Origin of the sequence: Cycloclasticus sp. (assembly GCA_040743155.1) — a bacterium.
In the GTDB taxonomy this organism is placed as follows: Bacteria; Pseudomonadota; Gammaproteobacteria; order Methylococcales; family Cycloclasticaceae; genus Cycloclasticus.
The window spans coordinates 575462-633132 of the sequence record JBFLJU010000001.1 but is presented as its reverse complement, the minus strand read 5'-3'; the positions used below and the strand labels follow the sequence as shown (position 1 = coordinate 633132).

General features: G+C 43.2%; 50 protein-coding genes and 4 tRNA genes (2 of these 54 running past the window's edge). 14 read left to right on the top strand and 40 right to left on the bottom strand.

What is annotated here, in order from left to right; all coding sequences use genetic code 11:
- Positions 1-1216, top strand: partial view of a bifunctional proline dehydrogenase/L-glutamate gamma-semialdehyde dehydrogenase PutA gene (gene putA / locus AB1Y31_03115; GenBank protein ID MEW4982156.1) — the end only. Its footprint begins 1928 nt before the window's first position; only the last 1216 of its 3144 coding nucleotides appear in the window; its start codon lies beyond the left edge, outside the window; the stop codon is at positions 1214-1216.
- 16 nt (positions 1217-1232) lie between these two features.
- Here putA and AB1Y31_03110 read toward each other — a convergent pair whose 3' ends face one another.
- The 4 genes from AB1Y31_03110 to AB1Y31_03095 form a co-directional block, all read right to left on the bottom strand.
- Positions 1233-2027: a slipin family protein gene (locus tag AB1Y31_03110; GenBank protein MEW4982155.1), complete on the bottom strand. Its 795-nt coding sequence runs from the start codon at positions 2025-2027 to the stop codon at positions 1233-1235.
- Between the two features lie 2 nt (positions 2028-2029).
- Positions 2030-3382 (bottom strand): nodulation protein NfeD, encoded by a 1353-nt coding sequence (locus tag AB1Y31_03105; GenBank protein MEW4982154.1) that lies wholly within the window; start codon positions 3380-3382, stop codon positions 2030-2032.
- Positions 3383-3602: 220 nt separating this feature from the next.
- A complete protein-coding gene (locus AB1Y31_03100) occupies positions 3603-4664 on the bottom strand; it encodes a hypothetical protein (GenBank protein MEW4982153.1) in 1062 nt (353 codons plus the stop codon).
- 185 nt (positions 4665-4849) lie between these two features.
- On the bottom strand, positions 4850-5719 hold the full coding sequence (locus AB1Y31_03095; GenBank protein ID MEW4982152.1) for an alpha/beta hydrolase: 870 nt from the start codon (positions 5717-5719) through the stop codon (positions 4850-4852).
- Between the two features lie 139 nt (positions 5720-5858).
- On the opposite strand from AB1Y31_03095, the gene AB1Y31_03090 reads away from it, so the two are divergent.
- From AB1Y31_03090 to AB1Y31_03080, 3 genes are all read left to right on the top strand, one after another.
- Positions 5859-7166, top strand: a complete 1308-nt coding sequence (locus tag AB1Y31_03090; protein ID MEW4982151.1) for an aromatic ring-hydroxylating dioxygenase subunit alpha — start codon at positions 5859-5861, stop codon at positions 7164-7166.
- Between the two features lie 12 nt (positions 7167-7178).
- Positions 7179-7709, top strand: a complete 531-nt coding sequence (locus tag AB1Y31_03085; protein ID MEW4982150.1) for a 3-phenylpropionate/cinnamic acid dioxygenase subunit beta — start codon at positions 7179-7181, stop codon at positions 7707-7709.
- 336 nt (positions 7710-8045) lie between these two features.
- Entirely contained in the window at positions 8046-8714 is a 669-nt protein-coding gene (locus AB1Y31_03080) for an OmpW family protein (protein MEW4982149.1), read from the top strand.
- Positions 8715-9098: 384 nt separating this feature from the next.
- Here the strand turns inward: AB1Y31_03080 and AB1Y31_03075 are convergent.
- From AB1Y31_03075 to AB1Y31_03050, 6 genes are all read right to left on the bottom strand, one after another.
- Positions 9099-9186 (bottom strand) — tRNA-Ser (locus tag AB1Y31_03075).
- 77 nt (positions 9187-9263) lie between these two features.
- A complete protein-coding gene (locus tag AB1Y31_03070; GenBank protein ID MEW4982148.1) occupies positions 9264-11138 on the bottom strand; it encodes an ATP-binding cassette domain-containing protein in 1875 nt (624 codons plus the stop codon).
- Positions 11139-11140: 2 nt separating this feature from the next.
- Positions 11141-12349 carry a molybdopterin-binding protein gene (locus AB1Y31_03065; protein ID MEW4982147.1) on the bottom strand — a complete coding sequence of 403 codons (1209 nt, stop codon included), beginning with the start codon at positions 12347-12349 and terminating at the stop codon, positions 11141-11143.
- The gene (locus tag AB1Y31_03060) at positions 12339-13160 is read right to left on the bottom strand and encodes a DUF2797 domain-containing protein (GenBank protein MEW4982146.1); all 822 of its coding nucleotides are present in this window, start codon (positions 13158-13160) and stop codon (positions 12339-12341) included. The genes AB1Y31_03065 and AB1Y31_03060 overlap by 11 nt, the downstream gene beginning before the upstream one ends.
- A 73-nt stretch (positions 13161-13233) precedes the next feature.
- The gene (locus tag AB1Y31_03055) at positions 13234-13800 is read right to left on the bottom strand and encodes a YqiA/YcfP family alpha/beta fold hydrolase (GenBank protein ID MEW4982145.1); all 567 of its coding nucleotides are present in this window, start codon (positions 13798-13800) and stop codon (positions 13234-13236) included.
- Between the two features lie 80 nt (positions 13801-13880).
- Positions 13881-18305, bottom strand: coding sequence for an EAL domain-containing protein (locus AB1Y31_03050; protein MEW4982144.1), 4425 nt, complete (start codon positions 18303-18305; stop codon positions 13881-13883).
- 209 nt (positions 18306-18514) lie between these two features.
- Between AB1Y31_03050 and pyrF the strand changes: the two genes are divergently transcribed.
- The 6 genes from pyrF (at position 18515) to AB1Y31_03020 (ending at position 23380) form a co-directional block, all read left to right on the top strand.
- Positions 18515-19237, top strand: coding sequence for an orotidine-5'-phosphate decarboxylase (gene pyrF / locus AB1Y31_03045; GenBank protein ID MEW4982143.1), 723 nt, complete (start codon positions 18515-18517; stop codon positions 19235-19237).
- A gap of 28 nt (positions 19238-19265) precedes the next feature.
- On the top strand, positions 19266-19613 hold the full coding sequence (locus AB1Y31_03040) for a phasin family protein (GenBank protein ID MEW4982142.1): 348 nt from the start codon (positions 19266-19268) through the stop codon (positions 19611-19613).
- Positions 19614-19741: 128 nt separating this feature from the next.
- Entirely contained in the window at positions 19742-20065 is a 324-nt protein-coding gene (locus AB1Y31_03035; protein ID MEW4982141.1) for a phasin family protein, read from the top strand.
- A 171-nt stretch (positions 20066-20236) separates the two neighbouring features.
- Entirely contained in the window at positions 20237-21301 is a 1065-nt protein-coding gene (gene fba / locus AB1Y31_03030) for a class II fructose-bisphosphate aldolase (GenBank protein ID MEW4982140.1), read from the top strand.
- A gap of 59 nt (positions 21302-21360) precedes the next feature.
- Positions 21361-22206 carry a poly(3-hydroxybutyrate) depolymerase gene (locus AB1Y31_03025; protein MEW4982139.1) on the top strand — a complete coding sequence of 282 codons (846 nt, stop codon included), beginning with the start codon at positions 21361-21363 and terminating at the stop codon, positions 22204-22206.
- A 10-nt stretch (positions 22207-22216) separates the two neighbouring features.
- Entirely contained in the window at positions 22217-23380 is a 1164-nt protein-coding gene (locus tag AB1Y31_03020) for a PQQ-dependent sugar dehydrogenase (protein ID MEW4982138.1), read from the top strand.
- Between the two features lie 7 nt (positions 23381-23387).
- On the opposite strand, the gene AB1Y31_03015 is transcribed toward AB1Y31_03020, so the two are convergent.
- From AB1Y31_03015 to glyA, 24 genes are all read right to left on the bottom strand, one after another.
- Positions 23388-25424, bottom strand: coding sequence for an EAL domain-containing protein (locus AB1Y31_03015; protein MEW4982137.1), 2037 nt, complete (start codon positions 25422-25424; stop codon positions 23388-23390).
- Positions 25425-25598: 174 nt separating this feature from the next.
- A complete protein-coding gene (locus tag AB1Y31_03010) occupies positions 25599-28484 on the bottom strand; it encodes an EAL domain-containing protein (protein MEW4982136.1) in 2886 nt (961 codons plus the stop codon).
- A 203-nt stretch (positions 28485-28687) separates the two neighbouring features.
- Positions 28688-28761 (bottom strand) — tRNA-Cys (locus AB1Y31_03005).
- A gap of 47 nt (positions 28762-28808) precedes the next feature.
- Positions 28809-28883: transfer RNA gene (locus AB1Y31_03000), tRNA-Gly, on the bottom strand.
- A gap of 54 nt (positions 28884-28937) precedes the next feature.
- Positions 28938-29492, bottom strand: a complete 555-nt coding sequence (pgsA, locus tag AB1Y31_02995) for a CDP-diacylglycerol--glycerol-3-phosphate 3-phosphatidyltransferase (GenBank protein ID MEW4982135.1) — start codon at positions 29490-29492, stop codon at positions 28938-28940.
- A gap of 42 nt (positions 29493-29534) precedes the next feature.
- The gene (uvrC, locus tag AB1Y31_02990; GenBank protein MEW4982134.1) at positions 29535-31376 is read right to left on the bottom strand and encodes an excinuclease ABC subunit UvrC; all 1842 of its coding nucleotides are present in this window, start codon (positions 31374-31376) and stop codon (positions 29535-29537) included.
- Between the two features lie 133 nt (positions 31377-31509).
- Positions 31510-31971, bottom strand: a complete 462-nt coding sequence (gene phaR, locus AB1Y31_02985) for a polyhydroxyalkanoate synthesis repressor PhaR (GenBank protein MEW4982133.1) — start codon at positions 31969-31971, stop codon at positions 31510-31512.
- Between the two features lie 48 nt (positions 31972-32019).
- Positions 32020-34086, bottom strand: coding sequence for a polyribonucleotide nucleotidyltransferase (gene pnp, locus AB1Y31_02980; protein ID MEW4982132.1), 2067 nt, complete (start codon positions 34084-34086; stop codon positions 32020-32022).
- Positions 34087-34108: 22 nt separating this feature from the next.
- On the bottom strand, positions 34109-34378 hold the full coding sequence (gene rpsO, locus AB1Y31_02975) for a 30S ribosomal protein S15 (GenBank protein MEW4982131.1): 270 nt from the start codon (positions 34376-34378) through the stop codon (positions 34109-34111).
- 104 nt (positions 34379-34482) lie between these two features.
- Positions 34483-35391 (bottom strand): tRNA pseudouridine(55) synthase TruB, encoded by a 909-nt coding sequence (truB, locus tag AB1Y31_02970; protein ID MEW4982130.1) that lies wholly within the window; start codon positions 35389-35391, stop codon positions 34483-34485.
- A gap of 3 nt (positions 35392-35394) precedes the next feature.
- Complete coding sequence (gene rbfA / locus AB1Y31_02965) at positions 35395-35760, bottom strand: 30S ribosome-binding factor RbfA (GenBank protein MEW4982129.1); 366 nt, start codon at positions 35758-35760, stop codon at positions 35395-35397.
- Between the two features lie 10 nt (positions 35761-35770).
- Positions 35771-38431 carry a translation initiation factor IF-2 gene (gene infB / locus AB1Y31_02960; GenBank protein MEW4982128.1) on the bottom strand — a complete coding sequence of 887 codons (2661 nt, stop codon included), beginning with the start codon at positions 38429-38431 and terminating at the stop codon, positions 35771-35773.
- A 26-nt stretch (positions 38432-38457) separates the two neighbouring features.
- Entirely contained in the window at positions 38458-39960 is a 1503-nt protein-coding gene (gene nusA, locus AB1Y31_02955; protein MEW4982127.1) for a transcription termination factor NusA, read from the bottom strand.
- Between the two features lie 83 nt (positions 39961-40043).
- Positions 40044-40502 (bottom strand): ribosome maturation factor RimP, encoded by a 459-nt coding sequence (rimP, locus tag AB1Y31_02950; protein MEW4982126.1) that lies wholly within the window; start codon positions 40500-40502, stop codon positions 40044-40046.
- Between the two features lie 132 nt (positions 40503-40634).
- Positions 40635-40711 (bottom strand) — tRNA-Met (locus AB1Y31_02945).
- 86 nt (positions 40712-40797) lie between these two features.
- Positions 40798-41280, bottom strand: coding sequence for a phosphatidylglycerophosphatase A (locus AB1Y31_02940; protein MEW4982125.1), 483 nt, complete (start codon positions 41278-41280; stop codon positions 40798-40800).
- Positions 41270-42226, bottom strand: a complete 957-nt coding sequence (gene thiL, locus AB1Y31_02935; protein MEW4982124.1) for a thiamine-phosphate kinase — start codon at positions 42224-42226, stop codon at positions 41270-41272. Before thiL ends, AB1Y31_02940 begins: the two co-directional genes overlap by 11 nt.
- Before the next feature lie 9 nt (positions 42227-42235).
- Positions 42236-42685 carry a transcription antitermination factor NusB gene (gene nusB, locus AB1Y31_02930; protein MEW4982123.1) on the bottom strand — a complete coding sequence of 150 codons (450 nt, stop codon included), beginning with the start codon at positions 42683-42685 and terminating at the stop codon, positions 42236-42238.
- Positions 42682-43161 (bottom strand): 6,7-dimethyl-8-ribityllumazine synthase, encoded by a 480-nt coding sequence (gene ribE / locus AB1Y31_02925; GenBank protein ID MEW4982122.1) that lies wholly within the window; start codon positions 43159-43161, stop codon positions 42682-42684. The genes nusB and ribE overlap by 4 nt, the downstream gene beginning before the upstream one ends.
- A gap of 154 nt (positions 43162-43315) precedes the next feature.
- Entirely contained in the window at positions 43316-44419 is a 1104-nt protein-coding gene (gene ribBA, locus AB1Y31_02920; GenBank protein MEW4982121.1) for a bifunctional 3,4-dihydroxy-2-butanone-4-phosphate synthase/GTP cyclohydrolase II, read from the bottom strand.
- A 122-nt stretch (positions 44420-44541) separates the two neighbouring features.
- Positions 44542-45195 carry a riboflavin synthase gene (locus AB1Y31_02915; GenBank protein MEW4982120.1) on the bottom strand — a complete coding sequence of 218 codons (654 nt, stop codon included), beginning with the start codon at positions 45193-45195 and terminating at the stop codon, positions 44542-44544.
- Entirely contained in the window at positions 45196-46308 is a 1113-nt protein-coding gene (gene ribD / locus AB1Y31_02910; GenBank protein MEW4982119.1) for a bifunctional diaminohydroxyphosphoribosylaminopyrimidine deaminase/5-amino-6-(5-phosphoribosylamino)uracil reductase RibD, read from the bottom strand.
- 9 nt (positions 46309-46317) lie between these two features.
- Positions 46318-46815, bottom strand: coding sequence for a transcriptional regulator NrdR (gene nrdR, locus AB1Y31_02905; GenBank protein ID MEW4982118.1), 498 nt, complete (start codon positions 46813-46815; stop codon positions 46318-46320).
- A 9-nt stretch (positions 46816-46824) separates the two neighbouring features.
- The gene (glyA, locus tag AB1Y31_02900) at positions 46825-48081 is read right to left on the bottom strand and encodes a serine hydroxymethyltransferase (GenBank protein ID MEW4982117.1); all 1257 of its coding nucleotides are present in this window, start codon (positions 48079-48081) and stop codon (positions 46825-46827) included.
- 332 nt (positions 48082-48413) lie between these two features.
- Between glyA and AB1Y31_02895 the strand changes: the two genes are divergently transcribed.
- Positions 48414-48983, top strand: coding sequence for a hypothetical protein (locus AB1Y31_02895; protein ID MEW4982116.1), 570 nt, complete (start codon positions 48414-48416; stop codon positions 48981-48983).
- A gap of 134 nt (positions 48984-49117) precedes the next feature.
- Here AB1Y31_02895 and AB1Y31_02890 read toward each other — a convergent pair whose 3' ends face one another.
- The 6 genes from AB1Y31_02890 to AB1Y31_02865 all read right to left on the bottom strand — a co-directional run bounded on the left by AB1Y31_02890 (position 49118) and on the right by AB1Y31_02865 (position 54680).
- The gene (locus AB1Y31_02890) at positions 49118-49483 is read right to left on the bottom strand and encodes a cytochrome C oxidase subunit IV family protein (GenBank protein ID MEW4982115.1); all 366 of its coding nucleotides are present in this window, start codon (positions 49481-49483) and stop codon (positions 49118-49120) included.
- A 9-nt stretch (positions 49484-49492) separates the two neighbouring features.
- The gene (locus AB1Y31_02885; protein MEW4982114.1) at positions 49493-50221 is read right to left on the bottom strand and encodes a heme-copper oxidase subunit III family protein; all 729 of its coding nucleotides are present in this window, start codon (positions 50219-50221) and stop codon (positions 49493-49495) included.
- A gap of 17 nt (positions 50222-50238) precedes the next feature.
- Positions 50239-50910 carry a cytochrome c oxidase subunit 3 gene (locus tag AB1Y31_02880; protein ID MEW4982113.1) on the bottom strand — a complete coding sequence of 224 codons (672 nt, stop codon included), beginning with the start codon at positions 50908-50910 and terminating at the stop codon, positions 50239-50241.
- Positions 50911-50949: 39 nt separating this feature from the next.
- Positions 50950-52737 (bottom strand): cbb3-type cytochrome c oxidase subunit I, encoded by a 1788-nt coding sequence (locus tag AB1Y31_02875; GenBank protein MEW4982112.1) that lies wholly within the window; start codon positions 52735-52737, stop codon positions 50950-50952.
- 38 nt (positions 52738-52775) lie between these two features.
- Positions 52776-53885 carry a cytochrome c oxidase subunit II gene (locus tag AB1Y31_02870; protein MEW4982111.1) on the bottom strand — a complete coding sequence of 370 codons (1110 nt, stop codon included), beginning with the start codon at positions 53883-53885 and terminating at the stop codon, positions 52776-52778.
- Positions 53886-54137: 252 nt separating this feature from the next.
- Entirely contained in the window at positions 54138-54680 is a 543-nt protein-coding gene (locus AB1Y31_02865) for a hypothetical protein (GenBank protein MEW4982110.1), read from the bottom strand.
- Between the two features lie 269 nt (positions 54681-54949).
- Here AB1Y31_02865 and AB1Y31_02860 point away from each other — a divergent pair, with 269 nt between their 5' ends.
- From AB1Y31_02860 to AB1Y31_02850, 3 genes are all read left to right on the top strand, one after another.
- A complete protein-coding gene (locus AB1Y31_02860) occupies positions 54950-55333 on the top strand; it encodes a hypothetical protein (GenBank protein MEW4982109.1) in 384 nt (127 codons plus the stop codon).
- A 48-nt stretch (positions 55334-55381) separates the two neighbouring features.
- Positions 55382-57049 (top strand): energy-dependent translational throttle protein EttA, encoded by a 1668-nt coding sequence (gene ettA / locus AB1Y31_02855; GenBank protein MEW4982108.1) that lies wholly within the window; start codon positions 55382-55384, stop codon positions 57047-57049.
- Positions 57050-57280: 231 nt separating this feature from the next.
- Positions 57281-57671: the beginning of a bile acid:sodium symporter family protein gene (locus AB1Y31_02850; protein MEW4982107.1), read on the top strand. Its footprint extends 491 nt past the window's final position; 391 of the gene's 882 nt are visible here — the first part of the coding sequence; the start codon lies at positions 57281-57283; the stop codon falls past the right edge of the window.

Below are 57671 nucleotides of genomic sequence, written 5' to 3'. Positions count from 1 at the left end.
TGATGCTCAGGCTGAAGTGCGCGAAGCGATTGATTTTTGCCGTTATTACGCCCAACAGGCACGCCAGTTATGCAATGCAAAACAAAACTTTCAGGGCGTCGTCGGTGAGCAAAACCAAGGACTGTGGCAAGGACGCGGGGTTTTCGTTTGCATCAGCCCATGGAATTTCCCACTTGCCATCTTTACTGGCCAGATAGCAGCAGCCTTGCTTGCTGGAAATAGCGTTATTGCAAAACCGGCCTCTGCTACACCGCTTTGTGGCATGCAGATTATAAAGTACCTGCACCAAGCCGGCGTTCCAAGAGATGTACTGCAGTTTTTAACCGGACCAAGCGAACAACTGGGTGCCTTACTAACATCCGACACACGCATTAGCGGGGTTGCCTTTACCGGCTCAACCACAGCGGCTCAGCAGATTAATCAACGCCTTGCAGCCCGCGATGCAGCGATAGCCAGCATGGTTGCAGAAACGGGCGGGCAAAATGTCATGATTGCAGACAGCAGTGCGTTACCTGAACAGCTGGTAAAAGACGTAATTCGCTCGGCGTTTAATAGCGCAGGACAACGCTGTTCCGCTTTACGAGTTCTTTGTTTAGCCGAAGAAATTGCCGAGGATACGCTTAAATTATTGAAGGGGGCGATGCAGCAACTCAGCATCGGCAACCCAGCCGATGAAGCGACCGATATAGGGCCCGTTATTAATGCTCAAGCCTGTGAAAAATTGCATCGCCATATTGACTATCTAAGGTCAATTCAAGCGCCAATATTTCAACTATCACTACCGACAACGACAGCCCACGGCAATTTTTTCCCACCCACGCTGTGCGAACTAGAAAACATGCAACAATTACGCGGTGAAGTTTTTGGCCCTATCCTGCACGTTATTCGCTACCGTCACGAAAACCTAGATCAATTAATCGAATCTATTAATCTAACTGGATACGGGTTAACCCTCGGCATCCATAGCCGAATACAAACAACTATTGATCACATTTGCCAGCACGTTAATGTTGGTAATATCTACATCAACCGCGATATGGTTGGTGCGGTTGTCGGCGCACAACCTTTTGGGGGGTGCGGTTTATCCGGCACCGGGCCAAAGGCTGGTGGCCCGCATTACCTGCATCGATTTGCCAATGAAATAACCGTATCAGAAAACACCGCCGCCATCGGCGGCAGCACCTCTTTATTGATGTTAGATGACACGCCTGATTGATAACCGCACGTTTATTTTACTGACTGTCATCCTTTGTATCGTCTTTGCTTGTTTTCGCTAATGTACTCAGAAAATCAAACGGCATAGGGAACACAATCGTGGAGGACTTTTCACCCGCGATTTCGGTCAATGTTTGCAAGTAACGTAATTGTATCGCTTGTGGCTGCTCGGCCAACACCTTAGCAGCGGCCAGTAATTTTTCTGACGCTTGCAATTCACCGGCTGCATGAATGACTTTGGCACGCCGTGCTCGCTCTGCTTCTGCTTGTTGCGCAATGGCTCGAATCATACTTTCATCAATATCAACGTGCTTAATTTCCACATTCGCCACCTTGATTCCCCAAGCATCCGTCTGTCCATCAAGTAAGGTCTGAATATCAATATTGAGTTTCTCTCGTTCCGCTAACATTTCGTCCAGCTCGTGTTGCCCCAAGACAGAACGCAAGGTTGTTTGAGCCAATTGACTGGTCGCATTGTAGAAATTTTCCACCTGAATAATGGCCTTTTTCGGGTCAATCACTCGGAAGTAAACCACCGCATTCACTTTTACCGACACATTGTCTCTTGAGATAACGTCCTGAGTCGGCACATCCATCACAACGGTGCGAAGATCAACCCGTACCATTTGTTGTAAGAACGGAATGATGATGATAAACCCGGGGCCTTTCACTTTATAAAAGCGCCCCAGTAAAAACACCGTGCCGCGTTCGTATTCACGTAAAATTCTTATCGCACTGAAGATCAAAATAAGTGTCGTTAGCCCAAGTATGGACAGAAAAGAAAATGTTATATCTAGTCCTTGAATCGTCATCACTAACTCTCCTTTGAACCCTCAGGCTCAATATCTAAAACCAAACCATTAATTGCAAACACTCTTGCTGTTTCACCTTTTTTCATCGGTATTTTGCTGCGCGCATTCCAAACTTCACTATGCACACGAACCCGCCCTTGGCGCTCAAATGCATCTACAACCACACATACAGCGCCTAGCATTTCTTCTTGCCCAGAAACGATGGGCTGACGCCGAGCTTTAAAAACCAAGCCAAACGCCACCACAAAAAAGATGACTGATGAAGCCGTAAAACCGGCAATCAAGCCTAAATTAATGCCATACCCTGGCAATATATCAGTATCAATTAAAATGACCGAGCCTATAACAAACGCGATGACACCGCCCAAACCCAAGACGCCGAAACTCGGCTGAAAAGCTTCCGCGGTCATTAACCCTATTCCAAGCAAAATCAACACTAAGCCGGCATAGTTCATCGGCAAAACTTGAAAGGCGAACAATGCAAGCAACAGGCAGATAGACCCAACCGTGCCGGGCACAATTGCACCGGGATTGGCAAACTCAAAAATCAGACCATAAATACCAATCAGCATCAAAATGTACGCAACATTAGGATTGCTAATGACTCCCAGTAATTTATTACGCCAATTAGGTGGTAACTTTCTCACCACCAAGGTTGTCGTATTGAGCGTTTTTTCCGCGCCTAATACAGTGACTTTTAAGCCATCTAATTGCCGAAACAAATCAGACTGATCTATTGCTAATATATCGATAACATTTTGTTCCAATGCATCCTTAGCGGGCAAACTAACCCCTTCTCTTACTGCTTTTTCAGCCCATTGTTCATTGCGGCCCCTCAATTTAGCGAGTCCTCGAATATACGCCACGGCATCATTCAGCACTTTTTTCCCCATGGCGTCTTGCGGTTCACGAGCTTGTTCTTTTTCAGATGAGGGCTTGCCTTTATCAGGGCTAGTTGACGGTATCAACTGTACTGGGGTAGCAGCCCCAAGGTTGGTGGCTGGAGCCATTGCCGCTATATGGCTGGCATAAAGTATATAAGTGCCCGCACTGGCTGCACGAGAGCCACTCGGGCTAACATAGGTAATGACTGGAACCGGTGAAGCGATGATTTTTTTGATGATTTCGCGCATCGACAAACCCAAACCACCGGGCGTATCTAGCGTTAATAGAACGAATTCTGAGTTAGCTTGATGGGCCTGCGCCAATGCGTGCTCGAAATAATCAACCGTTGCAGGTCCTATAACGCCATCTATCTCGAGTATAAGCACCTGTTTAGGCGAATGAACGCCACCCCAAGCAGGCGTCACTGCCATGACGAGTCCAATAATACACAGCATAAGGTAAAGCTTCATCGTTAAATACCTTCAGCTTGTTACACCCTGAACCTTGAATATACACCCACAGATACAATTAAACAAACCCTGCTCTTTGCGGAGTTCTTTGTTAACAGGCTAGAGTAAAGCCACCTGCTTTTTTATGCCTGAAATGTACGCAGTAATTATGTGCTCAGGTGCCTAGAATCGATAAGCTACCAGTATAAAGCTTGACTGTTATCTCGCTATTGAGCGCTTATTAAAATAAATTCTTCTCGAAACTATAATTAAAACCTACGAGGAAGGCACTTCCTCCATCAGCAAAATAAGTGTCACGAAAACCACCTTTTTTTGTTGAGATGGCCGCACCCTTTTCTTCACTAAAGTACTCGGTAAACAACTTCAAATTAGGGTTAATATAGTAATCATAACCTAGGTGAAAAACATCTTCACCGAAACCATCGATCTTTGCCACAAGGCCTTTAACTTTATGATCACCCCATGCATATTCCGCATAAAAGTTAACGGCTTTAGAGCCATCGTAACCAAATACAGTTTTGTCCGTAATGTCACTTTGTTGCTCTTCGTACTTAGCCCCCACGTAAAAACCACCCATTTGGCGAGAGACTGAGGCACCAAAAATTCGCCGATTATTTTCGCCACCAATATCCTCAATTGCTAAGCCTGCCGTCACTTCAGAATTGGCATAAGAAATTGTTATTTGATCACGATCATCAAAAGAGCCATTCTCTTCACGGTCACCATTTTTATGTGCTCGAGCTAAATTAAATTTAAACCCATTAAAGTTCGGGCTTGAGTAGATAAACAGTTCATCTTGGCGCAAAGTAGAATACGTTGAGTATCCAGAATAGTAAGAACTAAAGCGATCAACTGCTGCAGAAACTGCAAAGTAATAAGGCACCCAGCCTTTACCAACAGACACTGCTCCATACCTAGACGAACTGAGCTGCAGCTTCGCGATCCTTTCATTATTGTCGATAATATCCTCTTTTTGATCCCACGCATGCTGCACCTCTAGATTTACGGTATCAAATGGCATTTCTAGCAACGCCAGAAACTGTAGGTCCTCATTTAAATCATGAGTGAACTGTAATGCCACTCTTGTATAAATATCCCGCAGAGCCGTGTAGTTTTTTGTATTACTTTTACCTGGCGACACATGCTCAAGCTGCATGCTCACCGTGCCAAACACATCCAACTGCGCACCAAAAACAGCGGTCACATTACATAACATCAACAACGCCAAAGAAAGTACGCCTTTCCGCCTAAGAGGCATACTTATCAGATCACTAATTTTCATAATTCCCCTTTAATTGTTTTTCTATCCGCGTTAACCCGCGCTATAACATTTACTATAGCGACTTAAGCCAGTAAGTTAAATTAGTGACGCTATTTTTCTCCGTCATTCGAGTGACGCTAGCTCACAGAAGCTGAACAAGGAGAGCTTCCTTCAATTTTTAGGGTAAAAAATGTGAACACCATCTATTAAGCGAGTAGGAACTCCAGATGCTGTTTATTAAATTCTTCTGGCTCTTCCCATTGAGGCCAATGCGCACTGTCTTCTAGAATGACCATTCGCGCATCTGGAATCATTTTCATTCCCTCGGCAGCCAATTCAACTGGCTGACCTGGGTTATGGCGTGTCCATAAAACCAGTGTTGGGCATTGGATATTACGCATGGATTCTGGGTTAACCCACCGCTTACACCACTCATCGTTAATAACACCGCCTAGAATACTGTTCGCAATTTTACCCATGACCGGCAACATACCAGGTTGGTCATAAATAGCGTAGCGAACATCAATAATTTCATTCGTTAGCGTTTTTTCTGGTTCCGCCATCAGCCAGCTCATTCTTGCCCGAACAATCTCTTTCGTTAATTGCCCCGCTGCTTTCTTTGAACGCTCTAAAGCGTCCGCTAACTCCGCTTTTCCTTCGCCATTAGGTGCCATTAAAATACCCGTATTTTGAACCAACTTAATGACTTTCTCAGGGTGTTTTATGGCCGTCCATGAAGCCACCATAGCGCCTAATGATTCGCCTGACAGGTAAACTTTGTCGGCACCTATGGTCGCGATAAACTTTACCAAGTGATCAACAAAATCATCCATATCATAATTGCAGTCAGGGCGATCGGTATAGCCATGGCCAATCATGTCATAGGCATAAACGTGGAAATGTTTTGCGTGTTCTTCAATATTTCTAACATACGCTTCAGCATGACCGCCCGTGCCATGTAAGAAAATTAAAGCAGGCCCACTCCCCGCTTCAATAACACGCGTTTTAATGCCATCAACATTGTAAAATTTTTGACTATATTCCACGCCCATTAAATCCACCCAAATGTTACTCATCGCGTTCCTCTTTAATTGTTTAAGTCGTATCGCTTTAAAACCTATAATTTAAGGCGAGCATATATTAGAATACACTTCTATTAGAAAAACTAATGATAGTTTGGTTAAAAAATAAACGCAACTCAATGGAGCGCAATAGATGAGTAGGATGGAAGAATTAAAAGCGATGGTTAACTTAGCAGATGGTCGAATTGACCGGCGTATTTTCTGGGAAGACTGGATTTATGAGCTTGAGCTAGAGAAACTCTTTGCCAAATCGTGGCTGTTTGTCGCACACGAAAGTCAAGTCCCTAAAACCGGTGACTTTATCACAACCTATATGGGGCAAGACAACGTCATCGTTGCTCGCCATAAAGACGGCAATGTCCATGTCTTCACCAATTCCTGCACCCACCGTGGCAACCGTATTTGCTTTGCTGATCGTGGCCATGCTAGGCAGTTTACTTGTAACTACCATGGCTGGGCTTATGGCACCAATGGCGACCTAATGGGTATGCACGAGGAAAATCATTATGAAGGTTTCATCAATAAAGCAGAGCATGGCCTACAAAATGCGCGAGTGGAAACTTATAAAGGCCTCGTGTTCGCTTGTTTTGATGATGAAGCACCGAGGTTGGAAGATTTCTTAGGTGATTTCCGTTGGTACCTTGATGTTATTCTTGATCAAACTGAAGAAGGCACTGAGTTTATCGGTGGCAGTATGAGAAACATGTATAACGCCAACTGGAAATTTGGAGCAGAAAACTTTATTGGTGATTCATTGCACGTCGGCTGGACACATGCATCTGGTGCAAGAGCAGTCAGCAAGGGTGGTGAAGTACCCGAATATATGCCGGTTGACCCCGAATCATTTCATGCTAATGCGAATGGTCACGGTTGGGAAGGAGGAACAGATGGAGTTGGAACATTGGCCCTTATTTCCAGTGGTGATCCAACATTAGTCGAGTATTTTGAAAAAGAACGTGCAAATATGGCGAAGCGTTTAGGTGAACTACGCGCACGCAAATTATACGGCTCTGTTATATCCGCAACAGTATTCCCTAACTTCTCATTTTTGCCGGGCATCAATACCATGAGAACTTGGTTGCCAAAAGGACCGCGTCAATTTGAATTACGCGCCTGGACGATGGTAAACAAAAACATGCCAGACCATATTAGAGAAATCGTTCAAAACGCCTCTGTTATGACTTTTTCTCCTAGCGGTATTTTTGAGATGGACGATGGCGAAAACTGGGAAAACTCCACCATCGCAAACGAAGGGTTTGTGACACGAAAGCAGAATTTACATTATGGTTTAAGAGTAGGTACTAGCCGCCGTGATGACCCTGAATTACCAGGCAATATTAGCAAACCAATGTATAGCGATGTTAACCAACTTGCGTTTTACCAACGTTGGATGGATTTTTTAAGCGCAGAGTCTTGGGATGATATTCCCAAAATTCGTTAGGAGGTGATGAATATGACAACAAATAACACAATGACTGACACTGAAAACATGCTGCTTTGGTACCAAGTGAATCAGTTTTATAACAAGGAAGCGCGTGCTTTGGACGAGGAAGATTATGAAACATGGTTTTCCCTGTTAGCCGACGATCTCCAGTATTGGATGCCTGCAAGAGAATCTGTCTTCCGCAAAGATGAACAGCCAGACACCACTCGCAACATGAATCATTACAATGAATCTTTACCTAGCCTACAGCTACGTGTAGCACGGCTACACAGTGGGGCTGCTTGGGCAGAAGATCCACGGACTCGTTATAGGCACATTGTATCTAACGTAGAAGTGGAGTTAGGCGATGTCGAGGGAGAAATAAAAGTTCGCTCGAACACCTTAGTTTACAGAAATAGATTAGAACGCGAAGAATATTGGTTATTAGCCAAACGTGAAGACGTATTACGTAAAACCGATAACTCATTCAAAGTTGCCACACGTAAAATAACTCCCGACTTCAGCAGTCTATTGAGTAAAAATTTAAACGTTTTCCTATAAAAATAACTATGTAGACCCTCATATTTTACAGGTGGTTTGTTAATCCAGACCCTTCGATCGTTAATAACCACCTGTAAATAACTCGACTTTACGCTATACAGTAACTTGCCAGACTAACTCTCAAACGATTCTTAAGTTCCCAATACCAGCTCAATAAAGTACCTCTAAATCATAAAAACCTGCCCGAACGCAGTTCTTCTCCCAAATATTTTATTTACCGCAACTAATATTTAAATCACTGATTTAGATCATTGTAGAAAAATTTCCCTTTACTAAGATATGCGCCGTAGGCCGTCTTGGCCTTTACGATTTTGTCTTAAAAATGGAGAGGGAAGTATGAAAGTAATAAAAAGCACTGCGGCCATATTGGCAGCCCTAGGTTTAACCATTGTTGCAACACCTGCAATATCTTACGAAGCAGGCGATATTTTAGTTCGTGGTCGTATTATTAGTGTTAACCCTAATGATGATAGTGGGCGAATTAAAATTGATAACGCAGCCGTAGCAGGCACTGGCGTATCTGTTAATTCTGATGTTATGCCAGAAATTGATTTCACCTATATGGTTGACCGTAACTGGGGCTTAGAGCTGATTCTTGCATACACCGAGCACGATATTAATTCTTCGGGCTTAGGGTTAGGCAATATTGCTGAAGTAAAGGTATTACCACCTACATTAACGCTGCAGTACCACTTCGCACCAGATTCAGATATCCGCCCTTACTTGGGCGCTGGTTTAAATTACACCCACTTCTTTAGCGAAGACGTGAAAGGCCCCTTAAATCCTGGTGGCGCTGATATTGACCTGGATGACTCATGGGGCTTAGCTCTTCAAGCAGGTGTTGATATTGCCGTAAATGAAGATTGGTTTGTTAACTTAGATGTAAAGTACATCGATATCGACACCGATGCGCATATTACTGATAACGTCACAGGCTTTGATGTTGACGTGAATGTGGATATCGACCCTATTGTTTGGGGTATTGGTATTGGCCGCCGTTTCTAAGTCAGACTATTAGTAACACGCCTATAAAAGCCCAGCTACCTTAAAAGTAGTTGGGCTTTTTAATAAGCCTTTATTAAACATCACCCATCATGTAACCCAACACCGCAACCCCCACGTTTTCTTCATGGAATAAATAACCGCTAATGATGAGCGTTTTAATGAATTTCTAACTACCGAGGGTCCAGATCCAAGGCGGGTGGATACTAGACGTGGGGCATTTTATGATGGTCGAAAATCAGGCAACGTTAATCAGTCGACTCTGAAGTTCACGGAGTAAAAAAGAATAACAGGCATTAAAAACTGAGCATGTAAGCAAAGTACCTGTGAAGCGTTATCTGAACGCTCACCAGATGTGAGCTATAAATATCAATTTAAAATGAAAAGTGGTGGAGAGAGAGGGATTCGAACCCTCGGTACCTTTCGGTACACACGCTTTCCAAGCGTGCTCATTCGGCCACTCTGACATCTCTCCGACATATCTTGATAAAGGCATTTAATCTGCACTTTAGGGCGATGAATTATATCAGCTAATTCACCCGTTTTATTGATTTATTCTGTTAACGACTCTAACTCATCCCAACGCTGATATTTCTTCTGTAGTTGCTCATCAATCGTCTTTAATTCATTCATTTTACTTTTTACTGCGTCGCGATCACCCGCATGAAATTCTGCTGTACTGGTTAATTCCTGTAGGCTAGCTAAAGCTGCTTCGAGCTCTTCAATTTCGTGAGGCAAGTCTTCTAGTTCTTTTTTAACCTTGAAACTTAGCTTTGGTTTTTTACCTTGCTTCTGAACGGACTTGTCTTCATTGATTGACTTGGCTGCTCGTTCCGCTTGGCTATTGTCTTTAATAATTTGAGCCCAATTAGGTAGCTCACCGACATAATCGGTGATAACACCGTCACCTTCAAAAAACCAAAAGTTGGTTACCACATTCTCTAAAAATTTACGGTCATGGCTTACTAAAATTAATGTGCCATCGTAATCAACTAATAACTCTTCTAATAGCTCTAAGGTTTCAACATCTAAATCATTCGTCGGTTCATCCATTACGATGAAATTTGCTGGTTGACTAAATAATTTCGCTAACAAGATTCGGTTCCGCTCACCGCCCGATAAAACTTTAGCCGGTGATCTGGCACGTTCTGGTGCAAACAAAAAATCACCTAAATAGCTAATAATATGCCTATCACGTCCGTTAATGGTGATGCTATCTCGGCCATCAGACACTAAGTCGATTACCGTTTTTTCAAGGTCCAACACATCACGATGTTGGTCAAAATAAGCCACTTTTAATTTTGTGCCATGTTTAACAGAACCCGAGTCCAGCACGTTTTCATTTAGCAGAGCTTTGATCATGGTACTTTTGCCAATGCCATTGGGACCAACTAGGCCAATACGATCACCACGCATTAATCGGCATGAAAAGTCGTGAACCATTTTGCGCCCGCCATAAGCTATTGAAATATTTTCTGCCTCAATAACCAACTTGCCTGATTTTTCTCCTGCATCCACTTCAATCTTGGCTGAACCGGCTAGGTTTCTGCGCTGTGCATGTTCACGTCGTAACTGTTGTAAGGCTCTGACGCGCCCTTCATTACGCGTTCTTCTCGCTTTAATGCCTTGTCTAATCCACACTTCTTCGCGCGCCAGCTTTTTATCAAACTCTGCATTTGTTTTTGCTTCAGACTCTAGCGCCGCTGCTTTGCGTTCGAGGTATTGTTCATAACTACATGACCAGCTGGTTAATTGACCACGGTCTATTTCTATAATACGTTTCGCTATATTTTGCAAAAAGACGCGATCATGAGTAATGCACACCACGGCACCACGAAACGTTGCGAGCTGTTTTTCCAACCAAACAATCGTTTCCATATCTAGGTGATTTGTCGGCTCATCTAGTAATAGAACATCTGGCTCAACAACTAATGCACGCGCCAAGCCAACTCGCCGCTTCCAACCGCCCGACATTTCACTTATTTTCTTATCGGCCGGCAAATTCAATCGGCTTAACACCGAGTCCACTCGCTGCTGCAATGACCAGCCGTCTAACGCCTCGAATTGATGCTGTAATTTCCCAAGCGCATCTAAGTCCACGTTTGGATCAAGCAACATATCGTGGTAACGGGCGATTAAATGCCCGACCTCACCCAAACTATCCGCTACTGCCTCATATACCGTGGACGCATCAGGCAGTGTTGGTGATTGCTCAAGCGTTGCCACGACCACACCCGCCTGTCTCCATACTTGGCCTGAATCGGGTAATACTTCTGTTGAAAGCACTTTTAGTAAGGTCGATTTTCCTTCGCCATTACGGCCAATGAGCCCGACCCGCTCTTGTTCATCTATTTGCAGGTTAGCCTTATCAAGCACTGGCTTTAAGCCAAACGCTACACTGACGTTATCTAGTTTAAGTAATGGCATTATTATGACTCTTGGATAAATTTTCTAAGTAAATTAAAGGCGAGCGCGGAGGCCACCGTTTGTTGTCGTAAGGGTCGACCCCAAACGTCTTTGCTACTCGAGATACAACGCTGGTCATTGACCACAGCGGTAAAAACAGCCACCGTATTCTCATTCACTTTTTTATGTAATTGTACGAGGCTTAAATTTGCCATCGAATCCTGATGTGCTTTTTTCGCAATATCTACGGCAACAGTTTCATTGGTTTCCTGTTGCTCACAGCCAAACGTTGACATGAGGTCAAACACCTTAGGGTAAACCGTCGATTGCAATAACCAGTCGGTCTGGCATTGGCGCGATATATCACCCTGTGACAAGGTTTCAATTAAACCCAATGACAGGTGGTTTTCAGCCATCAACTGGTCAACACAATCGGGTAAATTTCTGACTGACTTATCCAAGCCATCTACGGCAAAAACAGTCCCGCGCAGCGCGCTGTTCACCTCATCAATGTAATATTGAATCTGTTTCACCGTATAACTTCTTGGAAACAGCAACTTCAGTTCATTCTCTGGCATACCCGCTCTAAAACTCACGCGGATATCACTCGCAATATTCAAGCTATTCACCGCTTGTTGAATATCCGACTCACCCATTCCCATACTTCTAAAAGTGATTAACCTTGGTTGCTCAATTTTAAACTGATGCTGTAAATCAGCGAGCACAAAAGTGTTCATCATTTGCTTCATTTCATAAGGCACACCGGGCATAAAATAAAATTGGCAACGCTGCCCTTTTGCGGTGAAACCAGGTGCCGTGCCCCAGCGGTTATCAATACGTCGTGAGTTTTTGGGTAATAATGCTTGTTTAATATTAACGTCGGCCATTTCCACTTTCAATGTAGCGAAAAAATCTCGCATCATAGCTAATGCTTCATTGTCTAGTTCAAGCTCTACTTGAAACGCTTTGGCAAACGCTTCTGTGGTTAAATCATCTTGCGTCGGTCCCAAGCCACCGGTGCACAAACAAACGTCTGCCATCGCATCTATTTCTTTTAACACTTGAACCAAATCATCCAAATCATCCGCCACTGTGACGTGACGAACAATATCAAAGCCCAACGTCCGACAATGATCGGCTAATAAAGCTGCATTGGTATCCACTAAGGCGCCGGTTATTACCTCATCCCCTTGGGAAAAAATAATAACTTTCGGTCGATTATTACTCTGCATTAAACTGAACCCTATAACTGGTGAATTTCCGAATATTTAGCACCCCATTATCTAATATAAGATACTGTCCCTTTATGCCCATTAAGGTGCCTTCTATTTCAGGGGTTTTATCGAAATTAAATGACGTTACTTTCTCTGGATAAGCAAGAACGGGGTATTGAATATCGACTTGCTCAGCATTCGTTAATAGCTCAATATCACCTTCTTTATTTGCCGATTGAATAACGCTTAATTCATTCTGCGCTGCCTTAATTAAGCTGTCTCGCTCCTGTGCTAAGTCTTTCGGTTCTGCCTGCCCTTTCAACATTTTTCGCCAATCTGTTTTATCGGAAACGTGCTTCTTTAACGCCATTTCTACTTGCCCAGATTGCAAACGGGTTTTCACTTTAAATATTGGCAATGCTTGGGTTGCTCCTTGGTCAATCCAGCGCGTAGGAACTTGCGTGTGCCGTGTGATACCCACTTTTAATCCAGACGAATTAGCTAAATAAACATAGTGATCTTGAAAGCAGTGTTGTTCGCCCCATTGCGGTTCGCGGCAAGTACCTAAATGATAATGGCACGTTTCCGGCTTCATAATACATAAATCGCATTGAGCCAACTTTCTCATACAGACGTAGCAGAAACCTTGGCTGTAACTTTTTTTAGTACGCTTGCCACAGTTTGAACAATGAATTTCGCCTAAATACGTCAGCTTTATTGTTTTACCTAAATAAGCATTCAATGCTACAAATTCATCATCAATTGGCAACGCATATTCAACTGGCGCAACCAAGGTTGTGCGCATTTTCTTTAGGTGGCCCTCTTTCATTTTAATGTCCTGTGTAAGTTAAACCATGTCCATTGACATGGAAGTAATAAGTGTTTTGTTCGAAATAGGCTTTTTATGGCGCTAAAAAGTCGATTGTTTTGTCTAGGTAATTCTCGTAATCCGCAAACCCATGATCACCACCGTTAACCACGACTTGCTCGCTTCCTTGATAATAATCAACACCTTTTTGGAAGTCTAAGACCTCATCACCTGTTTGGGTCAGTAATAATAAATTGTCGGCCTGTTTAAGGCTCGGCAAGTACATCTTTTCAAGCTGTTTCAAATGTTCAGCAGTGAAGTTAAAAATCTCTCCCGAATGGTAGTTCTTATTCTCGCCTAATACCTTTTCTAACAACAAATGCGCTTCAACCGCTGGATTAATTAGCACAGCCTTTTTATCGTACTTCTGACTCAAATAAGTTGCATAGAACCCACCTAACGAACTTCCAACAACACCCCAAGGCTCATCGCCTAAAGACACTATATGAGATTCAATGATAGACATTGCTTGCGCCGGAGAAAATGGCAAGTCGATTAGGAACAGCGTATTTTGCTTGCGCTGATCGATATAATTTTTAACTAACTGCGCTTTAAACGATGCCGCTGAACTGCAAAAACCATGTAGATAAATAACGTGCACTGAACACTCGGTAATAAAATAAAGCGATAGGATAACCGACCCGTTACTAACCTGTCATTATTACAGCTCAGTTTGACGTATTAATTTAGACTGTTTGCCTGCTTAGACAACTCGCCATATTCTGCAATAAACGCATCTTCTGACAAGGGTTTATTAATCAAATAGCCTTGAATAAGGTCGCATTTATGCTCTGCTAGAAAATCATATTGTTCTTGTGTCTCAACGCCCTCTGCGACCACTTTCATCCCTAAATTATGAGCCAAAACAATCATCCCATCAACAACGGCCATGTCTGCTTCATTTTCTGGTATATCTTTAATAAACTCCATATCCAGCTTTAAGGTGCTTGCCGGCAGCTGCTTAATATAACTAAATGACGAGTACCCTGTACCAAAATCATCAATTGAAATACTCACGCCCATTTGTTCAATTTCATTTAATTTTTTAAGCATGACATCAATATCATCCAACACCATTGTTTCAGTCACTTCCAACTCTAAATATTTAGGATCTAAGTCATACTTATCCAAACAGGTGCCGACCAGAGTCACAAAATTTTCTTCCACCATTTGTACGGCAGATACATTGACCGCCACCGTGCCATAGTAGTCATGTTCAGTTTGCCATTTTTTAGCTGTTGCACAGGCCGTATCCAACACCCACAGGCCAATTTCCTTAATCAAACCCATTTCTTCAGCAACCGGTATAAATTCCGCCGGTGACACCATTCCCCTCAACCTATGTTGCCAACGAACTAGGGCTTCTGAGCCAACCACCTCGCCCGTAGACGTGTCTTGCTTGGGTTGAAAATATAATGACAACTCATTATCCGCTAGAACTTTTCTCAGCTCCGTTTCAACCCGCAAACGCTGTTCTAGTACGTCACTCATTTCTTGCGTATAGGTACGGTATGTATTCCTGCCCGCCGCTTTCGCCCTATACATGGCTGTATCGGCATTTTTCAACAACGCATCTTTCGACAAACCATCATCAGGATACATAGCAATACCAATACTCACACCGGCAAATACCTCATTACCTGCAATATTGAACGGCTCTTTTAACGCTGTAAGCATCGCCCTAGCCACCTGATCTGGCGTTGCATCATCTGCCATGTCACTCAAGACAACAACAAATTCATCACCCCCAATCCGGGCCAGCATATCGCCAGATCGAATGCAGTTAATCAACCTGCCAGACAAGGCTTTAAGGAGAACATCTCCAGCCTCATGACCCAAACTGTCGTTAACGTCTTTGAAGCGGTCAAGGTCGATAAAAAAGATAGCTGTTCTTGTCCCGTTTCTTTTAGCGTGCTCCAATTCTTGTTGAAACTGCTCGACAAAGGCGGTTCTATTCGGCAAGCCCGTTAGCGCGTCTTTGTACGCCAACTTATGCACGTGCTGATCTGCAGATTGTTTAGCCAGTAACTGCCTAACCCGCTGCCTTAAAACAGACAAGTTAATCGGCTTAGGCACAAAATCAGCCGCCCCACTTTCAAAGGCTAAATCCACGGATTTCTCACTTTCTAACGCCGTCGTTATAAGAACTGGCACACTCTCGCCACCCGGCATTCCTTTAATTTCCTTACATGCCTCAAAGCCATTTTTAACCGGCATCATGGCATCCATAATAATAACGTTTGGTCTTAGTATCTCAAACAACCTAACCGCATCGCGACCATTAGAACCCAACTCAACTTGATAGCCCTCACGCTCAAGAACACTCGCTACCGTCATTCGCGTACTTTGATCATCATCAACAATCAACACAACTTCTTTATTGCGTTTCATTTGGCCTTCTGACGATATTTTCAATGTTGCCAATTTACTATTCAAGCTAGCCTCAACCAGTGAAAACTCAGACTCTAAGCGTTCTACTAACAGCGCTATTGCGCTTTCATCAATTGTTTTCTGAGACCAAAACTCTTCTATTTCTACACAAACCTCTACTAGGCCTTCAGCGCCTAAATTACGAGAACTGCCTTTAATTTTATGCGCCAAATCTAAGCATTTTGTCGTATTGCCTGCTTCCATTGCTGCAATTAAGGTCACAATATAAATTGGCGAGTCTAATAAATATGATTGAACAATTTGTTGAATGCCACTACCTGTGTTCGCTACCAATTCGTTAAACACAGAGTCTACAATCACTGACCCATCTGACTCTTCAAGTTCTATATCGGATAACTGGCCATCCGTTAAAGGTAGGCCAAATACTTTTTCAAGCTTTTCCAATAGCTGCAACAACTTAAATGGCTTCAACAAATAGTCATCCATACCACTATTAATGCAGCTATCTAAGTCAGCTTGCTTATCCTTTGCCGTCAGCGCAATAATCGCAGGCTGTTTCAGGCCTGCATCTAGTGCACGAATCGCCCGCGTAGCCTCATAACCATCCATAACAGGCATATTACAATCCATCAGGATGAGGTCATAGTTATTCGCTTTAAACGCATTCAACGCTTCTTGGCCATTTTCAGCAACATCAGAAAAGACTTCCAGCTCATCAAGCATTGCCGTTGCTACGAGTCGATTCGTTGCATTATCGTCAACAACCAAGACCTTTAAACCTCGTAAAATGTCGTTTGTCTTAATTTTTCTCTCTATTTTTTCGTGCGCGCGCTCTTTATTACCAGCAAAAACATCCAGCAATGTCATCCTTAGTTTTTCATAACGAACAGGGCGATCAATTGAGCTTGAAATCAGCGTGCCTGAGTCATCAATGGCGCTGACCTTACTACCAAACCTAACCATTGGAATCAATTTAATATCGGCAAAAGGCTCATTCTTCTTAAAGTTAGCTAAAAAGCTGGTCATATCCCCCGAACTGTAATCAACGTTAAATAAACAAACATCTGGAACACCCATTGAGTGTAATTCGAGGTTTAGATTAAGTACCGCTTCATCTAGGCTTTCGACTGTTTGACAAGAAACCCCCCATGCCTTAAACATCCCTTGAAGATAGCTTCTTGTTTCTTCGAATGGCTCAACCAATAAAACCCTTTTTCCTGCCAATAATTCAACTTCATCCGGCTGCTCTCCAAAGGCAATACGATGAGTTTTCATCGGTAACAAGACTTTAAAGCACGAAGCTTCGTTGAGTGTACTCGTCACAGAAACAGAGCCCCCCATTAACTTTGTCATTTGACTAACAATCGTTAACCCTAAGCCTGTCCCGCCATATTCGTTAGATGTTTCGGCGTTCACCTGGCCAAAGGGCCTAAAAATATCTTCTAAGGCCTCTTCTGGAATACCAATACCTGTATCACTTACAGTCATCTCTATCAGTGAGCGACCATTGGTATGCGAAACCACTCGTGCGGCTAATGCAATATGACCAAACTTTGTAAACTTAATCGCATTATTCAATAAGTTACTCATCACTTGGCGAATACGAGTCGAATCGCCCCGAACAAACAGCACATCCTTGGTGGGCAAATTTAAACAAAGTTCTATGTCTTTTACTTGCGTTTTCTCTGCATACAGCAATGCAACCTGCTCTAACAGCAATCGCAAATCTAAATCTTTAAGCTCTAATTCAAAATGACCAGACTCTATTTTACTAAAATCCAGCACATCATTAATCATTTGAAGAAGTGAATCTCCAGACTTACTCGCCACTTCAAGGTACTCATGCTGATGTCGTGGCAAGCCCATTTCCTTCAACAAATTAATCATGCCCAAGATACCATTAAGTGGTGTTCTAATCTCATGACTAACATTGGCAGCAAAGTCCGATTTAATCTTAGCCATTCGTACCGCTTGATCTCTCGACTTTTCAAGATCAACACTTCTTTTCTCAATCACTCCCATCATTTGGTTGAATGATTCAGACATCTGACTAAGTTCGGCAGAGGCATCGTGATGCGCCCTGATTCCAGTTTCACCAGATGCCGCTTGAATCATAATCGATGAAAAATCTTCTAAAGGCTTGGTTAGGCGCTTAATCAACAAACCAAGAATAAGCAACAAAATCAATGCTATAAAAACAATGATTGCGGCATTGCTAAAGAATATTGCCTCGGCATACGCACCTACTGACGGACTATTGAGTATAACCATCAAATAATTAACTGAATTATCTCTAGCCTTATTTATCTGTGCCGTAAAATAAAACGCACGTTCTGTTTCTCGCTCAAATTTAGCATTCCTAGAATTAACGTCTTGCCAACCATTAATTAATTCGTAATCTTTACCCTTTTTTATAGCAAATATTTCTCTGAATTCCTCATCGAATAAGACAATTTTCTGTACTCCTTGGAACCCCTTGTACGACTGGAACGAATAACTAAACAGCTCCTCGGTACTTCCTGAGAAAGGGATAAACATTTGGTTTGCTAATGCATTCGTAACCGCTTTACCGTGATCAATGTAAGCGGTTCGCTCTCGTTCATATGTCACATAGGAAATAAATGCCGATGATGCGATCGACAAAAAAATCACGCCCAGCAAAAACGCTACATTGAGCTGCTGGGCTAATCCCTTTTTTTCTTTCTTTTCATCCATTATTTAGTCGTTACTTTTAGTTGGCTTTACCCAATTACCTAACAGTGATGGAAGTTAGTATGTTTTCATATTGATTCGCCTATTAGCCTACATCATAGTCTAAAACTCAGATATTACCTTTAATGCCACTCACTTAAAATTTCCATCGGCACACGCTCCCTACCTCGCTATAATGCTCATTATTAATTAAATTTATGGAGTGACACATCATGTCATGGATTTCCAACAAACCAATTCCTGTTAATGAACGTCTCATCGTTGCTTTAGACGTACCCGATTTTTCTACTGCTAAAGAACTGGTTACCACTCTTGGCGACAGTGTGTCCTTCTATAAAGTAGGGCTCGAGTTGTTTATGTCGGGTAATTATTTTGAGCTGATTGATTGGCTGAACGAACAAAATAAACGTATTTTCGTCGACCTCAAGTTCTTCGACGTACCCGCCACCGTCGGTCGTGCAGTTAAGCAGCTCAGCGATAAAAAGGTAGACTTCGTCACCATTCATGGAAATAACGCCATTATGCAAGCCGCCGCAGAGCAAAAAGGTGAGCTAAAAGTTCTCGCTGTAACTGTGTTAACGAGTCTAGATCGCGGCGACCTGGATGATTTAGGCTTTGATTGTGATGTAGAAAAACTGGTTACTTCACGGGCAAAACGTGCCATTGAACTTGGCTGTGATGGTGTTATTTCATCCGGCCTAGAAGCTCCCGGGCTTCGAGACTCGCTAGGGCAAAATTTCTTGGTCGTTTCGCCGGGTATTCGCCCTGTAGACAATCGCCCCGAAGACGATCAAAAACGTGTAGTCAGCGTTGAACAAGCGTTCTACAATGGAGCTGACCATATTGTTGTGGGCCGCCCAATTCGTGACGCCCAAGATCCACGACAAGCGGCCATGGATATACAAAAAAGCATTCGCAAGGTGTTTAACGGTTAGCACTCAATCATACATAATGGAGATAACGATGGTTAAAAACATAAACGGTTTCACCCAACCTATTTCAAAACTTGTTGAGTTAAACACTCAACACTTTGACACACTGATGACGACTCAGAAGAAAGCGGCCGAAGATTATAGAACCCTCGTCCAACAGCGTATGCAATCGGCCTCCGATATTAAGGATCCTGTCGCATTGGCTAGTTTCGTCACCGATCAAATGGCATTAGCTCAAAGTAGCTACGAAAAAATGGTTGCTAATAGCCGCTCTATGTTTGAAGCAATGACTGGCTATAACGCTGAGGTTATTCAATTATTTCAAGAAAGCACAAGTCAGCTGAAGAAAGAAATCGAAAAAGAAACGTCGAAGAAGTAATATTTTTCTTTACGCTAAATTTGATTAACATCATTTTATGGAACCGGGAATTCAAGTAAAATGTTGCACTGCAATATAAAAACGTTTATACTGCATTCAACTTAAACAAACCCTAATGGAAAAACAACATGAATGACTTTAATGCATTTGCTGCACCAATCACTAAATTAATCGAATTAAACAAAGCTCAGTTTGAAAAAATGGCTGCTGCTCAACAAGAAGCGGCTAAAAACTATGCTGCATTAGCTGAAGCTCGCATTAAAGCGGCTACTAACATCAAAGACGCTGACGCGCTTAACGTGTTCGCTAAAGAACAAGTTGAACTTGCTCAGTCTGGTCTTGAAAAAGTTGTTGCTGATAGCAAAGCTTTATTCGAAGACACTAAAGCCTATAACGAGCAAGTATTAAACATCGTTAAAGAAAGTACGGCTGCTTTAACACCAAAAAAATAAGCTTCTTTAATTAAGCTAATTTAAAAAGCCACTACTGAAAGGTAGTGGCTTTTTTATGCCTGAAAGCTTATTTAAAATAGAAACCCTCTCTTAGAAAAGTTAAACTAAGCAAATAAACGAATTGCATTGATTCGTCATCAAACAACTTACCTAGAAATAAGGGGATTTCAAATGGCTTTAATTTCTCTACGCCAATTACTCGACCACGCTGCAGAAAACAACTACGGCGTACCTGCTTTTAATGCCAATAACATGGAACAAGTTCACGCTGTTATGCAAGCGGCAGACGCAACCAATAGCCCAGTTATTATTCAGGGCTCTGCTGGCGCTAGAAAATATGCTGGATCATCATTCTTAAGGCATTTAATCCAAGCGGCCGTTGAGCAATACCCACACATCCCCGTTGTATTCCACCAAGACCACGGCACAAGCCCTGCTATTTGCCAACGTTCTATTCAATTAGGCTTTACCTCAGTGATGATGGATGGCTCTTTAGAAGCTGACGGTAAAACGCCTAGCAGTTATGAATATAACGTAGAGGTAACGAAAAAAACTGTCGAAATGTCGCACGCTTGCGGTGTTTCAGTTGAAGGCGAGCTTGGTTGCTTAGGCTCACTAGAAACTGGAGAAGCCGGTGAAGAAGATGGTGTTGGTGCATCCGGTATATTAACCCACGAGCAAATGCTAACGGACCCTGAAGAAGCGGCTGACTTTGTTAAAAAAACAGGTGTCGATGCCTTGGCCATCGCGATTGGTACAAGTCATGGCGCCTATAAATTCACTAAGCCTCCAACGGGCGATACGCTTGCTATTCAACGTATCAAAGAAATCCATGAGCGCATACCTAATACCCACCTTGTTATGCATGGTTCCTCATCTGTTCCTCAGGATTGGTTAAAAACCATTAATGAGTTCGGTGGCGACCTTGGTCAAACCTATGGCGTACCAGTAGAAGAAATTCAACAAGGCATTAAATATGGTGTACGTAAAGTCAATATCGATACAGACTTACGTTTAGCCTCCACTGGTTCTATTCGCCGCCATTTAACAAAAAACCCTAAGAACTTTGACCCTAGAAAATTCTTAGCTGTCTCTACCGATGCAATGCAAAGTATTTGTGAAGCTCGAATGAACGCTTTTGGAACATCTGGCCAAGCTGGAAAGATTAAGCCTATCGATCTAGAGACGATGGTGCTGCATTACGATTCTGGGAAACTTGATCAAGTTATCAAGTAAATTGACATTTTTGGGCTCACTGCGTTTCAATTAAATAAATCCTAACTAGGTTATCAAAAATGCGTTCATTTTTTATTACCTCAACATTGATTTTATTAGTCGCGTTAATCGTCTTCTTTCAATTTCGCGCCCCATCGATTGACCCCGCTTTACTAAAGCCAGCGAGTTACGCCTACCCAACATCGGTAAAGGCTAGCTGTTCGAACAAGGCAGACAGTGGCCTTGCAGGCATCAGCGAAAACAACAAAACAGTGTCCGGAGCCAAGTACAACCTCCGGACACCCTCTAACTACAATCCAACCGTCGCCCACCCTCTTATTGTCGTATTTGCTCCAGCGGGCACCAGCACTAAAAAGTCTGAGCACCACGTTCACCTTACAAAAGAAGCAACTGAGGCAGGTTATATCATTGCTTATGCAAGTAATATCCGTCTTTCACTTGAAGCCATTGATAAGTTATCGTCTATTCCTCAAGACATACAACAAAAATGGTGTATAGACTCGACACGCATTTACTACACAGGGCATTCAGATGGTGGAACAATCACCAATGCGCTTACTTTCTTACCCTCATCGGAACACAAACCCACGGCCATTGCCCCAAGTGCAGCTGGCATGGATGCTGAGAGTCTCAAACAGTACAAATGCCCCGCACCGCTGCCGGTCATGGTTTTCCACAACCCCGATGATTCTCACTTCAGCGGCTTTGGTAAGCAAGCAGCCGATTGGTGGGCAAATTGCAACCAATGCAACAGTGGACTCAATGAGACAGACACGAATGGTTGTCGTTCCTACAAAAATTGCCCCACATCGTCTAAAACCTTTTACTGCGAAGGCCCTGGCTCCCATGCAACCTGGCCCAACAAAAATAACGTACTTATCAATTTCTTCAATAATGCCTATTGATTAAGAAACCATGAAAGAGCACCTTAAAAGCCTTTTATACATGTGTATTGCCGGTATTTTATTCTGGCTTTTCTTACCCGAAAGGTACACGGTTAACGCACCCATTAAATTAGCTAACTCTATTGCTGATGAAGAAATACTAAGCAGACTAAAGATTGCCAACAATTTTTCCCTCTCAATATATGCCGATAAATTAACTGGAGTCCGTGCTCTTGCTATCACAAACACCGGAGATCTTATTGTTTCAAGGCCAAAAACTGGGGAACTGACTCTTGTTTATAATGACTCTAATAATGACGGTCGCTCTGACGGTAAAAAACTATTGTTGCAGGGTCTGGATCATCCACACGGTGTCACCCTTCATAATGGCTGGTTATATATCGCTGAAACAAGTGCTGTGCTAAGAATTAAGTACGATGCCAAGCAGCGTAAATTTCTAGGAACACCACATTACATCATACGAAATAGCTTTCCAGGTGGTGGTAACCATTGGGTAAGGACTGTAAAAGTCGGCCCAGATAACAAGCTATACGTCAGTGTTGGTTCTAGCTGTAACGCTTGCCTTGAACAATCTGAAAAGCGAGGCACGATCCTACAATATGATTTAGACGGCAAAAATGAAATTATTTATGCAAAAGGCTTAAGGAATACAACTGGCTTTGATTGGCAACCAAGCAGCAACCTCATGTTTGGTTTAGATATTGGGCGAGATTATCTAGGTGACAACACCCCCGTCGAAGAACTAAACCAGCTCAATATAGGGCATCACTACGGCTGGCCTTATAAATATGGCCATAATATCTCAGACCCCAAATTTACAGACAGCCCACCTAATGCCATAACAATGATCCCTCCTATTCATCAAATGACGGCCCACAGCACCCCTTTAAGTCTTTTGTTCCTGCGAAACCATAAAACAATAAGTAACATAGCATTAGTGACATTACACGGCTCATGGAATAGGTCAAAGAAATCTGGCTATAAAGTGATCGCTCTATCATTTAACAGCGATACAGACATTGCACAGAAAGATTTCATCACTGGTTTTGAAACGGATGGCACAGTTATCGGCAGACCTGTAGACCTTGTGGAGGGTAAAAATGGAAGCATTTACCTAAGTGATGACTATAGCGGTCGGGTCTATAAAATTACACCGACAATAAAAAACCATTAAAACCCGCTTATTTAAGAATAGTTTGAAACTGCTTCACCATTTCATTAAAAGAAACTGGCTGACTAAACAAATAGCCTTGCCCAATTTCACAACCCCTACTCGCCAATAAGGCATATTGATCTTCTGTTTCTATGCCTTCGGCAACCGTCTTAAGTTTCAACTGTTTTGCCATGGCAATGATGGCATCAACGATGATCGCGCTATCTTCATCTTCAGTAATATCTTTTACAAAAGCGCGGTCAATTTTCAAAATATCAATTGGAAATTTCTTGAGGTACGCCAACGATGAGTAGCCTGTTCCAAAGTCATCAATAGCAATGTGTATTCCTAGTTCTTGAATACTATTTAATGTATCAATAATTCGAGTTGAATCGTCCATCATTAAGCTTTCTGTGATTTCAAATTCTAATTGTTCGGGCGATACCCCTGTCTCCAGAAGTACTTGCTCGATTGTTTCCAATAAAGACTTCGTTCCAAATTGACGCCCAGATAAATTTATAGCGACCTTCCCTAAGTTAATACCTAAATGTTCCCACTTTTTAATTGCTCGACAGGTCTCAAATATGACCCATTCACCAACTTGAACCATCAAACCAGACTCTTCTAGCACCGGTATAAATTCAAAGGGTGATACCAACCCCTTGCTAGGACTGTTCCAACGGATCAGTGCTTCGCACCCTATCACCTCACGCGTTCTCATATCAACTTTGGGTTGATAATAAAGTTCAAACTCATCGCGCTCCAAGGCTTTATGTAACCCTTGCGATAAGGTTGTAAATTTTTCAGCACTAAGTCCTATGTGTTCCGAATAAAATTTAAATGTATTACGCCCTGATTTTTTTGCAACATACATGGCCGAGTCAGCAAAACTCATAAGATCACTGAGAATTGTTGAGTCATTTGGGTAACGGCTAATGCCGATGCTAGCACCTATATATACCTCGCTATCCACACAACGAAAGACCTTAGCCAATTCGTTTAAAATATTGTTAGCGACCGTTTCAAGCCCCGCTGTATTCGAAACATCATCAATAATAATGGTAAATTCATCCCCACTCAGACGCGCAATAATGTCGGACTCTCTTAGAACATTTCTCATTCTTAGGGCAACCTGCCTAAGAACTTCATCACCCGCATCATGACCTAAAGAATCGTTAACGTGTTTAAACCGGTCTAAATCAATAAACATAACGGCAAAAGACCGTTTTTGTCGAAAGCTCTTAGCAATCGCCTCTTTTAGGTAAATGTTAAATAAATTTCTATTAGCAAGAGTCGTTAACGGGTCGTAATTTGCCATTGTGTAGAGCTTTTCTTCAACTACTTTTCTTTTTGAAATATCCTCAAATAACCACACCGAGCTATCGCCGGTACCACCTGTACCTCGGCCTGTTAAATTACACCAAAAAGTCGAACCATCTTTTTTTGACATTAAAATTTCAATTGAGAAGGTTTCTCCTCTAGAAAGTAACTCATACCCTTCAGCAACTCGTTCAAAGTCATCATCATTGCAATAAACATGGCGGGTACTTTTCCCTATGAACTCTTCTCTTGAATAACCAAATATATCTAATAATTTATTGTTAACTGTTAAATAGTGACGTTTTTTAACCCATGTAATACCAATTTCAGCATTATCAAAAATCAATTGAAGCTCTTGAATAGTTGTTTCGCTGTTCTTTGCAAAGGCATTAAAGTTATCCCAAACCTTGCTGTACTCCGGCGGTAATACATCCGCTTTTGCTAACCTCGCTGTTAAATCGCCCCCCTTTAAAAGTAAAGCTGTCTTATTTAACTCTCGAATGGGGTAATAAACACGACGATAAATAAATATCAGAAATAACGTAAAAAAAACAATGAAAACGCCAGTCAAATAAGCAAGGCTCGACTGATCGATCAAACCTGAATGCGCGCCCTCGGCAAAGCCTAAAATAAAAAGAAAAATGAGTGACAGCGTTGTAAAAAGTAAAAGAGTAAGAAACACTCCTTTAATTGAGCATTTACTTAATACTTTATCAAAGCAAGTGATGATGTTTTCGAAGTTCACGGAACCTTATTCTCGCATGTTAATGTTGCTACAGACGATTCCATTCTATGAGGAACGATGCCTTTAGCTTGTTAAACATTAGCAACTCCTTTTTTACTCTCTAACGTTATGGCTTTATTTAAATACTCGGTTTTATCAACAGTGGTTTTTTTAATACCAAAGTCAGTATAAAAATTACAGCTCGTTTCCAATTAGACCCAGTTTCGCATGATGAGTCCATATTTTATCAGGCTGATAGCTACTATCCCACTCTGTAACGCTCTCTGCGGGCATCGGTTTAGCAATTCCGAACCCTTGAGCATTATAACAACCTAATGCCATTAATGCTGTCCCGTGCTCTGTGCTTTCTACGCCTTCGGCAATAACGTCTCGCTTAAACGCTTTTGCGAGTGAGATAATACCTTCCACAATGGCAAAATCTTCTTCATCGTCTAGTATGTCGCGCACAAAAGTTCGGTCTATTTTTAGCCACTGAACTGGGAGCCGCTTAAGATAAGTAAGTGATGAATAACCCGTGCCAAAGTCATCTAATGCAAAGCTAACACCTAATGTTTGGCATCGATAAATAAGCTTAGAAACTTTAGCCATGTCATCAAAGGCAATAGTTTCAAGGATTTCAATTTCAAATAATTCAGATGGCACATCACTGTGCCTCTCTAAAGCCTGTTTTAAATCTTCAAAAAAGCTTTCTTGCATAAAGTGATAAGCATCAATATTAATGCTAACAACCCAACGCTTACCTTCTTTACACCATTGTTCAAGCTGGGTGAGGGCCGCATTAATCACCCAATTACCTAAATCGACCATGACTTGACTACTTTCAATTTTAGGCAAGAAATCAACAGGCGAAAGCAAGCCCTCTTCAGGTTTTTGCCAACGGATTAGTGCCTCTGCACCAAACATTTCACCCGTTTTCATATTGATCTTAGGTTGATAGAACAACACAAATTCATTGTCGTCAATTGCCTGTGATACTTGAGCTAAAAAGTGCGTATGTTCTTGTGATAACAGTTCAGTATTGGCATCAAAAAAAGCAAACCTGTTTTTACCCGAAATTTTGGCATCATACATAGCATGATCTGCATGACGTAATAAAATATCAATGTCATTATCATCGCTTGGATATAATGTAATTCCGCATGACGCGCCGATAAGGTGTGTATTATCACCAATGATAAACGGCTCCGACAAGGTATATAGAACACGGTTGATCAGATTTTCGCATTGCTGATAAGATTTTAACTCACCCAATAGTAGCGCAAATTCATCGCCACCTTGGCGTGAGACAGTATCTTCATCTCGAATAGTTGCGCTGATCCGAGCAGCAACCTGTTTTAATAATTCATCACCAATACCATGTCCGTAACCATCATTAACGGGCTTAAAATTATCAAGATCTAGAAAACAAACAGCTAGTTGTGTTTCTGTACGTCTACTATGAGCAATGGCTAAAGCAAAACGATCTGCAAATAACACTCGATTCGGCAAGCCCGTTAATACATCGTAATGTGCTAAGTTCCTTAATTCTCTTTGTTGAGATTTAAACTCAGTAATATCACGCATAACAAAATGTATTATCTTTCTGCCTCCTTGTATGATGGCGGTCATGACGACTTCAACAGGAAAAGTCTGGGCATCTTTGCGCTGATACATCCACTCAAACCGATGAGTGCCTTTGTTGTAAGTAGTAGCAATACACTCACGAGCCTTCACAATGGATTCAATCCCGTCAGGCTGACTAACAGGCGATAGCTCAATAGTTTTAGTACTTAGTAGTTGTTCTTTATTGTCAAAACCAAACATCTGTACAGCAGCATCATTACAATTGGTGAATCGCCCAGCTTCTAAAATTAAGGTCGCATCAGCAGAATCATCAAATATAGACTTATACCTTTGCTCACTGTCAGCAAGAGCTGATTTTTGCTTATTTATATCCGTTAGGTCACGCCAAATAACGTGAATCATGTCTTCATTATTAATAGAGACAGGGGTTAGCATGGCTTCGACCATAATTGGCGAACCGTCGTATTTAAGGTGTGTCCATTCAAAGTAATTCGAGCTTTCTAAATAACCCTTGCTCATTATTTCATTTGATTTTTCAAATGAGCTTCTTCCATCCGGCTGTTTATCTGGAGATATTTTGGTTGGGTGCATGTTTAATAACGACTGTTTGTCTGGATAGGCCAGCAGGTCTATCGCAGCTTGATTGCAATCAACATACTTATTATCTTTCACCAATAAAGCAGCATCGCCCATTCTCCCCAATAACTCTTTAATTGAATCGGATTGCGCTGCAAGTTGTGGTGCTATATCTCGCCAAACAATGTGGAAAATTTCTTCGCCATCCACAACGGTATAAGCCCCCATAAGCGAAACTTGGATAAGTGAGCCATCGAATTTTTTATAGGTCCAGTCAAAAGTATATGAACCTTCTGTACGAATTCTTGCCATCATCTCACGTACTTTTTCATGCGATTTTCTGCCATCAGACTGCAGAACTGGGTAGAAGTTTTCGCGATCACGCCCCTTGAGAAGTAACGTTTTTTTATCTGGGTACCCCAGTAAGTCAACGGCCGCTTGATTACACTCAGTGTAAATACCGTCTTTAAGAATCACATGCGCATCGCCCATATTTTCAATGAACTGTTGCATTGAATCGATTTGCTTTTGCGATACTCTTCCTAAACGATCGCGCCATAAAACGTGTATATACTCTTCTCCATCAAGCACAATGGGGGTTAATGAGACATCCAAAACAAGAGTTGTACCATCGTATCTTAAGCGTTCCCATTCAAAATGATGCTGGCCATTTTGAATGGCCAAAGCCATCATTCTTTTAGCTTTTTGAACCGAACGTTCTCCATCTGGTTGAAACTCAGGCGATGTTTCGCTGGGGCTAACGTTTATTATGGAGGCTTTATCTGGATACCCAGTCAGTGCTAAGGCGGCAACATTGCAGTCTATATAAAAACCATCTTTAATGATTAATGACGCATCATCTATTCTTGCAAATAGTTGCTGGAATGCTGTAATGCCCTTTTGAAGACTCAGTGTTGTCAAATCTCACCGTTTATTTTACCTTTATATAAAGCAAAGTGTAGACCATAAAAAAATCTTTATAAGATTAACAATATCGTACGCCTGAGAAACAGCCAATACTATAGCCTTAAACTCAATCAAATCAATAGATTGGTAAGCAATGATGGTCCGATAACAAGTTGCTAACTACTGACACTAGTAGACTTACTATCTTAAGATATGTATGGAGGCTGAGAGCGGAATCGAACCGCTGTACACGGCTTTGCAGGCCGCTGCATAACCACTCTGCCACTCAGCCAGAGGGGACTTTTAAAAAAAGCCGCGGTGGAATCACGGCTTAAAAATTGGAGCGGGAAACGAGATTCGAACTCGCGACCCCAACCTTGGCAAGGTTGTGCTCTACCACTGAGCTATTCCCGCTTTGAGGCCGTGTATTCTATATGCCGCAGCAAAAGTGTCAAGTCAGAATTCCTACTATTTTTTAAATTGTGGCAGTGCGAGCTGAATATATTGCCACATTGACCATAATGTCAAAATAGCTGCAATATAAATTGACACTAAGCCAATTGTACGGACCGGGATTCCGTAAAAATCAGCGTTAAAAAGTAAGCATAAAATCGAAAGCATCTGAAAAGCAGTTTTATATTTACCAACCCATGACACTTTAACAACCGAGCGCTGCCCAATTTCTGCCATCCATTCACGTAATGATGTAACCAACACCTCACGCCCTATTATTATCGCCGCCGGTATGGCTATATACACCGCCGGGTCTGCTTGAACAATAAGCACGAGGATAATAACAACCATTAACTTATCAGCCACCGGATCAAGAAATTCACCAAACGCTGTTTGTAAACTCAATTTTCTTGCTAAAAAACCATCAAACCAATCGGTCAATGACGCGATAATAAAGAGTAATGAACACCACAGCCTAGGTTCTTCGATCGGCATATAAAAAATAACCATAATGACCGGTATAGAGGCGATACGGAACAGCGTTAGTATTGTTGGGATATTAAGAATCATTCAACTAAAAGAAGTGAGGCAACATTCGCACATCGTAACATTTTATCCATTCACACCGTCATGAAAGAAGTCATATACACGTTGAGCTAACGACTTGTTAATCCCATCCACTGTACATAGGTCATCGACACCAGCAGACTGAATCTCGCGTAACCCACCAAATTGTTTTAATAATTGCTGTCGACGTTTAGGCCCTAAACCATCAATTTTCTCAAGTGTGGACTTCTTCTTCACTTTACCCCGTTGTTGCCGATGACCACTAATAGCAAAACGATGCGCCTCGTCTCTTATTTGTTGCAGCACCAGTAATGCCGGCTCATCAGATGAGAAAATAAGAACCTTTCCATCACTCGCACGATAAATCTTTTCCATTCCTACTTTTCTATCACTGCCTTTTGAAATTCCAATAACAAAAACAGATGAACAACCAATATCCTCTAAAGCTTTGGTCACTGCATTTACTTGGCCTTTACCCCCGTCAATTATTAATAAGTCAGGCGCTACATGTTCATTTTTTTTAGCGCGAATAAAGCGGCGAGTAACAGCTTGCGATAAAGCAGCGTAATCATCACCGGCTATAACCCCAGATATATTAAAACGACGATAATCAGATTTTAATGGCCCTTCTTCATTTAAAACGACGCAGGATGCCACCGTTTGATCGCCTTGAAGGTGACTGATATCGAAACACTCCATTCGTTTTATGGTGAACTGAACACCCAATAAGTTGGATAGCTTAACTAACCGGTCACATGTATTTTCACGGCTTTCTAGACGTTGAGTAAGTGCAGTTAACGCATTGTTTTTAGCCATCTTCAACCAGCGTGCCCTATCTGCGCGTGGTTTATTAATTAAGTTGACCTTCCGCCCCGCCTTTTCATTAAAGACCTCCTGAATTAGCTCTCGCTCGATTAACTCATGACTCAAAATAATTGCTTTCGGCAACTTTTTGTCCAAGTAAAATTGCAATAAGAACGCACTTAACACTTCTTCCTCATTTTTACCATTTGGCATTTTTGGGAAAAACGTACGGTTACCAAGGTGTTGCCCGTTACGAATAAAGAACACTTGCACGCAGGCTACGTCGTGTAAAACTTCACAGGCTATAACATCAATGTCACCCTCTTTTCCGCTCACGTATTGCCGCTCCATCAACTTTCTTAACTGGGCAATCTGATCACGAAACTGAGCCGCTTTTTCAAAATCCAAAGCTGCCGCAGCGCTGTCCATTTTTTTCACTAACCCTGATATTAAGCGGTTATTTTTACCCTCAAGGAACAACACCGTATGACTCACATCATCTTGGTAGTCTTTTTGGCTTATAAGCCCCACACAAGGCGCTGTACAGCGTTTAATTTGGTGCTGTAAACATGGCCTTGATCTATTCTTAAAATAACTATCATCGCACTGTCTAACTGGAAAAATCTTTTGCAGCACATGCAAGCTATCTCGAACTGCTCCAGCACTAGGATAAGGACCAAAGTACTGGCCTTTTTTATTTTTTGCTCCTCTGTGAAAGGTCAACCTTGGGAAGTCTTGCTGTGATGATAAATATATATAGGGATAACTTTTATCATCCCTCAAGCAAATATTGTATCTTGGCTTTAATTGCTTAATTAACTGATTTTCAAGCAGTAACGCCTCACCTTCTGTATGGGTAACGACAACATCAATTTGTTGCACATGTGACAACATAAGCTTTTTTTTGGCGTCTTTATCTGTCTTATTAAAGTAGCTTGAAACGCGCTTTTTTAGATTCTTCGCCTTACCAACGTAAATACACACCTTACGCCGATCTAACATCTGATATACACCCGGTTTCTGAGTCAGTGTTTTAAGAAAATGCTCGCTATCAAAAGCTATTAATTCGTCCTCGTTATCCATGCGTCTAGTTTACTAATTTCTGCATAAAAAAACACTCAAATAGATACTGCCCTGCCGCATACTGAATCTTAAACAAGCTTTCAGGCATAAAAAAAGCCTCAATAATGAGGCTTTTTTTACAACAATTTACTGCTTATTTCTTCTTAACCTTTGCTGCAGGCATTACATTCTTAAACAAACCATCCTGCATTTCCTTAAATACTTCCATATTCCGGTTAGCTAACGACGTCATCATGGCAAATGGATCTGCTGCCTGTTCAAGCTTACTTCTCACTTTAGCCCTCTGTTCAGCGATTAACTTCACCGAATTTTCAAGGTAACTTGCAAAGTTATGTTGAAACGGATCACCATAAAAACGTATTAACTGTTCTAACATTTCAGCGCTCATTATTGGTTCACCATCCTCTTCTTGCTCAAGAATGATTTGCAAAAACACACTACGTGTTAAGTCTTCTTTCGACTTAGCATCGAGCACTTTAACCGGCTCACGATCAATAATTAGCTGACGCACATCATTAAGAGTTACGTACTTACTAATCTCCGTGTCATACAAACGACGATTCGGGTATTTCTTTATTATCCGTGAGTTAGCCATACTTTATTATCCGTAAATTAACTATAGTTTAAAATTTGCGAATAACAACTAATCGGCTTCTTTCATACTTAATCTAACTCTACCTTGGCGGTCAACTTCAAGTACTTTAACTTTGACAACATCACCTTCAGACAGTTTGTCGCTCACTTTCTCAACGCGCTCTTCTGAAATTTGTGAAATATGAACAAGGCCGTCTTTACCCGGTAAGATTGAAACAAATGCGCCAAAATCCATTAAGCGAACAACTTTACCTTCATAGACCCTACCCACTTCAACTTCGGCAGTAATATCTTCAATACGTTTTAATGCTTTTTCACCTGCATCACGATCCACAGAAGCTACTTTAACAATACCTTCATCGGTAATATCAATAGAAGCGCCTGTTTCTTCAGTAATGGCACGAATCGTTACACCGCCTTTACCAATCACATCGCGAATTTTAGCTGGATCAATTTTAATCGTTAAAATACGTGGTGCAAAATCAGACATTTCATCACGCGCTTCTGATAAGTCAGCATTCATTTTTTCTAGAATATGTAAACGACCATCTTTAGCTTGAGCTAGTGCATTAGACATAATTTCATGTGTAATGCCTTGGATTTTAATATCCATTTGAAGCGCCGTTACACCAGATTCTGTACCGGATACTTTAAAGTCCATATCACCTAAATGATCTTCATCACCTAGAATGTCAGACAACACAGCAAAATCTTCGCCTTCTTTAATCAGGCCCATCGCAATACCAGCTACTGGTGCTTTAATTGGAACACCAGCATCCATTAATGCCAAACTGGTACCACATGTACTTGCCATTGAGCTTGAACCGTTTGATTCAGTTACTTCAGCCACTACGCGTAAAACGTATGAGAAATCATCTTGGCTTGGAATAACTGCTTGCATGCCACGTTTAGCTAAACGACCATGCCCAATTTCACGTCTTTTTGGCGAGCCAACAAAACCTGTTTCGCCAACACAAAATGGAGGGAAATTGTAATGCAACATAAAGTGATCACGGTATTCACCTTCAACCGCATCAATCATTTGCGCATCACGATCTGTACCTAAAGTAGCCACAACTAATGCTTGAGTTTCGCCACGTGTAAATAACGCAGAACCGTGTGCGCGAGGTAAAACACCCGTACGAACGTGAATTTCACGAACAGTCGATAAATCACGACCATCAATACGTTTTTTAGTTGAAAGAACCAACTCGCGGACATGTTTCTTTTCTAATGAAGAAAAAATACCTTTAACTTCATCAGCATCTTCGTCTTCTAGTTGCGCCAATACCTCAGCACGTACTTCTTTTAATTTAACTTGGCGATCAAGTTTAACCAACACAGTATATGCATCAGCAATACCAGCTGTTGCTAGGCCAGCTACTTTCTCAACTAACGCTTCGTTAGTTGCAGGTGCTACCCACTCCATACGAGGCTTGCCAGTTTCAGCAGCCAATTCGTTAATTGCTGTAATGGCCGCTTGCATTTGTTCATGACCAAACGTTACCGCACCCAACATAACATCTTCAGGTAAACAGTCAGCTTCTGACTCAACCATTAGCACAGCGTCAGATGTACCCGCTACAACAAGGTCAAGCTTAGACTCAGCTAATGCGGTTTTTGAAGGATTCAGTACATATTCACCATCGATGTAACCCACACGAGCCGCACCAATAGGACCATCAAAAGGAAGCCCTGAAATCGCTAACGCCGCAGATGCACCGAGTAAAGCAGGAATGTCTGGGTCAACTTCTGGGTTTAATGAAACAACCGTCGCAATAATTTGAGTTTCGTTTTTATAACCTTTTGGAAACAATGGACGAATCGGACGGTCGATAAGACGTGATGTTAATGTCTCTTTTTCACTAGGACGACCTTCACGCTTAAAAAAACCGCCTGGTATTTTACCAGCGGCGTATGTTTTTTCTTGGTAGTTAACCGTTAATGGGAAGAAAGAATTATTCTCTCCGCCTTCACGTTTGCCAACGGCTGTTACCAACACAATGGTGCCATCAATTTCTACCAGTACTGCACCATCTGCTTGACGTGCAATTTCGCCCGTTTCCAATGAAACGGTTTGGCTACCGAACTGAAACTCTTTTTTTACTGAATTCACTATTTGCCTGCCTATTAATTATCTATTTTCTTAAACCTAAACGCGCAATTAATGCACGGTAACGTTCTACGTCTTTACCTTTTAAGTAATCTAAAAGCTTACGGCGGCGGTTAATGATTCTTAACAAACCTTGACGTGAGTGGTGATCTTTTTTGTTCTCAGAAAAATGCGGTGTCAAATGATTGATTCTCCCCGTTAACAAAGCAACTTGAACCTCTGGAGATCCTGTATCACCTTCTGATAACGCATATTCTTTAACAATTTCTTGCTTTTGTTCTGTACCGAACGACATATTCCTTACTCCACTTTCTATTATATTAATCTAAAAAAAACAGCATATTGTACTCTGCGTACAGATAGCTAACAAGCTTTAAGAGCAATCTCTGACTGTATTGATTACGCAAAAATTCTGATTGGGGCCAAATAATTCCCCTCTTTCCATTTACCTAGTCCAAAAATATTACCATCTGGGGCATTTAATCGAATCAATGGGTACTGCTCCAACGTCTCGACGTGTATTTGACGCCCCAAACATAAATCAGCCACCTCGTCATCAGTGCAACCAATAATCGGGTATTCTTGCAAAGCCAAATCTAAATTGTTCAGCTGTTGATCCAACACGTTTATATCACCCTGTAAGGACTCTAACTGTTCAATCGTAACCGCCTCACCCAACTCAAACGGCCCTGTCTTAATACGCCTCAAAAAGGTAACATGAGCGCCACAACCTAGCGCCTCACCTAAATCTTCTGCTAGCGTGCGAACGTAAGTTCCTTTGGTGCAAGACACTTCTAATGTAAGGCTATCGTCAGTTTTTGATAATAATTCGAGAGATTTTATCGTTACATCTCTTGGCGGGCGTTCAACTACTTTACCCGCGCGAGCGAGCGTATACAAACGTTGGCCATCATGCTTAAGCGCTGAATACATCGGCGGAACTTGCTGAATCTCTCCGGTAAACTCTTTTAGTAATGTTTCTAATCGAGCATCATCAATGACAGGCACTGACCTTTCAAGCACAACGTCACCTTCCACATCACCTGTCTCAGTAGTTTGTCCAAGCTTCATCGTGAAATGGTAGGTTTTATCTGATGCCAACAAGTATTGTGAAACCTTTGTGGCATGACCTAAACAGATAGGTAATACGCCAGATGCTAGCGGGTCTAAACTGCCCGTATGACCTACTTTTTTAGCTCCGTATAGACGTTTAATAATCTGCACGGCACGGTTTGAGGAAATATTAAGCGGCTTGTCTAAAATTAGAATACCGCTAATATCACGGCCTTTCTTTTTTCGATCCGCCATGTATTACTTCTCGTTATCTGGGTCTGTTGCTTTCAGCAACGCATCCATTTTAATACCTTGCTCGATAGATTCATCTAAGAAAAAGCGCAGTTCCGGCACCATTCTCATACGCATACGCTTTGATACAATGCCATGAATATAATTTGACGCATGATTTAAAGCCGCAACACTCGTTTGCTTATCTTCATTATCCTTGGTAGTCAAAACACTAACAAAGACTTTTGCAACCGCCAAATCTTTAGTAACTTCAACGTCACTAACGGTCACAAAACCAACTTCAGGATCACGAAGGTCACGCTGAATTATCTCTGCTAACTCACGTTGCAGTTGACGTGAAACACGCTGGAAACGTAAAAACTCTCTAGGCATTGGTTATCAACTATAGCTTACGTTTTACTTCAATGCGTTCAAAGACTTCGATTTGATCGCCGTCTTGTACATCATTGTAGTTTTTCACACCGATACCGCACTCCATGCCCGACTTGACCTCTTGCACGTCATCTTTAAATCGCCGTAATGATTCAAGCTGCCCTTCATAAATAACGACATTGTCACGTAGCACACGAATTGGCAAATCTCTTTTAACGAAACCTTCCGTCACCATACAACCGGCAATCGCACCCAATTTAGGTGATTTGAATACGTCACGCACATTTGCAATACCAACAATTTGTTCTTTAATATCCGGAGCTAATAGGCCCGACAAAGCGTCTCGAACATCGTCGATCACGTCGTAAATAATACTGTAATAACGAACCGATACGCCTCTGTTCTCAATCATCCTTCTTGCATTTGCATCTGCACGGGTATTGAAACCAATAATCAGCGCATCCGATGCGGCTGCTAAATTAACGTCACTCTCGTTAATACCACCAACGCCACTAGCCACAATAGAGACTTTAACTTCATCCGTAGACAGGTTCGTCAGTGATGAATTCAAGGCTTCTAAACTACCGTGCACGTCTGCCTTCAGCAATACGTTAAGTGTTGCGCTATCGCCTTCAGTCATTTGTGAGAAGGCTTGTTCAAGTTTTGCAGATTGCTGTTTTGCTTGACGCGCCTGCCTTGATTTATTCTGGCGGAATTCAGCAATTTCACGAGCCTTACGCTCACTTGGTGCAGCATAGACCTCAACACCCGCTTCTGTGGCACTTGAAAGACCAAGCACTTCAACAGGTACGGCTGGCGTTGCTGCTTTAACGGCCTTGCCATGTTCATCAAACATCGCTTTAACACGTCCATGCGCCTCACCTGCTACGATGTAATCACCCATACGTAAGGTGCCTTTTTGCACAAGAATCGTTCCGACCGCGCCGCGGCCTTTATCTAAACGTGATTCAATAACAACACCAATAGCCGCCACATCAACAGCTGCTTTTAATTCTAATAGCTCAGCCTGTAATGCAATCGCCTCTAACAGTTCATCAACGCCGTCACCTTTTAACGCTGAAATGTTTACGAATTGTGTATCACCACCCCAATCTTCCGGCGTCACATCAAGTTGAGATAATTCGTTTCTGACACGATCCGGTTGCGCACCTTCTTTGTCCATTTTATTAACTGCAACGATCATCGGTACACCCGCTGCACGGGCGTGCTCAACTGCCTCTTTTGTTTGAGGCATCACACCATCATCTGCGGCAACCACCAAAATAATTAAATCAGTTATTTTTGCTCCACGAGCACGCATTGCGGTAAACGCCGCGTGTCCTGGTGTATCAATAAACGTTACCATGCTATCGCCTTGCTTTACACGATAAGCACCAATATGTTGTGTAATACCACCGGACTCACCGGCAGCAACACGGCTTTGGCGAATGTAATCTAACAGCGAGGTTTTACCGTGATCAACGTGACCCATAATGGTGACAACGGGGCCTCTTGGTAAGTCTTCACCTTCTTGTTGTATAACGTCAGCCAATAACTCAGCTTGGATATCCTCATCGCTGCGTAAAACAACGTTATGGCCCATTTCCTCAACCACAATAACGGCTGTTTCTTGGTCCAAGGGTTGGTTAATAGTGGCCATTGTTCCTAAACCCATTAACGTTTTAATAATCTCGCCGGCCTTAACATTCATACGTTGCGCGAGGTCAGAAACGATAATACTTTCTGGAATTTCTACGTTATACGTAATTGTTTTTGTCGGCACTTCAAAGCCATGTTCACCGGCTGATTCAAGGCGAATATTGCGTGATTTTGGACCACCTTTTTTCTTATTACGGCGAGACTTTTTATCGACGTGTAGAATCCCACCGCCTAATTTAGAGCCACCTTTCTTTTTATCCGGTTTACGGCCAAGCTCTTTTGCTTTTTTTGCATCCGCTTCTGCTTTAATCCTTGCCATAACTTCAGGACCAGCTTGTCTTATTTTTGAGACCGGCTGCGGTGCTTTTACTTTCTCATCTTCGACAACAGCTTTTTGCTTCGCCTGCTCTGCTTCTTCAGCTGCCTTTTTTGCTGCTTCAGCCGCCTGTTTTGCTGCTTCAGCCGCCTGTTTTGCTGCTTCAGCCGCCTGTTTTTCCGCTTCAGCTGTTTCAGCGTCCTTCTCTGCGTCCAACTTAGCCTGACTTGCAGCTACGTGCTTTTCTTTCGTCTTTAAGTTTTTATTAACTCGTTCCTGTTCTTTTTCGCGAGCAGCACCTTGCTCTTCTACTAACTGTTGATGCGCTTCAGCTGCTTTTTTAGCCTCTTCAAGTTCTTCGGGACTCAAGCCTGTTGCCACTTCTTCTGCAGAGCGCCCCAGCACTTTCTTCTTACGCACCTGAATACTGACTGAGCCTGCACCACGTGTTTTAGGTTGTTTCAACTCGGTAACGACCGTCTTGCGCTTAAGCGTCATCTTCTTAGGCGCGGATATGTCTTTTTTATCTTTACCGTGGCTCTCACGAAGATGAGCTAATAATTTTACTTTATCCTCTTCACCAAGCGTCGAGGTTATGGTCTTACCCTTCACTCCCGCGTCGTTAAGTTGTTCTACTAACTTTTCTGCGGTAGTACCAACCACTTTTGCTAAATGTTGAACTGTAATATCTGCCATGCTTCTTTCTCCAGAGAGGTTATTGCTTATTCAGCAAACCAAGGTTCACGTGCTTTCATAATAAGTGCTGTTGCACGCTGTTCTTCAATGTCGACTATTTCTAGCAACTCATCAGTCGCCAAGTCTGCTAAATCTTCCATAGTGACCACTTCCTTACTGGCTAATTTATATGCCAACTCACGATCCATCCCTTCCATCTCTAGCAGGCCTTTGTCTGGTTCGTGTTCTTCTAGCACCTCTTCAGAGGCAATCGCTTTAATTAGGTAGGCATCTTTGGCGCGCTGCTGAAGTTCTTCTGCAATATCTTCATCAAACTCTTCTATATCAGTCAGCTCCTCCAATGAGGCGAAGTTAATTTCTTCAATGGTTGTGTAACCCTCTTGAACTAAGATAACAGCTACATCTTCATCAACGTCAAGGTCTTCCATGAGTTGTTGAGCAAATTTATCTGCTTCAGACGAACTTTGCTCTTCAGCCTGAGTTTCGCTCATTACATTTAATTTCCAGCCCGTTAGCTCACTCGCCAACCGAACGTTTTGACCACCACGACCAATCGCTTGCGACAGACTGTCATCTTTAACCGACACATCCATACTATGCTTTTCTTCATCAACAACAATAGAGACCACATCTGCTGGAGACATCGCATTGATCACAAACTGCGCTTCATTTTCATCCCAAAGAATGATGTCGACTCGTTCGCCCGCTAGTTCGTTAGACACTGCCTGAACCCGTGAGCCACGCATGCCAACACAAGCACCTACAGGATCTAGCCGTTGGTCACGTGTTCTCACCGCAATTTTTGCTCTTGAACCAGGATCGCGTGCCGCGCCTAAAATCTCAATTAAGCCATCACCCACTTCTGGCACTTCAAGCTTAAATAAGGCAATTAGTAATTCTGACGAGCTTCGTGAAACCGTTAGTTGCGGCCCACGCGTCACTTCTTCTACTTCTTTTAAGTATCCGCGAATTCTATCGCCTGTTCTAACAGGCTCCCTCGGAATCATTTCTTCACGAGGAATAATTGCATCCGCAGTACCTTCAAGGTCAACAAATACATTACCGCGTTCAATTCGCTTAATCACACCCGTGACCAGCTCACCCACTTTATTCTTGTATAATTCATATACTTTTTTACGCTCAGCTTCTCTCACTTTCTGAACGATAACTTGCTTGGCCGCTTGCGCACCAATACGGCCGAAATCAGCTGACTTAATAGGTTCTTCTATAAAGCTCCCTAACTCTAGCTCGGCATCTTTTTTCAGCGCCTCTTCCAATAAGATTTGCGCATCAGCGTTTTCCAAGCCACCTTCAAACTCAGGGTCAGCCTCAACGACTTCCCACTTCCGGAAAGACTCGTAATCACCTGTCTCACGATCAATAGCTACACGTACTGCAATATCTTCCGAGTATAGTTTCTTGGTTGCCATTTCCAGCGCGGCTTCAATTGCTTCAAAAAGGACACTTCGCTCAATCTCTTTTTCGTTAGAAACAACATCTACAACCATTAAAATTTCTTTATTAGCCATCTTTAATCCTAAAAATTAATATTTATACCCAAAGAGCATAAGCTACGTACAAATGCGCAAAAAGCAGCGCACTTAACTCCACTTTAAAATTTAACTACTATTCTAGCTTTCTTTATAAGAGAGAATGGAACCTCTATCTCTTCATCATCAACGTGCAAATGAACTATTTCGCCCTGCACATCCAAGATCTCACCAGTAAACCGGCGCTGCCCTTCAAGGGTTGATTGACGCAACTCTAACTTGATTGTGGAACCTTTAAAACGTTCAAAATGCTCAAGTTCAAAAAGTGGTCGCTCTAAACCAGGCGATGAAACTTCTAACCGATATTGACCACTAATGGGATCTTCGACATCCATAATGCCGCTAATCTGATGACTCACTTTAGAACAGTCACCGACCAAAATACCTTTATCTGAATCAATATAGACTAACAATACTGACGACTTGCCCTGGCCTGTGAGCTCCGCACCCACGAATTCATAGCCAAGTCCTGTAATAGCCGGCTTGATCAGTTCTAATATTTTAGCGGGTGCTTGATTCATCTCTATCCTTCGCGTACAAAAAAAGGGCCAAAGCCCCCTTTAACACTTCAATTTTTACCTAAAAATCTCAATTCAAAAAAGATTAGTAGGGGGCCAAACAAAAATACCCCAAATGGGGTACCTTTTAAATATTGGTAGCGGGGGCAGGATTTGAACCTACGACCTTCGGGTTATGAGCCCGACGAGCTACCGAACTGCTCCACCCCGCGTCCATTTAGGTGCGGAATAATACTAGAAGATTCTCTCTTTTACAACCTAAATTAAGAATTAATTCCATTAATATCCGCCTATCTATTTAAAACATTAATGTAGCTACATACATACAAGCTGCTGCCATCAATCCGGCTAGTATATCATCTATCATTATCCCAAAACCACCTTTTACTTTATTATCCAACCAATTAATGGGCCAAGGTTTTGCTATGTCAAAGAACCTGAAAAATACAAACCCCAATATCACATTTTGCCAACTAAAAGAGACCCAGTACATGGCTAACAAATAACCAGCTATTTCATCCCAAACAATACCACCATGATCATGAACCCCTATATCACGCGCCGCTTTGCCACATATCCAAACTCCAGAAAAAATAACGAATAACAGCACTGGCAAATACAAATCGCTAAAGAACTGAATTAGACAATAGTAAAAAGGTATGGCTATCAATGTCCCCATCGTACCCGGCGCTCTTTTTGCTAAGCCAGCACCAAAGCCAAAGGCTAGCATTTGCACGGGGTTTACCAGTAACTGTTGAAAAGTGGGCGTTTTATTCGACATTAAAATGATCAAACCCTTTGTTAAGCCGTATCAGCTCGCCATTTTTTGCTTCAATGCGCAAATCGCTACCCTCATCAATTACACCGATTTTAGTGATGTTATATGACCTTAAATCAGCTATTGATTTTATATCCACCTGCTCGGGCACTGTAAAGCACAATTCATAATCATCACCCGTCGAATACGGCCAAAGGTCGTCACATACTTTATCCATATGCTGACGAACCGAGTCCGTTAAAGGCAGCTTATCATGATAAATCTTGGCACCTACGCCACTCAATTTAAGAACATGATTTAAATCGGCCGATAAGCCATCTGAAATATCAATACACGAACTCGCTATTTTGATGAGCTCGTTCCCTAAATTAATTCTCGGGTTGGGTTTTAAATACGCGATTAGATCTTTGTCGTCTGCACCCTGCTCGCCTGACTTTGCTTTTTCCAATCCCAAGCCAGCATTTCCAATCGTCCCTGACACATACACCCCGTCCCCTACTTTTGCGCCAGAACGTGTTAATCGCTGATGTTTAGGTAACAGCCCCATGATATTGACCGTGACTGAAAGAGGGCCGCGCGTGGTATCACCACCAATTAGCTGCAATGAGTGTCGTTTAGCCAGCGCAAAAAGTCCTGCACTGAATGATGACAACCATGCCTTATCAATATTCGGTAATGTGATTGCCAGTGAAAACCAAGCAGGTGTTGCACCCATTGCCGCCAAGTCACTCAGATTAACGGCAAGCACTTTATGCCCTAAAAGCCTCGGATCACTGTTAGGCAAGAAATGCACACCTTCAACCAGCGTATCTGTACTGACGGCCAACTGCTTCTCGGTAGGCACTTCTAGGACGGCACAGTCATCACCGATGCCTAGTATAGGGAGCAGCCCTTGATCATATTTCGGCGTAAAGAATTCTTCAATGATGGAAAACTCAGGTGTGGACATAAGCTAAAATTAGCCCGTTTTTTTCTTGCCTTTGGATTTAGCCTTTATTTCAGTTGGCCTGCTTTTTTGAGCCAGCTTGTCCATAATACTATTGACGTAAGCATGGCTTTTTTCAGAACCAAAACTTTTTGCCAAATTGATGGACTCATTAATCGCCACGCGATAGGGAACTTCCGGCTTAAAAAGTAATTCGTAGGCACCTAAACGCAGCACTGCCTTTTCAATTGGGTCTATTTTCTCAAAGTCGCGCGTCGTAAACTCACTAATCGCGGTATCCAGTTCTGCAAACTTATCGACCACACCGGTCAACAACAACTCAAAATAAGCCTTATGGTATTTGGGTGTTTTAGGGTCTTTTTCAAACTGCTCGCAAATTTCCTTCAGGTTTTGCCCCGTTATTTGCCATTGGTACAACGCTTGAAGTGCTACTAGTCTTGCGTTACTTTTTGGTGAACTCATTCGGCGTCTATCACCTTAAGCACATTAACCATTTCAATGGCTGCTAAAGCGGCTTCCGCCCCCTTATTACCGGCCTTTGTACCTGCTCGTTCAATCGCTTGTTCAATTGAATCAACTGTTAGCACCCCAAAAGTGACTGGAAGATTAGCCTGAAGCGATACCGTCGCTAAGCCCTTAGTCACTTCACCTGAGACGTACTCAAAGTGCGGCGTACCACCACGAATGACTGCGCCTAAGCCAATGATTGCATCATACTTTCCTTTACCCGCAATACGTTGAGCGGCCAATGGCATTTCAAATGCACCTGGCACTCTTACGATATCAATATTTTTTATGTCCGCTCCGTGACGCACCAATGTATCGATAGCACCGCCTTCTAACTGGTCGACAATAAAGCTGTTAAAGCGACCAATCAATAAACAGAACCGCGCATCGCGAACTATCATATTCCCTTCAATTATTTTTGCGTCTGACATTTAAAACCTTTGTTATATATAGAGGTAAACTTATGTTTAAGCGAGTTCCTCGCTCAAATGTATTGATACTCATTCAGTATAAAGCCAAATTAAATGAGCCTTAACCCATTTTAATGCTGGCTCACACCCTTTGAGCATGAAGTATATCAGTGTTCTAATCTAATGGGACGTGTTCAACAATCTCAATATCAAAACCTGCTAAGCCTGAATACTTAGTCGGGGTACCGAGCAACTTCAGGTTCTTAATGCCCAGTTCCGTTAGAATCTGACAGCCCACACCAACTTCTCGTGAGTCTACTAGAGGCTGCGACGCTAGTTTTGACACGCCTTTTTCTTTCAACTCTTGCTCGTGAATAAACTCAACAATGGATTGATTGTCTTCTTTATTACGAATAAGAATTAATGCGCCTCGACCTTCTTCCACTATCTTTTTCATCGCATTCGGCAATGGATAGTGATCACTCTCTTTCGCCTGTAACAAATCTGCCAAGGTGCTTTTTGCATTCACTCGAACCATGACTGGCTCATCCGTACAAACATCACCATAAGTTAGCGCCAAGTGGAGTTTATTATCAATCTCATCTTGAAACGCATGCAATCTAAAATCGCCGTATTTAGTGGGGTAATCACAGCTGCTCACCAGCTCAATCGTTTTCTCATTTTGAATACGGTAATGAATCAAATCGGCAATAGTCCCGATTTTTAATTCGTGCTTTTCAGCAAACACTTTTAAGTCATCGCGGCGCGCCATCGTACCGTCATCATTAAGAATCTCAACGATAACTGCTGCCGGTTCCGAACCAGCTAAACGCGCTAGATCGCAGCCCGCTTCGGTGTGCCCCGTACGGTTTAAAACACCGCCCGGTTGCGCCATAAGTGGGAAAATATGCCCTGGCTGAACAACATCAACTGGTTTCGCACCAGGCTTAACTGCTGCCAACACGGTTTTAGCACGATCCGCCGCCGAAATACCCGTTGTTACACCTTCAGCAGCTTCAATTGAAACGGTGAAATTAGTAGAATAAGCCGCTTGGTTATCGTTCACCATCAATGGCAAACGTAATTGCTGACAACGCTCACGCGTTAACGTTAGGCAAATCAATCCACGCCCGTAACTCGCCATAAAGTTAATATCTTGCGGACGTACGTGTTCAGCTATCATCAAAAGATCGCCTTCGTTCTCGCGATCTTCATCATCCATAATGATGACAATCTTGCCTTCTCTTAAGTCATCAATAATTTCTTGGGTCGTATTCATAGGCTCTTTTTATTCATGGATGGCGCGTATTGTACGCTGATTCATTACAGTATCTTTATATATTATTGCCAGTAACTGAGTGTGTAGAAAATTTTTAATCTACTTCGATAAAACCTACACCCTTAGGATATAAAACCACTGTTTTCTAGCAGCTTCTTATAATCCACAGACGACTCTTTTTGCGCAGTGCCCATCATCAAACGTTCTAAATAACGCGCAATCACATCCACCTCAAGATTCACTGTATCACCCACCTGTCGATCACCTAAGGTTGTCATTTCAAGCGTGTGCGGCACGATGTTGACCGAAAAAGAAACATCATCCACTGTATTCACCGTTAAGCTAATACCATCAATACAAATAGAGCCTTTTTGTGCGACATATCGAGCTAATTCATTCGGCATAGCAAAGGTAAAACGAACCGATCGCGCATCAGCCTTACGCTCGATGACGTGCCCAACACCGTCAACGTGACCGCTTACCATATGCCCGCCTAAGCGAGTTTGCGCTTGCAACGCACATTCTAAATTAACGGCCGCACCCACCTTAATAGCACCCATGGTGGTCGCTGACAGTGTTTCGTTTGAAACATCTGCCACAAACTGCCCCGCTGTTAGCTCTATCGCGGTCAAACAAACGCCATTAACGGCAATACTGTCGCCGAGCTGGGCATCGCTTAAGCCTAAATCATTGGTTGAAACGGTCAAGCGGACGTCGCCTTGTTGCTGTTCAACACGTTTAATTTTGCCAATTGCCTCAATAATTCCAGTAAACATTCAACCTTCTCTTTTAACGTCATATGTCAGCTTAAGGTCATCCCCTAGCACCTCCATACCCACATAATTTAATTGCACCCTGTCCGACAGTGTTGACACTTGGGGCATCGAAAATGCGCCACGGGCATCTGACCCCAAGGCACTCGGAGCCATGTATACAACTAGCTCATCCACCATACCGGCTTGCAAACACGCGCCGTTTAATAGCGCACCCGCTTCAATCATCACACTGTTAATGGTTTGTAATTTCAACCACTCGTGCACCGCTTGCAAATCAACCTGCCCGTTTTTGTCAGCCGCTAATAACTCTACGTTACAACCTAGCTTTCTTAACGCCAACGTTGCTTGCTCATCATCACTGCACGTTAACACGGTGGTGCTTGAGTCACCGCTCAACACCGCCGCATCTAACGGTGCGCTTAGTTTTGAATCAAGTATCACAATACGGGGCTGTTTGATTAGTAGGCAGCCCAAACCATCTCTGGCTGTTAACTTAGGGTTATCCGCCAAAATTGTGCCAACGCCTGTCAGCACAATGTCACTTTGCGCCCGTAAACGGTGAACATCTTGGCGTGCCGCTGAACCGGTTATCCATTGACTTTCGCCCGATGCCATCGCAGTTTTACCATCCAGACTCATCGCGACCTTACTCATAATATGCGGCCTACCGGTCATCATTTTATGGTGGAACGCTTTATTCAGCGCTCTCGCTTGTTCCTCTAGCAGGCCAACAGCCACATCAATACCAGCCTCAATTAATTTTTCAATACCTTGGCCCGCTACAAACGGATTCGGATCTTGCATGGCAATAACCACGCGCGATATACCTGATGCAATTAACGCATCTGCACAAGGTGGGGTTTTACCGTGGTGGCTACATGGCTCAAGCGTAACGTAAGCCGTTGCACCTCGAGCCGAATCGCCCGCAGCGCGTAACGCATGAACCTCCGCATGTGGTTCACCGGCTTTTTGATGCCAACCTTCACCAACGACTTGCCCATCTTTAACAATGACACAACCTACACATGGGTTAGGCTTTGCACTGTATCGACCTTGTTCAGCCAGCTCCAGTGCCAACACCATATAAGCTTGGTCGTCAGATATAGATCCCATCGCCCAGCCTTACTTTTTACCGATAACGGCAGATAGCGTCAGTTGTTCGCTCTTTCCGTCTTTTTCCAGCGCATCAATAACTTCTCTAAACGCATTAACGTCTTCAAAACTTTTATACACTGAGGCAAAACGAACATAGGCCACGTGATCTAAACCCTGTAGCTCATCCATCACTAACTCACCAATTTTCATTGACGGAATTTCGCGCTCGCCCAACGACAATAAACGCTTTTTAATACGACTCATCGCCGCATCAATCGCTTCGCTATCGACAGGGCGTTTTTCTAACGCACGTAAAAAGCCTGCGCTGAGTTTTTCTTCCCAAAAAGGCTCACGAACCCCGTCGCTTTTAATCACGCGGGGCAGGTTAAGTTCGGCTGTTTCAAAGGTTGTAAATCGCTCTTTACAAGCAACGCATTCACGTCGCCTGCGCACACTATCCCCTTCGCCAGCAAGGCGCGAATCTATAACTCTTGTATCGCTATCACCGCAAAAAGGACACTGCATTTTTATACCTTAATCTGCGTAAACAGGTAGGCGTTTACAAATAGCCAAGACATTTTGTTTAACTTTCTGTTGAACGCTTTCATTTTCAACGTCATCCAAAATATCGCACATCCAGCCAGCAAGGTCTTTACTATCTTGCTCGGTAAACCCACGCGTTGTAATGGCTGGCGAACCTAAACGAATACCGCTAGTCACAAATGGAGATTGCGGGTCATTCGGCACTGAGTTTTTATTCGTCGTGATATTAGCCACTTCCAAGGCTGCTTCCGCCACTTTACCTGTTAAACCTTTGTCGATTAAATCAACCAAGAACAAGTGGTTGTCTGTGCCACCAGAAACGATGTTGTAACCACGTTCAATGAATGTATCGGCCATTGCACTTGCGTTGACTTTTACTTGTTTTTGATAGACTTTGTATTCTGGTAATAATGCTTCCTTAAAGGCCACTGCTTTCGCTGCAATCACGTGCATTAATGGGCCGCCTTGCGTACCTGGAAACACCATTGAGTTTAATTTTTTCTCAATTTCAGGGTTCGCTTTAGCCAAAATAAGGCCGCCACGTGGGCCACGCAGTGTTTTATGTGTGGTTGATGTTGTCACATCAGCAATTTGCACTGGACTTGGGTATTCACCAGCAGCCACTAGACCTGCTACGTGCGCCATATCTACAAATAAATACGCACCGACAGAATCGGCGATATCACGAAATTTTTGCCAATCCATCACTCGTGAGTACGCAGAGAAACCAGCAACAATCATTTTGGGCTTGTGTTCATTCGCCAAAGCCTGAACTTCATCGTAATCCACTTCGCCCGTTGCATCGTTTAAGCCGTATTGAATGGCATTAAAAATTTTGCCCGAAAAGTTAACTTTCGCACCATGGGTCAAGTGACCACCGTGCGCTAGGCTCATGCCTAAAATAGTATCGCCCGCTTGCAACAAGGCAAAATACACCGCTGCATTGGCCTGCGACCCTGCGTGTGGCTGAACGTTTGCGTAATCCGCACCGAACAACTCCTTAACGCGGTCAATCGCCAATTGCTCAGCAATATCCACGTATTCACAACCGCCGTAATAACGTTTACCCGGGTAACCTTCAGCGTATTTATTCGTTAGCATAGAACCCTGAGCCTGCATTACACGTGGGCTGGCGTAGTTTTCGGATGCAATCAATTCAATGTGGTCTTCTTGGCGTTGTTCTTCTTGTTGAATAGATGCCCAAAGTTCGTCATCAAATCCTTCAATTTTCATACTTTTGTTGTACATTTATGTATCCCGTGTAATTTCGATCAGAAATTCAGCCGTGTGACATTGCAGCTGAGTATAGTTAAAGCCGACATTTTACATGATGTTGTGCTTATTAAGGAAGATTTTGCCTTTATGGCACAAGTATGAACGTGATAAACCGTCGACAATCAGAGGTATTTTCGCCGTTAACCGTCGTTTGATTAACGATAGCGTCTACCCGTTAACAACAGCCGCGCCGCCTAGGCGTAGATTATTGCATCGTAATGACGGTTTTCTCATGACTTAAACTTGATTTATTAGCAACAGTATGAGAGCTTGAAATTTACGTACACAGTCTAAAAGGATTAGCTATGCGTATACTCCGGCATTACTTTATTAGTGACAGTCTTGACGACCTTGATGTCTTTGAGCAGCAGCTAGAAGAACAAGGGATCAACACCCCACAAATCCACGTTCTTAGCCTGCACGATAAAGAGGTAGCACACCACGATCACCTCAATTACGTGCAATCCTTTATGAAAAAAGATGTCGTACACTCCGCAGAGGTCGGCCTTTCTCTCGGGCTTATAGTGACGGCTTTTTTTCTTACCTTTGTCTCTTTAGCAGGCTGGGCAGAGTCCCCCGCTGGCTGGACACCTTTTATCTTTCTTAGCATCGTACTGATAGGCTTTTGCACTTGGGAAGGCGGTTTGCTCGGCATTCAGAAGCCTAACTATCATTTCGCAAAATTTGCTGACGCGCTAAAAAATGACAGGCATATTTTCTTCGTGGACTTGGAAACAAATCAAGAAGAAATCCTACAGAAAGTGTTGCCATCACACCCTCTAGTCGAATTAGCAGGAACTGGCGCAGGAACGCCCCGTTGGTTGTTAACATTTCAATCTAGGGTTCCACGCTTCTTTAGAGAAACCTTCCCATAGAGAAACGACATCCACTATTGTTGACGCATCACGTTTTTATTCCCGCTGACCTCTATCGGAAAACAAGCGTTAGCCAGCAGTACAAAAACCAGCCCATCGTCAGCTGAGCAGCCACTGCCCGTACCCAAGTTCAATCAGTGGGTGTTTTTCACCCCTTCCAAGCTCATTATGCCGGGACCCTCGTCTAGGTAGAGGCCACGCGTATCGTAGGTATGGTTCGCCTCGAACGACATCAAACCAATCAACACCAAAATACAGCCTACGGGTATTAGAATGGCGCACGCCAGTGCAAGCCGCTCATAGCGCATATGCATGAACACAGCGAGAATGAACCCCGCTTTTAAGAACATAAACAGCAGAATCAACGACCACCTGAGGTAACCTTGAAATTGCATATAATCGACCATGTAAGACATCGCGCTTAATACAAACAACAAACCCCACACCCAAAAATAGATGGCAATCGGGTGCTGCTGCTCTTTTGCTACTGTTTCAGCCATATCAAACTCCTACCAAAGATAAAAGAATGCAAAGATAAAAACCCACACAAGGTCAACAAAATGCCAGTATAGCCCTACTATTTCAACAATCTCGTAACCACCTTTTCGACCCGTAAAAAATCCCGGTCGCATATTTTCCAGATCCCCCGTCCATACTTTTCTCGCAACGATCAGTAGCAATATCACCCCAACACTAACGTGGAACCCGTGAAATCCAGTAATCATAAAAAAGCTGGAACCAAACTGTGCCGCACCCATTGGGTTACCCCAAGGTCGAACCCCCTCCTCAACAATCAGTTTCGACCACTCGAAGACCTGCATGCCAACAAACGAAGCGCCGAAAAGCGCTGTCGCTAATATCAAAAAAGTGGTGATTTTACGTTTTTTCTCATAGCCATACTTAACCGCCATCGCCATCGTGCCACTGCTACTGATGAGAATGAACGTCATAATAGCGATCAAAATTAGCGGAATATGCTGACCAAAGACGGTTAACGCAAAGACTTCACTGCTATTTGGCCAAGGTACCGTTGTAGACATCCGTACCGTCATATAGCTAGTAAGGAATATAGAAAAAATAAACGTGTCGCTTAGCAAGAAAATCCACATCATCGCCTTGCCCCAAGGCACTCGCTTGAAAACTTGCTGATCAGACGACCAATCGGAAACAACTCCTGGTAGGCCTTCCACCATTGCAATGGAACGCCCCGCTTCATCTACCCTTGTTTCATTCGACATGTTTTTGTCCTTATCTTCTATGTTGACAACAACAAACTAAATAAAATAACCCATATCACCAGTAGAAAATGCCAATACACCGCACACAACTCAACGCTCAAACCGACTCGAGCCAATTCGACACCCTTTAATAACTTTAAGGTCGTCAAACTCCAAACCACCAAACCACCCAACAAATGAAGCGCATGCAAACCCGTAATGAGGTAAAAAAAAGCATTAGCAGGGTTGCTGTGCGCTAAGTAGCCCGTTGAAACAAGCTGTTGCCAGGCCATTAATTGTCCAACCATAAAAGCCAACGCAAAGAACCCGCCAATGAGCATGCCGTTACGCACGGTGTTGATTTGTTCACGCGTTGTTGCAACACGCGCCCACTGCAGAGCGAGACTACTGAGAACGAGCGCCGCCGTATTGAACCAGAGTAGACTCGGCTCATCTAAAGGCCGCCAATCCCCTAGCTCCATGCGCATCATGTAGGCACTTATAAACAGTGAAAACAGCGAGGTCACCACAGCTAAGAAAACGAACAAGCCGAGTTTAGCGTCTGGCTGCGGCAACGAACGACCACTGAAACTATCGCCCATTGGAGGCTCAATTGAAGCTTCCCAAGGTTGAGAATTCATTGTTTGCTTCAATATCCAGCCTGCAATCACAAGCATCAAAATAGCCATGAAAATTAATGTCGTGGTCATAATTTAATTCACCCGTTAGCTTTTTTACGCATCGTCAAATCAACTCTCGTCATCCACTGTTTTCGCAGAACTAGACGGCGGCACATTTTGCGGTATAAAGTCCTGCTTTGCCCCAGGCACACTGTAGTCGTACGCCCAGCGATAAACTAATGGCAACTCATCGCCAAAGTTACCGTGCTTTGGCGGCGTGTCGGCTGTCTGCCATTCCAGCGTGGTTGCCTCCCAAGGGTTTGGCCCCGCCTTTTTACCACGGCTATAACTGACGATTAAATTATAGATAAACACCAGCTGCACAGCGGCGACAAAAAACGCTGCCAGCGAAATAGCCACGTTCAAACCCACCGCCGACTGGGGAATAAAATCAGTGCCTTCAATGGAATAATAACGCCGAGGAACGCCCAAGAAACCAAGGTAGTGCATGGGATAATAAATAGCATACGAGCCGACAAATGTACTCCAAAAGTGAAACTTCCCAAGCGTGTCATCCAGCATCCGCCCGGTGATTTTTGGATACCAATGATAGATAGCACCAAATAACACCAATATTGGCGATACGGCCATCACCATATGAAAATGGGCAACGACAAACATGGTGTCGGAAAGCGGCAAATCAATCGTTACATTGCCAAGAAACAAGCCAGTTAGCCCACCATTAACGAACGTAAAAATAAAGCCTATAGCAAACAGCATCGGCACATTTAGACGGATATTACCTCGCCACAAAGTCAACACCCAGTTATAAACTTTAATTGCCGTGGGTACTGCAATAATCAGCGTTGTGGTCGCAAAAAAGAAACCAAAATAAGGGTTCATTCCACTAACATACATATGGTGCGCCCAGACAACAAAACTCAGCGCTCCAATGATGACAATGGCCCAAACCATCATACGATAACCAAAAATATTTTTACGGGCATGAACCGACAACAGGTCAGACACGATACCAAACGCGGGCAAGGCCACTATATAGACTTCAGGATGACCAAAAAACCAAAACAAATGTTGAAATAAAATGGGGCTACCGCCTTCGTAATCTAGGTGCTGACCCATCGATACAACGGCAGGCATGAAAAAGCTCGTACCTAAGGTTGCATCAAGCAACATCATAATAGACGCCACTAACAAGGCTGGAAAAGCCAGTAACGCAAGTACTGTCGCGATAAATATCCCCCACACTGTCAGCGGCATGCGCATCAAGGTCATTCCGCGGGTACGCGCCTGTAACACCGTCACCACGTAATTAAGCCCGCCCATGGTAAACCCCACAATGAAGAGAGATAGCGAGATCAACATCAATATAATACCCATACCCGACCCCGGTGTACCCGCTAAAATCGCTTGCGGTGGGTATAACGTCCAACCGGCTCCAGAAGGACCGCCGGGTACAAAGAAACTGGCAATGAGTACCAATACGGCAACGAAGTAGACCCAAAAACTCAGCATATTCACGACCGGAAAAACCATATCACGAGCGCCGCACATCAGTGGGATAAGGTAGTTACCGAAGCCACCCAAAAATAGCGCCGTCAGCAGATAAATAACCATGATCATGCCGTGCATGGTGACCATTTGAATGTAAGAAGAAGGGTCTATGAAATCTAAAGCGCCGGGCCAGGCCAGCTGAACCCGCATCAGCAGTGACATCGCAAGTGCGAGAAAACCAATACTAATCGCCACGCAAGAATACTGAATCGCGATGACCTTAGCATCTTGAGAAAATACGTACTTACCCAGCCAAGTTTTCGGGTGATAGAGCTCCATCTCAGGTATTTCAGCTGGTCCTACATATTCATTCGCGTCATGCGCTTTGTGTACAACATTAGGCATCAAAGTATCCCCTTTGTTATTTTCTTGTCAAAACCTCACTATTTCAAACCGTCTCTAACATAAGCAATCAGAGCGGCCATTTCAGCCTCTGTAAAACTGCTTGCTGGCATCATCGGTGCATACCCCGTAACAATTTTTGCATTCGGGTTAGAAATAGATTCTTTAAAGTAATCCGCGTCAACGACCACTGTACTGCCATCTGCTAACGTTTCAGTTTTACCAAACAACCCCTTCCAGGTTGGGCCGATACCGCTTGCACCGTCGATACTATGACAAGCCACACAACCTCGCGCATTCGCCAGCAAACGACCTTGCTCAATCAAGCTAATACCCTTTATTGGAGCAGCGCTGCCCTCAGTCGCAACACCTTGGGCATAAGTAGGCATGGTCTGCAGCCATGCATTAAAGCTTTCCTGGGTTTCAACCACCACGAAGCTGCGCATTTTATAATGCCCAACGCCGCATAATTCTTCACATAGAACATCGTATTTACCCAACACGGTGGGCGTAAACCACAAGGAAGTAACATGCCCCGGCACCATGTCCATTTTTACCCGAAACTGAGCGACGGCAAAGTCGTGTAACACATCCTGCGAACGCAGCAACACTTTGACCGGTTGATTTATCGGTAGATGCAGGCCTCCCGCCGTAACGAGCACATCGTCTTGACCGTTAGGGTCTTCGGGGTTCACGCCAAAAGGATTCGCCGCCGTGGTATGCCGCGTGTCAGCCGTCCCTAGCTTGCCGTCCAGCCCCGGATAGCGATAGCTCCATTGCCATTGCTTACCAACGACTTCTACAATACTTGCGTCTTCAGGTGGGTTTATAAAATCTGCCCAGACATACAGACCCGGCGTTAACATGGCCGCAATACCTAAGGATGTTAAGCCAATGAGCCAGCCTTCCAGTTTTTTATTTTCAGGCTCATAGTGAGCCAAGTTGCCTTCTTTATAACGAAACTTGTAGACGCAATAAGCCAAGAATAAGTTGACAGCCACAAACACAAAACCGGTTACCCAGAACGTGATATTGAGGGTGTCGTCGATGGCGCTCCAATTTGAGGCGAGCGGCGTTAAATACCAAGGACTCAGGTAATGGAAGAGAAGAGATCCAAAGATCAGAAGGAGTAAGACTACCGCTAATAACATATTTTTTTTAACCTCTTTGCTCGTGTTAACAACAAATAAAGGGCATTCAAAATAAATTACAACTGACTTGATAATATACGAGAAGCCTAATTTAGACTACCACTATTTTTTGTCCATTTAGTTCTCTCTCATAGGACACATTCCCAAGCGAGGTTTGCTAAAAACTCGGCTCCAGAGCAAGCTAGGTTCGGCATCGGCCGCCTCAGTTACCGCACTTACAAGCAACCGCCGCTGATAAAAAACAAACCGAGTCTATCTGCGCTCGGCTGAGCTTGTTTTTAACAACCGACTATTCGGCAAACCATGCTTAGACCCGAAGTACCAATACAAAAATTGCACGAGCAACAATATTGCAACCAACAGCGCAATGTATTGGTAACGGTATCCACCCACTTGAAAATAAAAAACTGCGCGATAGGTCTTCTGTTTTTCAGGGTGCACGGCCGTTACAATACCAATGTAATCACCCGCTTCCTTAAATAGATAATCAGCCCGTAAGGCACCATCCGGATAAACTGCTGGCGGCAGAAAGTAAACCGTATCTTGCTCAAGTGTTTTAAGCGCCACGATATCTTGCCAGTTTGCGTAACGCCCTAGGCCATTTACATCGCTAATAATACGAAAATCAACACGCATTTCTTTCAGGTAATCATGTAAATACTCGATCACAAATATGGATTCTGTCACCGCAGGTGCATCTTCACAAAACTCCTGGGTGTCGTCAGACACGCGTTGGTAGCCAAAAAAGTGCGCCTTCAAAAAACCAATTTTAATAACGCACTGGTCGTTTTCCATTCCAACACCGCCGTGTGCGGCAGCCTGTTGCTGCCAACATATTAGGCACAAAAAAAACGATATTAGCTTTATTATCTTCATCCTCTTTACCCGATACGCTCGTGACTTCTGTCGACTCAAGGAAAATTAACTACCGCCTTTAATATAAAAGACTCTGTGTTCGACGACAATGATTTAATCCACTCGGTCGCGTTAGCCATCTGTGGTTTACGCTGAGAAAAAATTGCAGTACGCTAGCAAGGGTTTCACTTTGCATTAGCTTAATCACTATGAGTATTTTTAAATTGCGTAACGTCGGTTACCACCATATTGGACAGCTCGCAGGCATTACCTCAGGTGCAGGTACCTGTCTGTTATGGAACTACGCAATGTGGGGGCCAACCAGTGTTTTATCGCTGTCTGGCACCAGCTTTTCTGGTGCTTTTGTCATGAGTGTTTTTGCTATCGTCACCGTCATTGCCTCCTTACACGCTCACAGTAAAATTCTGTTTTTAATGTTCTTCGTGTCCTTTTGTCCTATCGGCTTTTTCTTTTTAACCGAGGCGCATTGGCTAAGATTCATAGGCATGCTGAATCTCGGCTATTTAGTGGCCGCCCTACTAACGATCAACGAGCATAAAACCACCGCAGCAATTAACACAAAGAAAGCCTAATACCCTTAAAATAAACCCACATCATCGAATCTGGAGTTCTAAATAACAATGGCACAATACATCTTCACCATGAACCGCGTTAGCAAAGTCGTACCGCCTAAACGCCAAATCCTTACCGATATTTCACTGTCATTTTTCCCCGGCGCAAAAATTGGCGTGCTCGGTCTAAACGGTTCAGGTAAATCAACCTTACTTAAAATTATGGCGGGGTTAGATAGCAATTTTGAAGGCGAAGCACGCCCACAAGCCGGAATTCGCATTGGCTATTTATCACAAGAACCTCAGTTAGATGAAAGCAAAGATGTACGCGGTAATATTGAAGACGCACTGGGCGACTTAACCTCGGCACAAGCAGAGCTAGACGCCGTTTACGCCGCTTACGCCGAACCCGATGCAGACTTTGATGCCTTAGCAAAAAAACAAGCCGAGTTAGAAAACATTCTACAAGCAGGCGACGGACACGACATCGAACGCACCATGGAAATTGCCGCCGACGCACTGCGCCTACCACCTTGGGACGCCGACGTTAGCAAGCTTTCTGGCGGTGAAAAACGCCGTGTCGCCTTGTGTAAATTATTATTGTCAAAACCCGACATGTTGCTGCTTGATGAGCCAACAAACCACTTAGATGCAGAGTCCGTTGCCTGGTTAGAACGTTTTTTACACGACTTTACCGGCACCGTCGTTGCCGTTACCCACGACCGTTATTTCTTAGATAACGTCGCCGGTTGGATTTTAGAACTCGATCGTGGACGCGGTATTCCGTGGGAAGGTAATTACTCATCTTGGCTTGAGCAAAAAGACGCGAGACTAGAGCAAGAGCAAAAGGCAGACGCTTCTCGCAAACGCTCCATTAAAAAAGAACTGGAATGGGTACGCACAAATCCAAAAGGTCGTCACGCTAAAAGCAAAGCACGGATGGCGCGTTTTGATGAGCTGCAAACCAAAGAATTCCAACAACGCAGCGAAACGCAGGAAATATACATTCCACCCGGCCCACGTTTAGGTGATTCAGTTATCGAAGCCGTTAATGTTAGCAAGGCCTTTGGCGATCGCGTGTTATTCGACGACCTCAACTTCAGGCTTCCACAAGGCGGTATCGTTGGCATAATCGGTGCCAACGGCGCAGGTAAATCCACCCTCTTTAAAATGATGGGCGGTATGCAAGACGCCAGCAGTGGCGACATTAAAATTGGCGAAACCGTCAAACTCGCCTACGTGGATCAGTCACGCGATGATCTAGACGACAACAAAACCGTGTGGGAAGAGCTATCCGGTGGACTCGATGTCATTACCGTCGGCACCTACGAAACCCCATCACGCGCCTACGCAGGCCGTTTCAACTTTAAAGGCTCTGACCAACAAAAACGCATGGGCGACCTATCCGGCGGCGAACGCAACCGCGTGCATCTCGCCAAAGTGCTCAAAGAAGGCGGCAACGTGTTGCTGCTAGATGAACCCACCAACGATTTAGATATTGAAACATTGCGCGCGCTAGAAGAAGCGCTACTGAGCTTTCCCGGTTGCGCCGTGGTCATCTCGCATGATCGCTGGTTCCTCGATCGCATTGCCACCCACATGCTAGCCTTTGAAGGCGACAGCAAAGTGGTTTGGTTTGAAGGTAACTACGAAGACTACGAAGCCGACTTAAAACGACGTTTAGGCGCTGAAGCCGATCAGCCTAGACGGATTAAATATAAGAAGCTAACGGGGTAGGAATAAAGTAATTCAAGGGGTTTGCTCTAAATCAAGCTGGCCGACCCCTTGGTTTTCCTTCACTTGGTTTTCCTCGTTTTAATAGCGGCAAAACATCAGAGAAATTCATCGAACTAACGTATCAAAATCTCTGTATGAAGTCAGAACATCGAGTGTCCAAGAGAGGTTTTTTTATTATAAAATATCATGAATAAACCTAGCCATTAAGCGCTGGAATAAAAAAGAGTTGTTATGCAAACAGACCTACTAACCACCGTTATTTTACCCGCGTCTTTATTCATTATTATGTTTGGCATGGGCTTGTCTTTACGCTCCAGCGACTTTACTCGCGTTTTAAAGCAACCTAAAGCCGCTGTCATTGGCATATCCGCTCAAATGATTCTGTTGCCTATAATCGCTTTTTTAATCGCCGTTGTTTTCAATCTCCCACCTGAACTAGCCGTAGGGTTAATGATTATTTCATTCGCACCAGGCGGGGCCACTTCAAACATGTTCACCAACTTGTCCAAAGGTGACGTTGCTCTGTCCATTAGCTTGACTGCCTTCGTAAGTCTCATCACGCCTTTCACCCTGCCTTTATTCACATTATTGGCAATGAACTATTTTATAGGCTCGGCTGAAG

Coding starts and splice junctions, on each gene's coding strand:
- AB1Y31_03110 (MEW4982155.1), bottom strand. CDS start 2,027: ATGACGATTCAAGGACTAGATATAACATTTTCTTTTCTGTCCATACTT.
- AB1Y31_03105 (MEW4982154.1), bottom strand. CDS start 3,382: ATGAAGCTTTACCTTATGCTGTGTATTATTGGACTCGTCATGGCAGTG.
- AB1Y31_03100 (MEW4982153.1), bottom strand. CDS start 4,664: ATGAAAATTAGTGATCTGATAAGTATGCCTCTTAGGCGGAAAGGCGTA.
- AB1Y31_03095 (MEW4982152.1), bottom strand. CDS start 5,719: ATGAGTAACATTTGGGTGGATTTAATGGGCGTGGAATATAGTCAAAAA.
- AB1Y31_03090 (MEW4982151.1), top strand. CDS start 5,859: ATGAGTAGGATGGAAGAATTAAAAGCGATGGTTAACTTAGCAGATGGT.
- AB1Y31_03085 (MEW4982150.1), top strand. CDS start 7,179: ATGACAACAAATAACACAATGACTGACACTGAAAACATGCTGCTTTGG.
- AB1Y31_03080 (MEW4982149.1), top strand. CDS start 8,046: ATGAAAGTAATAAAAAGCACTGCGGCCATATTGGCAGCCCTAGGTTTA.
- AB1Y31_03070 (MEW4982148.1), bottom strand. CDS start 11,138: ATGCCATTACTTAAACTAGATAACGTCAGTGTAGCGTTTGGCTTAAAG.
- AB1Y31_03065 (MEW4982147.1), bottom strand. CDS start 12,349: ATGCAGAGTAATAATCGACCGAAAGTTATTATTTTTTCCCAAGGGGAT.
- AB1Y31_03060 (MEW4982146.1), bottom strand. CDS start 13,160: ATGAAAGAGGGCCACCTAAAGAAAATGCGCACAACCTTGGTTGCGCCA.
- AB1Y31_03050 (MEW4982144.1), bottom strand. CDS start 18,305: ATGGATGAAAAGAAAGAAAAAAAGGGATTAGCCCAGCAGCTCAATGTA.
- pyrF (MEW4982143.1), top strand. CDS start 18,515: ATGTCATGGATTTCCAACAAACCAATTCCTGTTAATGAACGTCTCATC.
- AB1Y31_03040 (MEW4982142.1), top strand. CDS start 19,266: ATGGTTAAAAACATAAACGGTTTCACCCAACCTATTTCAAAACTTGTT.
- AB1Y31_03035 (MEW4982141.1), top strand. CDS start 19,742: ATGAATGACTTTAATGCATTTGCTGCACCAATCACTAAATTAATCGAA.
- fba (MEW4982140.1), top strand. CDS start 20,237: ATGGCTTTAATTTCTCTACGCCAATTACTCGACCACGCTGCAGAAAAC.
- AB1Y31_03025 (MEW4982139.1), top strand. CDS start 21,361: ATGCGTTCATTTTTTATTACCTCAACATTGATTTTATTAGTCGCGTTA.
- AB1Y31_03020 (MEW4982138.1), top strand. CDS start 22,217: ATGAAAGAGCACCTTAAAAGCCTTTTATACATGTGTATTGCCGGTATT.
- pgsA (MEW4982135.1), bottom strand. CDS start 29,492: ATGATTCTTAATATCCCAACAATACTAACGCTGTTCCGTATCGCCTCT.
- uvrC (MEW4982134.1), bottom strand. CDS start 31,376: ATGGATAACGAGGACGAATTAATAGCTTTTGATAGCGAGCATTTTCTT.
- phaR (MEW4982133.1), bottom strand. CDS start 31,971: ATGGCTAACTCACGGATAATAAAGAAATACCCGAATCGTCGTTTGTAT.
- rpsO (MEW4982131.1), bottom strand. CDS start 34,378: ATGTCGTTCGGTACAGAACAAAAGCAAGAAATTGTTAAAGAATATGCG.
- truB (MEW4982130.1), bottom strand. CDS start 35,391: ATGGCGGATCGAAAAAAGAAAGGCCGTGATATTAGCGGTATTCTAATT.
- rbfA (MEW4982129.1), bottom strand. CDS start 35,760: ATGCCTAGAGAGTTTTTACGTTTCCAGCGTGTTTCACGTCAACTGCAA.
- infB (MEW4982128.1), bottom strand. CDS start 38,431: ATGGCAGATATTACAGTTCAACATTTAGCAAAAGTGGTTGGTACTACC.
- nusA (MEW4982127.1), bottom strand. CDS start 39,960: ATGGCTAATAAAGAAATTTTAATGGTTGTAGATGTTGTTTCTAACGAA.
- rimP (MEW4982126.1), bottom strand. CDS start 40,502: ATGAATCAAGCACCCGCTAAAATATTAGAACTGATCAAGCCGGCTATT.
- AB1Y31_02940 (MEW4982125.1), bottom strand. CDS start 41,280: ATGTCGAATAAAACGCCCACTTTTCAACAGTTACTGGTAAACCCCGTG.
- thiL (MEW4982124.1), bottom strand. CDS start 42,226: ATGTCCACACCTGAGTTTTCCATCATTGAAGAATTCTTTACGCCGAAA.
- nusB (MEW4982123.1), bottom strand. CDS start 42,685: ATGAGTTCACCAAAAAGTAACGCAAGACTAGTAGCACTTCAAGCGTTG.
- ribE (MEW4982122.1), bottom strand. CDS start 43,161: ATGTCAGACGCAAAAATAATTGAAGGGAATATGATAGTTCGCGATGCG.
- ribBA (MEW4982121.1), bottom strand. CDS start 44,419: ATGAATACGACCCAAGAAATTATTGATGACTTAAGAGAAGGCAAGATT.
- AB1Y31_02915 (MEW4982120.1), bottom strand. CDS start 45,195: ATGTTTACTGGAATTATTGAGGCAATTGGCAAAATTAAACGTGTTGAA.
- ribD (MEW4982119.1), bottom strand. CDS start 46,308: ATGGGATCTATATCTGACGACCAAGCTTATATGGTGTTGGCACTGGAG.
- nrdR (MEW4982118.1), bottom strand. CDS start 46,815: ATGCAGTGTCCTTTTTGCGGTGATAGCGATACAAGAGTTATAGATTCG.
- glyA (MEW4982117.1), bottom strand. CDS start 48,081: ATGTACAACAAAAGTATGAAAATTGAAGGATTTGATGACGAACTTTGG.
- AB1Y31_02895 (MEW4982116.1), top strand. CDS start 48,414: ATGCGTATACTCCGGCATTACTTTATTAGTGACAGTCTTGACGACCTT.
- AB1Y31_02890 (MEW4982115.1), bottom strand. CDS start 49,483: ATGGCTGAAACAGTAGCAAAAGAGCAGCAGCACCCGATTGCCATCTAT.
- AB1Y31_02885 (MEW4982114.1), bottom strand. CDS start 50,221: ATGTCGAATGAAACAAGGGTAGATGAAGCGGGGCGTTCCATTGCAATG.
- AB1Y31_02880 (MEW4982113.1), bottom strand. CDS start 50,910: ATGACCACGACATTAATTTTCATGGCTATTTTGATGCTTGTGATTGCA.
- AB1Y31_02875 (MEW4982112.1), bottom strand. CDS start 52,737: ATGCCTAATGTTGTACACAAAGCGCATGACGCGAATGAATATGTAGGA.
- AB1Y31_02870 (MEW4982111.1), bottom strand. CDS start 53,885: ATGTTATTAGCGGTAGTCTTACTCCTTCTGATCTTTGGATCTCTTCTC.
- AB1Y31_02865 (MEW4982110.1), bottom strand. CDS start 54,680: ATGGAAAACGACCAGTGCGTTATTAAAATTGGTTTTTTGAAGGCGCAC.
- AB1Y31_02860 (MEW4982109.1), top strand. CDS start 54,950: ATGAGTATTTTTAAATTGCGTAACGTCGGTTACCACCATATTGGACAG.
- ettA (MEW4982108.1), top strand. CDS start 55,382: ATGGCACAATACATCTTCACCATGAACCGCGTTAGCAAAGTCGTACCG.